Origin of the sequence: Spirillospora sp. NPDC048819 (assembly GCF_040650055.1) — a bacterium.
Lineage (GTDB): Bacteria > Actinomycetota > Actinomycetes > Streptosporangiales > Streptosporangiaceae > Spirillospora.
The window spans coordinates 1-57,180 of record NZ_JBEZGN010000039.1 but is presented as its reverse complement, the minus strand read 5'-3'; the positions used below and the strand labels follow the sequence as shown (position 1 = coordinate 57,180).

At 67.6% G+C, this 57,180-nt stretch carries 51 protein-coding genes and 4 pseudogenes (1 of these 55 only partly in view); 27 read left to right on the top strand and 28 right to left on the bottom strand.

Going from position 1 to position 57,180, the window contains the following annotated elements; translation table 11 throughout:
- The 4 genes in view from AB0C35_RS37280 to AB0C35_RS37265 are tightly spaced (at most 38 nt apart) and all read left to right on the top strand, a layout consistent with a single transcriptional unit that may run on beyond the window.
- Positions 1–746, top strand: partial view of a coniferyl-alcohol dehydrogenase gene (locus tag AB0C35_RS37280; protein WP_358466640.1) — the 3' portion only. The gene continues 112 nt to the left of window position 1, outside the view; only the last 746 of its 858 coding nucleotides appear in the window; its start codon lies beyond the left edge, outside the window; it ends in the stop codon at positions 744–746.
- Between the two features lie 38 nt (positions 747–784).
- Positions 785–1,960 carry a cytochrome P450 gene (locus AB0C35_RS37275; protein ID WP_358466638.1) on the top strand — a complete coding sequence of 392 codons (1,176 nt, stop codon included), beginning with the start codon at positions 785–787 and terminating at the stop codon, positions 1,958–1,960.
- 4 nt (positions 1,961–1,964) lie between these two features.
- On the top strand, positions 1,965–3,446 hold the full coding sequence (locus AB0C35_RS37270) for an aldehyde dehydrogenase (RefSeq protein ID WP_358466636.1): 1,482 nt from the start codon (positions 1,965–1,967) through the stop codon (positions 3,444–3,446).
- Positions 3,443–4,378 (top strand): enoyl-CoA hydratase-related protein, encoded by a 936-nt coding sequence (locus tag AB0C35_RS37265; RefSeq protein ID WP_358466634.1) that lies wholly within the window; start codon positions 3,443–3,445, stop codon positions 4,376–4,378. Before AB0C35_RS37270 ends, AB0C35_RS37265 begins: the two co-directional genes overlap by 4 nt.
- A 136-nt stretch (positions 4,379–4,514) precedes the next feature.
- Here AB0C35_RS37265 and AB0C35_RS37260 read toward each other — a convergent pair whose 3' ends face one another.
- The 3 genes from AB0C35_RS37260 to AB0C35_RS37250 all read right to left on the bottom strand — a co-directional run bounded on the left by AB0C35_RS37260 (position 4,515) and on the right by AB0C35_RS37250 (position 7,389).
- Positions 4,515–5,582 (bottom strand): ABC transporter substrate-binding protein, encoded by a 1,068-nt coding sequence (locus tag AB0C35_RS37260; RefSeq protein ID WP_358466632.1) that lies wholly within the window; start codon positions 5,580–5,582, stop codon positions 4,515–4,517.
- Between the two features lie 101 nt (positions 5,583–5,683).
- Positions 5,684–6,553 carry an ABC transporter permease gene (locus AB0C35_RS37255; protein ID WP_358466630.1) on the bottom strand — a complete coding sequence of 290 codons (870 nt, stop codon included), beginning with the start codon at positions 6,551–6,553 and terminating at the stop codon, positions 5,684–5,686.
- Positions 6,550–7,389, bottom strand: a complete 840-nt coding sequence (locus AB0C35_RS37250; protein WP_358466628.1) for an ABC transporter ATP-binding protein — start codon at positions 7,387–7,389, stop codon at positions 6,550–6,552. The genes AB0C35_RS37255 and AB0C35_RS37250 overlap by 4 nt, the downstream gene beginning before the upstream one ends.
- A gap of 143 nt (positions 7,390–7,532) precedes the next feature.
- Between AB0C35_RS37250 and AB0C35_RS37245 the strand changes: the two genes are divergently transcribed.
- From AB0C35_RS37245 to AB0C35_RS37205, 9 genes and pseudogenes are all read left to right on the top strand, one after another.
- A complete protein-coding gene (locus AB0C35_RS37245) occupies positions 7,533–8,447 on the top strand; it encodes a TIGR03619 family F420-dependent LLM class oxidoreductase (RefSeq protein ID WP_358466626.1) in 915 nt (304 codons plus the stop codon).
- 76 nt (positions 8,448–8,523) lie between these two features.
- A complete protein-coding gene (locus tag AB0C35_RS37240; protein WP_358466624.1) occupies positions 8,524–10,236 on the top strand; it encodes an amidohydrolase family protein in 1,713 nt (570 codons plus the stop codon).
- A 25-nt stretch (positions 10,237–10,261) separates the two neighbouring features.
- Positions 10,262–11,392, top strand: coding sequence for an amidohydrolase family protein (locus tag AB0C35_RS37235; protein ID WP_358466622.1), 1,131 nt, complete (start codon positions 10,262–10,264; stop codon positions 11,390–11,392).
- A gap of 110 nt (positions 11,393–11,502) precedes the next feature.
- Positions 11,503–11,697: a hypothetical protein gene (locus AB0C35_RS37230; RefSeq protein ID WP_358466729.1), complete on the top strand. Its 195-nt coding sequence runs from the start codon at positions 11,503–11,505 to the stop codon at positions 11,695–11,697.
- A pseudogene (locus AB0C35_RS37225) lies at positions 11,631–11,798 on the top strand (MaoC/PaaZ C-terminal domain-containing protein); the annotation flags it as partial. The gene AB0C35_RS37230 and the pseudogene AB0C35_RS37225, both read left to right, overlap by 67 nt.
- A 209-nt stretch (positions 11,799–12,007) precedes the next feature.
- Entirely contained in the window at positions 12,008–12,385 is a 378-nt protein-coding gene (locus AB0C35_RS37220) for a hypothetical protein (protein WP_358466727.1), read from the top strand.
- A 545-nt stretch (positions 12,386–12,930) separates the two neighbouring features.
- Positions 12,931–14,202 carry an N-6 DNA methylase gene (locus AB0C35_RS37215; RefSeq protein ID WP_358466620.1) on the top strand — a complete coding sequence of 424 codons (1,272 nt, stop codon included), beginning with the start codon at positions 12,931–12,933 and terminating at the stop codon, positions 14,200–14,202.
- Positions 14,199–15,368 carry a hypothetical protein gene (locus AB0C35_RS37210; RefSeq protein ID WP_358466618.1) on the top strand — a complete coding sequence of 390 codons (1,170 nt, stop codon included), beginning with the start codon at positions 14,199–14,201 and terminating at the stop codon, positions 15,366–15,368. Before AB0C35_RS37215 ends, AB0C35_RS37210 begins: the two co-directional genes overlap by 4 nt.
- Positions 15,359–16,282, top strand: a complete 924-nt coding sequence (locus AB0C35_RS37205) for a hypothetical protein (protein WP_358466616.1) — start codon at positions 15,359–15,361, stop codon at positions 16,280–16,282. Before AB0C35_RS37210 ends, AB0C35_RS37205 begins: the two co-directional genes overlap by 10 nt.
- 904 nt (positions 16,283–17,186) lie before the next feature.
- Here the strand turns inward: AB0C35_RS37205 and AB0C35_RS37200 are convergent.
- A complete protein-coding gene (locus AB0C35_RS37200; protein WP_358466614.1) occupies positions 17,187–17,495 on the bottom strand; it encodes a hypothetical protein in 309 nt (102 codons plus the stop codon).
- A gap of 55 nt (positions 17,496–17,550) precedes the next feature.
- Here AB0C35_RS37200 and AB0C35_RS37195 point away from each other — a divergent pair, with 55 nt between their 5' ends.
- Together AB0C35_RS37195 and AB0C35_RS37190 are read left to right on the top strand one after the other, a co-directional pair.
- Complete coding sequence (locus tag AB0C35_RS37195) at positions 17,551–18,597, top strand: nucleotide kinase domain-containing protein (protein WP_358466612.1); 1,047 nt, start codon at positions 17,551–17,553, stop codon at positions 18,595–18,597.
- Positions 18,598–18,665: 68 nt separating this feature from the next.
- Positions 18,666–18,980: a hypothetical protein gene (locus AB0C35_RS37190; protein ID WP_358466610.1), complete on the top strand. Its 315-nt coding sequence runs from the start codon at positions 18,666–18,668 to the stop codon at positions 18,978–18,980.
- A gap of 22 nt (positions 18,981–19,002) precedes the next feature.
- On the opposite strand, the gene AB0C35_RS37185 is transcribed toward AB0C35_RS37190, so the two are convergent.
- The 4 genes from AB0C35_RS37185 to AB0C35_RS37170 form a co-directional block, all read right to left on the bottom strand.
- Positions 19,003–19,809, bottom strand: a complete 807-nt coding sequence (locus AB0C35_RS37185; RefSeq protein ID WP_358466608.1) for a thymidylate synthase — start codon at positions 19,807–19,809, stop codon at positions 19,003–19,005.
- A 210-nt stretch (positions 19,810–20,019) separates the two neighbouring features.
- On the bottom strand, positions 20,020–20,970 hold the full coding sequence (locus AB0C35_RS37180; protein WP_358466606.1) for an ImmA/IrrE family metallo-endopeptidase: 951 nt from the start codon (positions 20,968–20,970) through the stop codon (positions 20,020–20,022).
- A complete protein-coding gene (locus AB0C35_RS37175; RefSeq protein ID WP_358466604.1) occupies positions 20,967–21,365 on the bottom strand; it encodes a helix-turn-helix transcriptional regulator in 399 nt (132 codons plus the stop codon). The genes AB0C35_RS37180 and AB0C35_RS37175 overlap by 4 nt, the downstream gene beginning before the upstream one ends.
- Positions 21,365–21,655, bottom strand: a complete 291-nt coding sequence (locus tag AB0C35_RS37170) for a hypothetical protein (RefSeq protein WP_358466602.1) — start codon at positions 21,653–21,655, stop codon at positions 21,365–21,367. Before AB0C35_RS37170 ends, AB0C35_RS37175 begins: the two co-directional genes overlap by 1 nt.
- A gap of 122 nt (positions 21,656–21,777) precedes the next feature.
- Between AB0C35_RS37170 and AB0C35_RS37165 the strand changes: the two genes are divergently transcribed.
- Positions 21,778–22,659: a nucleoside triphosphate pyrophosphohydrolase family protein gene (locus AB0C35_RS37165; protein ID WP_358466600.1), complete on the top strand. Its 882-nt coding sequence runs from the start codon at positions 21,778–21,780 to the stop codon at positions 22,657–22,659.
- Here AB0C35_RS37165 and AB0C35_RS37160 read toward each other — a convergent pair.
- Positions 22,625–22,819: a hypothetical protein gene (locus AB0C35_RS37160; RefSeq protein ID WP_358466598.1), complete on the bottom strand. Its 195-nt coding sequence runs from the start codon at positions 22,817–22,819 to the stop codon at positions 22,625–22,627. The two genes, AB0C35_RS37165 and AB0C35_RS37160, sit on opposite strands and share 35 nt — an antisense overlap.
- A 63-nt stretch (positions 22,820–22,882) precedes the next feature.
- Between AB0C35_RS37160 and AB0C35_RS37155 the strand changes: the two genes are divergently transcribed.
- The 4 genes from AB0C35_RS37155 to AB0C35_RS37140 all read left to right on the top strand — a co-directional run bounded on the left by AB0C35_RS37155 (position 22,883) and on the right by AB0C35_RS37140 (position 24,625).
- Positions 22,883–23,542 carry an ATP-binding protein gene (locus AB0C35_RS37155; protein ID WP_358466596.1) on the top strand — a complete coding sequence of 220 codons (660 nt, stop codon included), beginning with the start codon at positions 22,883–22,885 and terminating at the stop codon, positions 23,540–23,542.
- Positions 23,543–23,570: 28 nt separating this feature from the next.
- Entirely contained in the window at positions 23,571–23,885 is a 315-nt protein-coding gene (locus AB0C35_RS37150; protein WP_358466594.1) for a transposase, read from the top strand.
- On the top strand, positions 23,882–24,205 hold the full coding sequence (locus tag AB0C35_RS37145; RefSeq protein ID WP_358466592.1) for an IS3 family transposase: 324 nt from the start codon (positions 23,882–23,884) through the stop codon (positions 24,203–24,205). The genes AB0C35_RS37150 and AB0C35_RS37145 overlap by 4 nt, the downstream gene beginning before the upstream one ends.
- Before the next feature lie 78 nt (positions 24,206–24,283).
- Positions 24,284–24,625, top strand: a complete 342-nt coding sequence (locus AB0C35_RS37140) for an integrase core domain-containing protein (RefSeq protein WP_358466590.1) — start codon at positions 24,284–24,286, stop codon at positions 24,623–24,625.
- A 566-nt stretch (positions 24,626–25,191) separates the two neighbouring features.
- Here AB0C35_RS37140 and AB0C35_RS37135 read toward each other — a convergent pair.
- From AB0C35_RS37135 to AB0C35_RS37120, 4 genes are all read right to left on the bottom strand, one after another.
- On the bottom strand, positions 25,192–25,956 hold the full coding sequence (locus AB0C35_RS37135) for a hypothetical protein (RefSeq protein ID WP_358466588.1): 765 nt from the start codon (positions 25,954–25,956) through the stop codon (positions 25,192–25,194).
- Positions 25,957–26,459: 503 nt separating this feature from the next.
- Positions 26,460–26,684, bottom strand: a complete 225-nt coding sequence (locus tag AB0C35_RS37130) for a hypothetical protein (protein WP_358466586.1) — start codon at positions 26,682–26,684, stop codon at positions 26,460–26,462.
- A gap of 217 nt (positions 26,685–26,901) precedes the next feature.
- The gene (locus AB0C35_RS37125; RefSeq protein WP_358466584.1) at positions 26,902–27,156 is read right to left on the bottom strand and encodes a transposase; all 255 of its coding nucleotides are present in this window, start codon (positions 27,154–27,156) and stop codon (positions 26,902–26,904) included.
- On the bottom strand, positions 27,153–27,995 hold the full coding sequence (locus AB0C35_RS37120; protein WP_358466582.1) for a transposase: 843 nt from the start codon (positions 27,993–27,995) through the stop codon (positions 27,153–27,155). Before AB0C35_RS37120 ends, AB0C35_RS37125 begins: the two co-directional genes overlap by 4 nt.
- 172 nt (positions 27,996–28,167) lie before the next feature.
- Here AB0C35_RS37120 and AB0C35_RS37115 point away from each other — a divergent pair, with 172 nt between their 5' ends.
- The 3 genes from AB0C35_RS37115 (at position 28,168) to AB0C35_RS37105 (ending at position 31,192) form a co-directional block, all read left to right on the top strand.
- Complete coding sequence (locus tag AB0C35_RS37115) at positions 28,168–29,244, top strand: site-specific integrase (RefSeq protein WP_358466580.1); 1,077 nt, start codon at positions 28,168–28,170, stop codon at positions 29,242–29,244.
- On the top strand, positions 29,241–29,585 hold the full coding sequence (locus AB0C35_RS37110) for a helix-turn-helix transcriptional regulator (protein ID WP_358466578.1): 345 nt from the start codon (positions 29,241–29,243) through the stop codon (positions 29,583–29,585). Before AB0C35_RS37115 ends, AB0C35_RS37110 begins: the two co-directional genes overlap by 4 nt.
- Positions 29,586–29,812: 227 nt before the next feature.
- Positions 29,813–31,192, top strand: a complete 1,380-nt coding sequence (locus AB0C35_RS37105; RefSeq protein ID WP_358466576.1) for a hypothetical protein — start codon at positions 29,813–29,815, stop codon at positions 31,190–31,192.
- A gap of 35 nt (positions 31,193–31,227) precedes the next feature.
- On the opposite strand, the gene AB0C35_RS37100 is transcribed toward AB0C35_RS37105, so the two are convergent.
- A complete protein-coding gene (locus AB0C35_RS37100; protein WP_358466574.1) occupies positions 31,228–31,782 on the bottom strand; it encodes a transposase family protein in 555 nt (184 codons plus the stop codon).
- A gap of 325 nt (positions 31,783–32,107) precedes the next feature.
- Between AB0C35_RS37100 and AB0C35_RS37095 the strand changes: the two genes are divergently transcribed.
- A complete protein-coding gene (locus AB0C35_RS37095; protein WP_358466572.1) occupies positions 32,108–33,604 on the top strand; it encodes a hypothetical protein in 1,497 nt (498 codons plus the stop codon).
- Between the two features lie 89 nt (positions 33,605–33,693).
- Here the strand turns inward: AB0C35_RS37095 and AB0C35_RS37090 are convergent, their stop codons facing one another.
- Positions 33,694–33,924, bottom strand: a complete 231-nt coding sequence (locus tag AB0C35_RS37090; RefSeq protein ID WP_358466570.1) for a hypothetical protein — start codon at positions 33,922–33,924, stop codon at positions 33,694–33,696.
- A gap of 25 nt (positions 33,925–33,949) precedes the next feature.
- Positions 33,950–35,034: pseudogene (locus AB0C35_RS37085) on the bottom strand (IS630 family transposase).
- 278 nt (positions 35,035–35,312) lie between these two features.
- Between AB0C35_RS37085 and AB0C35_RS37080 the strand changes: the two are divergent.
- Entirely contained in the window at positions 35,313–35,846 is a 534-nt protein-coding gene (locus AB0C35_RS37080) for a hypothetical protein (protein ID WP_358466568.1), read from the top strand.
- Between the two features lie 1,671 nt (positions 35,847–37,517).
- Positions 37,518–38,335: pseudogene (locus AB0C35_RS37075) on the top strand (IS5 family transposase).
- 15 nt (positions 38,336–38,350) lie between these two features.
- On the opposite strand, the gene AB0C35_RS37070 reads toward AB0C35_RS37075, so the two are convergent.
- Genes AB0C35_RS37070 through AB0C35_RS37055 form a run of 4 tightly spaced genes read right to left on the bottom strand, consistent with a single transcriptional unit; the run spans position 38,351 to position 46,679 of the window.
- A complete protein-coding gene (locus tag AB0C35_RS37070; protein ID WP_358466567.1) occupies positions 38,351–39,910 on the bottom strand; it encodes a phospholipase D-like domain-containing protein in 1,560 nt (519 codons plus the stop codon).
- A complete protein-coding gene (locus tag AB0C35_RS37065; RefSeq protein ID WP_358466566.1) occupies positions 39,891–41,270 on the bottom strand; it encodes a hypothetical protein in 1,380 nt (459 codons plus the stop codon). Before AB0C35_RS37065 ends, AB0C35_RS37070 begins: the two co-directional genes overlap by 20 nt.
- Positions 41,267–45,190 carry an AAA domain-containing protein gene (locus AB0C35_RS37060; protein WP_358466565.1) on the bottom strand — a complete coding sequence of 1,308 codons (3,924 nt, stop codon included), beginning with the start codon at positions 45,188–45,190 and terminating at the stop codon, positions 41,267–41,269. Before AB0C35_RS37060 ends, AB0C35_RS37065 begins: the two co-directional genes overlap by 4 nt.
- 28 nt (positions 45,191–45,218) lie before the next feature.
- Entirely contained in the window at positions 45,219–46,679 is a 1,461-nt protein-coding gene (locus tag AB0C35_RS37055) for a hypothetical protein (RefSeq protein ID WP_358466563.1), read from the bottom strand.
- Positions 46,680–46,751: 72 nt separating this feature from the next.
- On the opposite strand from AB0C35_RS37055, the pseudogene AB0C35_RS37050 reads away from it, so the two are divergent.
- A pseudogene (locus tag AB0C35_RS37050) lies at positions 46,752–47,096 on the top strand (leucine zipper domain-containing protein); the annotation flags it as partial.
- Between the two features lie 721 nt (positions 47,097–47,817).
- Here the strand turns inward: AB0C35_RS37050 and AB0C35_RS37045 are convergent.
- From AB0C35_RS37045 to AB0C35_RS37010, 8 genes are all read right to left on the bottom strand, one after another.
- Positions 47,818–49,398: a tyrosine-type recombinase/integrase gene (locus AB0C35_RS37045; protein WP_358466562.1), complete on the bottom strand. Its 1,581-nt coding sequence runs from the start codon at positions 49,396–49,398 to the stop codon at positions 47,818–47,820.
- Positions 49,399–49,463: 65 nt separating this feature from the next.
- Entirely contained in the window at positions 49,464–49,679 is a 216-nt protein-coding gene (locus tag AB0C35_RS37040) for a helix-turn-helix domain-containing protein (RefSeq protein ID WP_358466561.1), read from the bottom strand.
- A 283-nt stretch (positions 49,680–49,962) separates the two neighbouring features.
- Positions 49,963–50,163 (bottom strand): helix-turn-helix domain-containing protein, encoded by a 201-nt coding sequence (locus AB0C35_RS37035; protein ID WP_358466559.1) that lies wholly within the window; start codon positions 50,161–50,163, stop codon positions 49,963–49,965.
- 58 nt (positions 50,164–50,221) lie between these two features.
- A complete protein-coding gene (locus AB0C35_RS37030) occupies positions 50,222–51,454 on the bottom strand; it encodes a hypothetical protein (protein WP_358466557.1) in 1,233 nt (410 codons plus the stop codon).
- 1,885 nt (positions 51,455–53,339) lie between these two features.
- Positions 53,340–54,008 (bottom strand): hypothetical protein, encoded by a 669-nt coding sequence (locus AB0C35_RS37025; protein WP_358466555.1) that lies wholly within the window; start codon positions 54,006–54,008, stop codon positions 53,340–53,342.
- 23 nt (positions 54,009–54,031) lie between these two features.
- Positions 54,032–54,733, bottom strand: coding sequence for a hypothetical protein (locus AB0C35_RS37020; RefSeq protein WP_358466554.1), 702 nt, complete (start codon positions 54,731–54,733; stop codon positions 54,032–54,034).
- A 76-nt stretch (positions 54,734–54,809) separates the two neighbouring features.
- On the bottom strand, positions 54,810–55,613 hold the full coding sequence (ppk2, locus tag AB0C35_RS37015) for a polyphosphate kinase 2 (RefSeq protein WP_358466553.1): 804 nt from the start codon (positions 55,611–55,613) through the stop codon (positions 54,810–54,812).
- 214 nt (positions 55,614–55,827) lie between these two features.
- On the bottom strand, positions 55,828–56,907 hold the full coding sequence (locus tag AB0C35_RS37010; protein ID WP_358466552.1) for a winged helix DNA-binding domain-containing protein: 1,080 nt from the start codon (positions 56,905–56,907) through the stop codon (positions 55,828–55,830).
- Positions 56,908–57,180: the final 273 nt, after the last annotated feature.

Here is a 57,180-nt window from a genome sequence, read left to right as displayed (position 1 = left end):
TCGACCTGCGCGAGAACGAACTGGCCGTGACGTCCTTCCAGCCGCTCGATCTGCGTGATCCCGCCGCGATCGACCAGGCCGCCACCAAACTCGCACGTTCACTCGACGGCCCTCTGGACGTGCTGCTCAACTGTGCGGGCCTGCCGCACAGCAGTTTCACCGCGCCGGACATCATGCAGGTCAACTTCTTCGGGCTGCGCCGCCTCACCGAGGCCATGCTGCCCGCGATGACCAGCGGCGGGGCCATCGCCAGCATCGCGTCCAAGGCCGGGATCAACTGGCCCGAGCAGCTCGACGCCATCCAGGAACTCCTGGCCCTCGGCGACGACGATGCAGCCGGGGAGTGGTTCGCCGCCCGGCCCGAACTCGCCGAGCACGCCTACGGCTTCAGCAAGGCCTGCGTAATCGTTTACACCATGGCCCGCGCGGCGCACCTCGCCCCGCGTGGCATCCGCATGAACGCCATCTCGCCGGGCGCCACGGACACCCCGATGATGGAGCACTTCCGCAAGAAGCGCACCGACGAGCAGCTCCGCAAGTCGACCGGCGGCATCGGGCGCATGTCCCGCCCCGAGGAACAGGCCCTCCCGCTGCTGTTCCTGGCCGCCGACGCCGCGAGCTACGTCTCCGGCGTCAACCTCGTGATCGACGGCGGTGCGCTCGGCGGGTTCGTCACCGGTGAGCTCGCACCGCCCGAAGTCCCCCAGTACGCAGGTGTTCGCGGCGGCGCCGGCATCGGCGCCTGAACCGTCCCGAACGTAGAACGATCCCAGGAGTTTCAGACATGCTCGCTCAAGAGCCGCTGAGTGATCTGATCAGCGGGCCGGAGTTCGTCGAGTATCCCTACGACGCCTACCGCAGACTCACGGCCGACGCCCCCGTGTACCGGGCATCCGACGACCACCTTCTCGTCTGCGGATTCAAGCTCTGCCAGGAGATCCTGACCGACAGTGCGACGTTCGGGCAGCGTCCCGCCGCCTACCCCAACTTCCACTCGATGGACCCGCCCGAGCACACCAGGCTGCGCCGCCTGGTCAGCCACGGCTTCTCGCCACGGGCGATCCGCGCCTACCAGCACCGCATCGAGTACTTCGCCGACCAGCTCCTCACCGGGCTGAAACCACGCGGCCGGATGAACCTGATCAAGGACTTCGCGCTGCCACTGCCCACCCTGGTCATCACCGAGATGCTCGGCGTGCCCTACGCGGACGGCGAGCTGTGGGAGGACTGGGCCAACGCGATCCACCGGCACACCGCGATCCCCGAGTGGGTCGACACGCCGAAGAGCCGGGAGCTGGTCACGGCCGCGGCGGCCGCGGCGACGGCCGAGACCGAATACTTCCGCAAGCTCGTCGACGAGCGGCGGCGCCACCGCGGTGAAGACCTCATCAGCGTGCTCGTGGCCGCCGAGGAGGACGGCGACCGGCTGAGCGAGGAGGAACTGCTGTACACGCTCGTGCTCCTCCTCGGAGCCGGGCACCACACGAGCGTCAACCTCATCGGCAACGGGATGCGCGCCCTACTCGCCGAGCCCGCCCAGTTCGCCCTCCTGCGGGCGCGCCCGGACCTGATCGACAACGCGGTGGAGGAGATGCTCCGCATCGACCCCCCGTTGCAGGTGGAACCGCGCAAGGCGCTGCGGGACACCGAGATCGCGGGCGAGCCGGTTCCCGCGGGGACCCTCGTGCACTGCATCCTCGCCGCCGCGAACCGCGACCCCGCCGTCTTCGACGATCCCGACCGCTTCGACGTCGCCCGGCCCAACGCCAAGCGCCACCTCGCCTTCAGCATGGGGATCCACCACTGCCTAGGCGCGCCGCTGGCCCGCGCCGAGGGGCGGACGGCCGTGCGGGAGCTGCTCTCCCGGCTCGATGGCCTGCGCCTGGACGGCGACTCCGACCACGACGGCCTCTACCGGCTGCGCGGCCTGGCCGACCTGCCCGTCGCCTGGACGGTCTGAGCCGATGCGGCACTTGGACCGGCACTGGATCGGCGGTCGGTGGACCGAGCCGTCCGGCGACGGCCGGATACACGTCATCAATCCCGCGACGGAACAGCTCGCCTTCTCCGTACCGGAGGTCACCCCGTCCGAGGTGGACACCGCCGTCGCCCTGGCCCAGCAGGCCTACCTGCGGGGCGACTGGTACCGGGCCGGCGTGGCCGAGCGAGCCGCGGTGATCGAGCGGGCAGCCGAGATCATCCCCGGCCGGGCCGCCGAGATCGGGCAGATCATGACCGAGGAGATGGGCGCGCCCCTCACCGGCACCGTCGGCGGCCACGTCCCCGCGTCCGTCGCGACGATGCGGGAGATGGCCGCGTTCGCTCGGGTGATCCCCGAACGGGAGATCCGCACCGGACGCGGATCGGACGCGCTGGTGATGCGCGAACCGGTCGGCCCGGTCGCCGCGCTGACCCCCTGGAACGGCCCGTTCGCCACCGCCGTGAACAAGGTCGTCGCGGCGCTGCTGATGGGCTGTCCCGTCATCGCCAAGCCGTCGCCGCAGACCCCGGTGGACATCTACCACCTGGCCGCGGCGCTGGCCGAGGCCGGCCTTCCCGAAGGGCTGCTGAGCGTCCTGCCCGCCGGTGCCGCCGAGTCCGGACGGCTCGTGTCGCACCCGGACGTCACTGCGGTGTCGTTCACCGGCAGCACCGCCGTGGGCACCCGCATAGGCGAGGTCTGCGGACGGCGCTTCGCCCGGGTGCAGCTCGAACTCGGCGGCAAGTCCGCCGCCGTGATCCTTGACGACGCCGACATCACCGAGGTTTCGGCGGTCCTCCGGTCGGGGGTCTTCCGCAACGCCGGGCAGGTCTGCACCGCGCTGACCCGGGTCCTCGCGCCCCGTGACCGCTACGAGGAGGTCATCGAGAAGCTGTGCGACACCGCGGCAGGCATCGTCGTCGGCGATCCGATGGACCCCGCCACCGAGATGGGGCCGCTGGCGATCGAGGCTCAGCGCGACCGCTGCGAGTCCTTCATCGCCGAAGCGCGCGAGGACGGCGCGAGAGTCGCCTTCGGCGGAGACCGCCCGCCCGGTCTCGACCGGGGCTGGTACCTGCGGCCGACGGTCCTGCGGGACGTGCACAACGGGATGCGGGCCGCGCAGGAGGAGATTTTCGGGCCGATCGCGGTGGTCATTCCGCACGACGGCGACGACGACGCGATCGCCATCGCCAACGACTCCCCCTACGGCCTGCACGGCGCGGTCTTCACGGCCGACCCCGGCCGCGCCCTCGTCGTCGCCACACGGGTCCGGACCGGCACGTTCAGCCTGAACGCCTGCGTCAACAACCCGACGCCACCGTTCGGCGGCGTCAAGGCCTCCGGGATCGGCCGCGAACACGACCGGGAGGGCCTGGAGTTCTTCACCGAGCTCAAGACCGTCAACCTGGGTGGCGGTCTCGGCGCCGAACACGCTCTCGCGCTGCTACGGGGGGCACCGTGACCGACACCAACACGTCTCGATACGAGACGCTGCTCTACGACGTCCGGGACGGGGTGGCCACGGTCACGCTGAACCGCCCGGAGAAGCTCAACGCCTTCCAGGCGATCATGCGCGACGAGCTGATCGCCGTGTTCGATCGCACCGACGCCGATGACGACGTCAGAGCGGTGATCGTCACCGGGGCGGGCCGGGCGTTCTGCGCCGGCGCGGACCTGTCCGGGGGCGGCTTCGAGTCCGCTGAGCGCGGGTCCGGTCTGGCGGCACCGCCGCTGCCGCCCGACTCGGCCGGCATGGTCACCCTGCGCGTCTACTCCTCCTTGAAGCCCGTGATCGCCGCGATCAACGGCCCCGCCGTCGGGGTCGGCGCGACGATCCTGCTGGCCATGGACATTCGGCTGGCCGCCGATACGGCCCGCTGCGGATTCCTGTTCGCCCGGCGCGGGATCGTGCCCGACGGTGCCGCCAGCTGGTTCCTGCCGCGCCTGGTGGGGATCGGCAAAGCCGCGGAGTGGACGTTGACCGGCCGGATGGTCGGGGCGCCGGAGATGCTGAGCTCACACCTGGTCACCGCCGTTCACCCGACCGGGGAACTTCTCCCCGCGGCCCGCGCGATCGCGCGCGAGATCGCCGACAACACCGCCCCGGTGTCGGCGGCCCTCACACGGCAGCTGCTGTGGCGGATGCTCGGCGCGGAACACCCGATGACCGCGCACGTCGCGGAATCCCGCGGGCTGTTCGAGCGGACCCGCGGAGCCGACGCGGCCGAGGGCGTGGCGTCCTTCCTGGAGAAGAGGCCTGCGGTGTTCCCGCTCCGGGTGTCCCGGCACCTCCCGGACATCTTCGACGCCGAGCCGGAGCCGGTGTTCCCCGACGAGCAGGTGCTGCCGCAGTACGCCCCCGCACCCCGCCTCGATGAGGAAGCCCAACGATGACCGGCGCGCGGGCACGTGTGCGACCCGCCCAGGGCCGCGCCGGGCGACGACGATCCGGCGTTGTGTCACAGGACCTCCTCGAACATGCCCGGCCAGGCCCTGCGTGGGCCTGGCCGGGCTCGGATTCGACCGATGATCAGCCGTCCGCGGCGATCACACCAGGCGCGACGAGTTCGGCGGGAATGACCTTGGGCGTCTCCGTCAGCTGACCGGACTTGGTCATGTAGTCGATGGTCGTCTGCACCTGCGCGGTGGTGAAGCTCGGCAGGAGCAGCTTGCCGAAACGGGTGAGCGCCTGGTCGAGCTGGTCATTATCCGGGATGCCCGACACCTGGACGGCGATCCGGTGGAGCTCCTTGAGGTTGGCCGGGTTCTGCATGAACTCGCGGGTCTCGGTCATCGCCGCCGCCCACTTCGCGGCCAGTTCCGGCTTCGCGTCGAGGGTCTTCTGCGAGGTCATGAATCCCGACCACGCCTGGTCGGTCAGCCACTGGGGGCCGATCTTGGCCATGTCGAGGACCTCCTGGCCGCCCGCCTCGTCGATCAGTGACAGAGCGGTGCCGATGTCGGCGACGACGGCGTCGACCTGGCCGGTCTTGAGCGCGGCGACCTCCGGGCCGCCGTGCGCGATGTTGACGTTGCTGAAGTCGGTGTCGGCGAGGCCCACATCGTGGAACAGGCCCTTGAGGATCACATCGAACGCGGTGCCGGGGCCGGAAGCGGCGATCGTCGCGCCCTTCAGCGAGCGGATCGTCTCCTGCCATCCCTCCGGGCCGGGCTTGGCCGGCGGGACCTTCGTCTTCGGCCCCGCGACGAGGATGTAGGGCACGCCGGCGCTCTGCGCGGAGATGAGCGGCAGGGACGCGCCCGACTGCTTGGCCTTCGCCCCGGCCGACACCGTCTGCGCGACGACATCGGCCGAGCCGCTGGTCAGCGCCGACATGATCGCCGCACCACCGCGCAGGCTCGTGATGAGCTCGACGTCAAGACCGTGCTTGGCGAAGATGCCGGTCTCCTGGGCGACGATCGGCGGCAGGCCGGGGATGGAGCCCTTCGACGCGGCGACCGCGATGGACACCGCGTCCGCACCTGCGGCTCCGGACTTGTCGGTACCGCCGCAGGCGGTCAGCGCCAACGCTCCGGTGAGCGCTACCGCGGCCAGTCTTCCCGCACGCAGGCGTGCGAGGGCAAGGATGGGGGTCATCAAGACTCCGATGATTTTTGATGGGTTGGTGAAGGAGGCCGCGCTCTCACGGCGGGCGCCGGCCGAGTGCCGGGCCGGCCCACGCCGAGGCGTCTGCGAAATCAGGTGCGTTCTGGCATCCAACGCAGCAGGCGGCCCTCGACGAGCCGGAGCACCGCTGAGAACACTCCAGAAACCGTGGCGAGGATGGCGAGCACCGCGAACACACCGTTAGGTTGCAGGTTCTGGCCGTAGACGACGACGTCCAGCCCCAGACCCTGCCTTGCGGCGATCATCTCGGATCCGACCACTCCGAGGATGGAGAACATGAGCGCCAGACGCAGCCCGGCGAAGAGCACGGGGACCGCGCCCGGCAGCACGACCTTTACGAAGACCTGCCGGGAGCTCGCTCCCAGCAGCGTGGCCACGGTCCGCAGTTCGCCTTCGACGCTGCGGACGCCGGCGAGCGTGTTGAACAGGACGACAAAGAACACGATCGAGATGGCGAGGGCGACCTTGGCGGTATCACTGATGCCGAACCACAGCAGGAACAGCGGGGCCAGGGCGATGCGCGGCAAGCTCGCCAGGACGTTCATCACCGGATCGAACGTCCGCTCGAGGAACTCGAACCGGCCGAACAGCAGGCCGACCACGATGCCGCTGCTCGCACCGAGTGTGAATCCGAGAAACGAGGCATAGACCGTCGCCACCGCGTTGGCCGCGAGATGTCCGTGGTTCTCCCACAGGAAGGCTCCCACGCCCGTGGGGTTGCCGTAGAACAGCTTCGCGTCGGGGAGGACCCCGGTACGCGACATCAGCTCCCACGAGCCCAGGATCGCGATCACGAGCCCAAGCTGGGCAAACCGGACGCTGACCGTGCGACGACGTTTCCTGCCCCGGGCCTGCCGGACCGCCTCCCGCATCTGATCCTTCTGGTCTGCGGGCGGGCCGGAGGACCGTGCGACGGCCGTGCCGGGAAGGGTGGTGCTCATGCTCGGCCTCCGCTCTGCGCGTCCAGCAACCGGTCGTAGAGGTATCGGTTCATCTCGGCGAACTCGGTACTGAACCGCAACTCGTCGAGCTTCCGTGGCCGTTCGAACGGAATCTCAATGTCGAAAGCCAGGTACCCCTGGCCCATCACCAGCACCCGGTCAGCCAGCAACGCCGCCTCGGTGAGGTCATGGGTGACATAGACGACGGTGCGCCGCTCCTCTTCCCAGATGGTCAGGAACTCCTGCTGCATGACGCCCTTGGTCTGCGCGTCCAGCGCGGAGAACGGCTCGTCCATCAGGAGGAAGGACGGCTCGGTGGCCAGCAGCCGAGCCAGGCTCCCCCGCTGCCGCATGCCGTGGGACAGCTGCTGGGGGAACTTGCGTTCGCTGCCAGCCAGCCCGACCATCTCCAGGTAGTGTCCGGCACGGGCCCGGCGTTCGGCCTTCGACATCCCCCGGACCTCGAGCCCGAACTCGACGTTGCGCTGCAGCGTGCGCCATGGGAGCAGCGTGTCGCGCGCCCACATGTAGCCGAGCCGATGCGACGGCAGCGAGATCACCTCTTCACCGATGCGGGCCTCGACCCTGCCCTCGGTCGGCTTGATCAGTCCCGCGACCATGTTCAGGGCAGTGGTCTTGCCGCACCCGCTGCCGCCGACGATCGCGACGAACTGCTGGTCCGGAACCTGGAACGTCAGGTCCTCCAGAACCAGCTTCGCGTCCTTCTCGGAGACGAACCAGTGCGAGACGTGTTCGAAGGTCAGCCCTATGTGGGCGTGTTCCGCATTCTGTGGAGAGGCCGTCGAGCGCGCGGTCGCGTCGGTTACTTGGGTCATCAAACCTACTCCGGGTCGACAGTCGCGCCGCATGGGTGCCGACTGTGCCGATCGGGTCAGTGGCGGGGGACACAGGCAAGAGCCTGCACCTTCATCGTTTGCAGAGTTGACTGACTGGTCGTGATAACGTAACAACGTGCAATGTGTCCGTCAACACAGCTGCACCCCAAACTTTCCGTCGCGGACCCCGCGACCTCGCCATCAAGATCACTGGCATGGTCCCGGGACTCGCTCGTAACCACTGCGAACTCCTCGATCTCGCACCGCTACTTGAAGAGTGGGGTGCCGACCATGTCATTCTGGGACAGCACCTGCTCAGAACAGGGAACCCACATCCCGGCGGGGTCACGATCGACCCTCGCCGTCCCGCCCTAGACCCGTTCGTCATCCTGAGTTTCCTGGCCGCCCGGACGACCCGTCTGGGCCTCGCGACCGGCGCCGTCATCGCTCCGCTGCACCACCCGATCGGGCTCGCCAAGGCGGCCGCCACCCTTGACCTGCTGTCGAGCGGCCGATTCCAGCTCGGACTGGTCGCCGGCTGGGACGGCGCCGAATTCGCCGCCGCCTGCGTGCCGTTCGAGGAGCGGTTCGCCCGGTTGGACGAGACGATCGACGTCTGCCACACCCTCTGGCGCGACGCACCGGCAAGCTTCAGCGGCAGATGGACCCGGCTGGACGAGGCCTACTCCCTGCCCAGACCGGCATCCGTACCGATTCTCGTCGGTGGGCGGGGCACGGCGGCGACCGCGCGCCGGGTCGCCCGCCGAGCCGACGGCTGGATCGCCAGTGAGGCCGCCAGAAGCGGCGACGTCCGCCAGACCGTCGGGCTTCTCCGTGAAGCCATGGCCGCGGAGGGCCGCGCATTCGAGCAGCTCATCGTACGTGCGACGCTGCCTACCCCTACCGCATCGCTCCGCTCACCACACCAGGCGGCGGACGAATTGCTCGACGCCGGCGCCACCTCACTGGTCCTTCCCCTCGGCGCATGGACACGGGACCTCGCGGAAGCCGAACGTCTGGTCCGGACCTTGGCCGATCGGTGCGCACAGAGCCCTTGACACCGTCGGACAGCCAACCCATGCTTTCGCTATAGCAAACTATCGTTCGCAATCAGAACCTCGATGGGGAGTGACCATGGTCTATGACTTGAAGATCAGCGGTGGCACGATCGTCGACGGAACGGGGCGTCCACGCTTCACCGGTGACATCGCCGTCAAGGACGGGAAGATCGTCGCCGTCGGCTCGGCACCGGCTCCCGCCGCTCGTGAGATCGACGCCACCGGCAAGGTGGTCTGCCCGGGGTTCATCGACATCCACACCCACTACGACGTACAGATCCTCTGGGACCGCATGCTGACCTTCTCGCCCCAGCACGGCGTCACGACCGTCGTCATGGGCAACTGCGGCTTCGGCATCGCCCCCTGCCGCAAGAAGGATCGTGAGTACATGCTTCGCACCCTCCAGGACGTCGAGGGGATGAGCTTCCGCTCCACGATGACCGGGCTTGGCGACGACTGGGGCTTCGAGACCTACCCCCAGTACCTTGACCTGCTCGAACGCCGGGGCGTCGCGGTCAACGTCGCGACGATGATCGGCCACACCGGCGTACGGGTGTGGGTCATGGGCGAGGACGCCGCCGAGCGTCAGCCCACCGAGGAGGAACTCGCCGAGATGCACCGCATCGTCGAGGAGGCTTTCGAGGCGGGCGCTGCCGGGTTCTCCACCTCCAACAGCCCGGCCCACACCGGCCACGGCGGCAAGCCCGTGCCGAGCCGGGTCACGAGCATGGACGAGCTGATCTCCTTCGGCAAGCTCATCGAGAAGCTCGGCCGCGGCTCCTACCAGCTCACCTGGGGCCCGGAGGTCACCCCGGACAAGGTGCTGCACATCCTGGAGCACGCCGACGTGCCGATCACCGACCCGGGCATCGCTTCCCGCGGCGGCCAGGAGGACGAGCGGATCGCCGGCGTCGAGGAGGCCTGGCGGCGCGGCCACAAGTGGTACCCCCAGGTCTCGGCCCTTCCCAATACCTTCGAGGTGGGCCTCGCCCGTCCCTTCATGTTCGCGCTGGACCAGCCCGCCGGCACGATGAACTGCAAGCCGATGCACGACCTGTTCGACCCCCTCAGCGAGCTGGAGACCGTCGAAGAGCGGTACGCGGCCTACCAGAGGCCCGGCTTCCGGGAGGCCTTCATCGCGCACACCGAGCGCCAGGACTGGAAGGACAACTACTGGCCCTGGCTGCTGATCGGGAACGCCCCTGGGAACTCCGAGTGGGAAGGCCGCAACGTGGTGGACGTCGCCGCGGAGCTCGGTGTCTCCCCCGGCGAGTTCGTGTTCGACCAGTCGATCGCGACCAAGCTGGAGTTCGCGATGCTGGCGCTGTCCGGGAACCGGGTCCCCGAGGGGCACCTGCGGCTGCTTAAGCACCCGCACCTGCGCATCGGCCTCGCCGACTCGGGCGCGCACAACGGCGAGATCTCCGACTACCGCTATCCCACCTACTTCCTGTCGCACTGGGTGCGTGAGCGCGGCTTCCCGCTCGAGGAGGCCATCAAGAAGATGACCACCGACGAGGCCGAGTGCTACGGCATCGTCGACCGCGGCTCCCTGACCGAGGGCCTGGCCGCCGACATCGTGGTCTTCGACCCCGAGACCGTCCGGGACGGCCGGATGCGTCAGGTCCACGACCTGCCCGCGGGGGCCCGCCGCCTGCGGAGCGACGCACACGGCATCCACTACGTCATCGTCAACGGCACGGTGCTGCGCGACCAGAACGGTGACGCCATCGACACCGACGGTGAGCTGCCAGGCAAGGTCCTGCGCGAATTCGCCGGACACGCCTGAAACACCGACCCTGAAGAGGAAACCGATGGCCCTCAGCCTGAACACGAAACTCATCTCGGTCGACGATCACCTCATCGAGCACCCCACGCTCTGGCTCGACCGGCTGCCCTCCCGATGGCACGAGTCCGCACCGCACATCGTCGAGGTCGAGAACGGCGAGCAGTGGTGCTTCGAAGGCGTGGTGAACGGGCCCACCGGCCTTTCCGCCGTCGTCGGCACCGAGCTGCGCGAACGTGCGCTCGACCCGCCCCGCTTCGCCGACATGCGGCGCGCCTGCTGGGATCCCGCCGCCCGCATCGCCGACATGGACACCGACGGCGTGCAGATGCAGCTGTGCTTCCCGAACTACTCGGGATTCGCCGGCGGTCGGTTCTACCGGGCCAAGGACAAGGAGCTCGCCCTCCTCTGCGTCCAGGCCTACAACGACTTCGTCATCGACGAGTGGTGCGCCGCGGCGCCCGGCCGCTACATCCCGATGATGATCCTCCCGCTATGGAACGTCGAACTGTCCGCCCGGGAGATCGAACGCTGCGTCGCGCGGGGGTTCCGCGCGATCGCCTTCCCCGACAACCCGGCAATTCTGGGCGAAGCGTCCTTCCAGAGCGGGGAGTGGGACCCGGTGTTCGCCCGCGCCGCCGAGGCGGAGCTGCCGCTGTGCATGCACTTCGGCGGGTCGGGCCTGGTCCCCCCGATTTCCGCCGACGCGCCGCTCGCCGTCCAGACCACGGTGATGGGGGCGACGCTCTTCGCCTCGATGGCCGAGCTGCTCCTCTCGCCGGTGTTCCACAACCACCCGAATCTGAAGGTGGCCTACTCCGAAGGCCAGATCGGTTGGATGCCCTACGCCCTGCAGCGCATCGACCAGGTCTGGAACGATTACCGGCACTTCCCCATCACACCGACGATCAACAGCGACGTCCGTCCCAGCGACCTCTTCCGCGAACATGTCTACGGTTGCTTCATCGACGACCAAGTCGGTGTCGACCAGCGCCATCTCATCGGCGTCGACAACATCCTCTGGGAGTCCGACTATCCGCACGCCGACTCTCTTTGGCCGCGCAGCCGGACTGTCCTGGAGAAGTTGCTCTCGGACGTCCCGGAGGACGAGGCGCACAAGATCGCCGAAGGGAACGCCCGGAGGCTCTTCCGGGTGTGACCCACCACCAGCCCTCCGGCCCGCCGATCGGCCTCCGGTCCGCGGGCCGGAGCCACCACCTGTCCACCGGCGGGCCGCGCCCCCGCACCCAGCCGCCGATGGAGAACACAATGAAGATCTACCGCACGGTCGAGGACCTCAAGGCCAACCTCGGCGCGGAGCTCGGGCCGACCGATTTGCTCACCGTCGCACAGGCCGCATCGACGGTTTCGCCGAGCACACCGAGGACCACCAGTGGATCCACGTCGACCCCGAACGGGCGGCATCGGGTTCGTTCGGCGGCACGGTCGCGCACGGCCAACTGACGCTGTCGCTGGTCCCTTTCCTGCTGAGCCGGCTGCGCAGGAACGAAGCGGCGCGCATGGCCGTCAACTACGGCCTGAACAAGGTCCGATTCCCCGCTCCGGCCCCGGTCGGCGGCCGGATCCGTGCACATGCCACGCTGATCGAGTTCGACCAGATCAGCGAGGACGTCGTCCAGCTCATCACCCGCACGAAGGCTGGGCCGCCGGACTTCTCTGGGCTGCCCAACCCGGCGCCTAAGGCCTACGACCGACTGCACCAGGCGCATCGCTACCTGGAGACCGGAGCCGGCGCATCCTCATCGTTGACGACTTGGTCGGCGACCTTCTCGCCGAGCGGCTCGGCTCGGAGCGCTGCAAGGTCGCCCACGACTCCAAGGAGTTCGAGCGCCTCAAGCCGGAGCTCGACAGGTTCGACCTCGCTGTCGTCGACTTGCATCTGACCACCTCCTGCGCCGACGCGATCGTCCGACAGTTCAACGCGATGGGCATTGGGCTGCCAGTCGTCATGATCACCTTGCGGCCTCCGGAGAACCGCTCGGTTCCCGAATGGATCAGGTCACTCGGCCTCGTCGATGTCATCTTCAAGGCTGGCGACGAACCCGGCATGGACATGGCGTTCCTTGCCTGTCGCGTCGACAAGCTGCTCCACGAGGGCCCTGTAGCGCTCGCCTGCGACCAGCTCGCTTAGCGGGTGCACAAGCTCCGTCGCAAGGCCCCCGAACGCCTCTCCCAAACCGGTTCTGACCACTTCCGCAGAGTCGATGGACTGCGACGCCGACAAGATCGCCCAGCTGGCCTCAGAGAACCGCCTCGCGGACACCCGCGCCGAGACCGAACTCTTCATCGCCACCTACGGTGAGTGACCGTCAGGGGCTCGTGTGATGAGACTCGGTCACTTCCGGCCCACACACCGTCACTGGAGCTACCCGCCGGATTGCGTAGCAAAAGCGCTGGATTGGATGTAGCCAGGACGTCGGTGCGCGAGGTCGCCGCGGACCTGCTGATGCGCAGCCAGAGGATCTACGTGTGGGCGCGGCCAAGACTTGGTCAGTACCATATGGAGCGCGGTTTGACCACAGCCGATCAGCCCGATCGGTCACCGCGGCGCGGGGTCGCTCGGGCGGCCCCCCAGCGAGTATCGACGTGCTGCTTGTCTTGCCTGGATAAGGTTCACAGCAAGCGCAAGGCCGAGGTTGACGCGACTTGCGTCACGTACCAGGACGCGAGCTGATCATGAGAAACAAATCGATCCGCGACGCCCTCGTTGCGGCAGGATACGAGTTTGTGCAGTTCGAGCCCAAGATCCCTGGCACGCGGGACTTGCGTCCCGATGCCGTTGCCTGGGCAGCCAACTCCCAGGGCACCCTCGTGCCCTGGGCCGTGGTCGAGGTGAAGGCGTCCTCCGCTGTCATCCGCCCCGAGGCGGGACTGTCAGCGCTGGCTCGCGCTCGGGACATGCTCGGCACTGTCGATCACTATGTCGTGGTGAATGGAACTGAGTGGTACCGAACCGATGCTGGTATTCAGCGGCTAACGGCGGTGGACGGACCGGCGCCACCGCCGCATGGGGGGGAGGGCGAGATCACCGATGTCGATCTGGTGACGACGATGCTTGCCGACGAACTCTGGAAGGCAGCAGCCCGCTCGCGTGACAAGGGCAGGCCGACGGTGGACTCCGATTTCAGCCCTGACATCGTCCTGGGCTTGAATAACCTCCGCACGGTAACTGGCTCCTTGGTACCGGTGAACGAAGAGACGCTCTGGCAGGCGCGCCGTCAAGCAGTGATCCAGTTCGAACGTCGAGGCAGGGAAGCTGGGCTGTTCACCAGCCACAAGGCTGTGGCCCAAGCCGTGGCTCAGTTGGCTGGCTCCAATCTCACCCGGGACCTACTCGATCCGTTCTGCGGGGCGGGCTCGTTCCTCTGGGAAGCCATCGACTATGCCCAAAAACAAGGCATAGGGCTATATACCGTGCTGGGTTGCGACATCAACCAGAGGATGGCCGACGTTGCCCGTTCTATTGGCAGCGTCTCGCCAGTTCCGGTTGAGATCGTTACGGCTGATGCTTTCTTGAATGAGGACCTGCCGCTCTCAACCTGCGTAGTCTCGGCGCCACCTCTCGGCCTCAGGATGCAAGAAGATCGCGAACTGCTCGATGGCTCGACCACGCGCGATGGTGACGTGGTAGCTCTTGACCGAATCGTGCAACTGCTCGTTGACGGTGGCCGAGCGGTTCTGCATCTGCCTGCCGGTATTACCTTCCGCCGCAACGCTGAGCGCTATCGGCGTTTCCTGGCGACGCGGTACCGGGTCGCAGCGATCCTTGGACTTCCTGCGGGGGCCGTGCATGGAACTGGCATTCGCTCGGTCCTGATGGTGATCGACAATACAGCGCCGACGGACACGTTCATCGCCCAACTGGGGGAGGATTGGGAATCACAGCTAGCCCCGGGCGGCGCGGCACTCGAAGCCGCCTTGACCCACATCAATGGGGACCAGCAGTGATCACCTCGACGGTAGTGTCACTCCGCGATGCCCGCAACTGGGATCCCGTGGTCCTGACGAGGACTGCACTGAGTTGGCCGGGCCACAATGCTCAGACACTGCCGCTGCGCGATCTGGGGACGACTCTGCTTGCGGACGACTGGGTCGATAAGGAAGTGCCTGTCATCACTCCGGCGAGCCTCGATCCGGTTGGTGGCGGTGTCCGCAAACGGAGCCGCAAGTACCGCGGTGCTGTGTTTCAGGTGCGGGAGTCTGCGAAGGGCCTCCGTCCAGGGGATCTCCTGGTGCCGATGACTCCAGAACTTCCACTGCTACTGGTGCACCCAGACCACGTCGGGTCACTCGTCTCGTCGGCCTTTCTCGCGCTGCGACCGCAGGAAGGCCTGGGGCTGTGGATTTGGGGCGTTCTCACAAGCCGTACGGGCCTTGCGTTTCGCGCCCATCTCTCCACGGGAACTCTCGGGCGTTCGACCACAAAGTCGGCGTTCCTCGATCTAGAGATCCCCGTGCTGCCATCAGCCAAAGCCGACGTCATCAACCAGCGACTGCGGAGTATCGAGCAAGGGACGCATCGAGAAGAGGAAGAAGCCGCCGAGACCTGGTGGCGTGTTGCTGACCTTTCGCGTGAAGAGTGGGCGACCGCGCTCGCAACCCCGAGCCCCCAGGCGTTGGACGCCGGTATACCACTGGCCGATCTCTGTGAGGAGATCACCAGAGGGCGTCACGTGCCGCGCGAAATATACCAGACTGAACCTGGACCCGGGCTCATGCAGGTGACTGACATCGCAGTACTCGGTGGAAAGCCCGTTCGCCATTGGGTCTCGTTGGACGCCAGGCCCGTGGTGGCTGAGTCGGGGGACGTCTTTGTAGCCGCCGTGGGCGCACGGCCACACGCTGCACTCGCGACCGAAACCACCGCTGTCGACCGCAATTTGTTCGTGCTGCGTCTACACGACCGTTCGAACGGGCCCGCCATCGTGCACTATCTCAACGGACAAACCGGATACGGCCTGAGACAAGCTTTTCTGACCGGAGACTTCATCCCTGGGATACGGAAAGACAACCTGGCCCGTCTGCCGGTACCGCCTGAAACGCTCGACTTCACGGGTAGCGATGAAAAGCTCGTGCCTCTGGACGTGCAGTTGGAGCACGCGCTGTGGAGCTAACCTGCGAACTGTCGCCGCTGGTGTTTGCGGAGCTGTACCGGATGCTCGCCGCGGATAACGAACGAGCAGAATTACTCGAGGACCGTCTTACCCAGATAGGACGCGAGCGCTCGTGGCTGAGTGAAGTCGCCGACCGATACGAGACGACATGGCAGGGCAACCGAAAGATTGCCACATGTATCGACGACTTGGTCGCCGTAGGGGCGGACCACTCGCTGCTTGCGAGCTGGGTGCTCGCGGTATTCCAGGGAAGCGGTTCGAGCTACGACTTTGGCGAGGATTTGCGAAAAGCGGTTACTACACGACTATTCGCGGAAGTCCCGAATGTGCCGGCCGATATCCCCGACCGCTGGAAGCCGGTTGTGGTCGGCTGGACCCTCGGCATGGTGGTTGGAAGCGTCGATCAGAATCTCCCGGTAGCACCAGCCATGGCGCCGACGGATGAGAACGTTCGTGCCGCATATGAAGGCTTGGTCGAACACGTGCTGCACCTCGGGAACTTAGATCCACCGTGGCCAGAGATGGTTGGCACCTCCACGTTCTGGCGAGGAACTGGTTTGGCAGAGGCAATGCAGCCGGAAGCCCCCGACGGGCAGACAGCCGTCACACAGATGGTCATCGAAGTCAGGCGGATCCTGCCTGACCACATGGGTAAGATCATCGGGCAGCACTTCTCGCAGTTTGTGGAGCGAAGAAACACTCTCTCACATGTCGCCAGCATGCCTAATCGCCCACCCTTCATTGATGTCAAAGAACAAGCGCGAACCTGGGACCAGGTGCGTTTAACGATCATGGGGATAACGCAGTTTCTCTGCTCACAGATCGCTCTGGCGCTAAAAGAGTCGGCGTCGCGTGCGGTCCGCGAGGAAACATGGGACGAGCTAGTATGGGAACTCGTTATGTTCGACGAGTAGGCCTAAATAGGAAGGTCCGCGGAACCACTGATCACGTTGGTTGTCCAGGTGCCATGAGGTGGAACCCACGAGGGGCATCGCACCATGGCGTTGGGCACCTCCCGGTTGTCCGGCTCGATCTCAGCCCGCCCGTTTCAGGGCTTCCATGGCGACGGGCGGACGCGACAGCGCTAGCGCCCCGCTCGACCTCACTTTTCGCGACCGCCGGCAGGTCCTGGAATTCGGCATCAGAAGGCGTCGCAACCCGGGAGCCGCAGCCGATCACGCCGTCGCGGCAGACGCTGAAACCGGCCAGCAGCATCCCGTCCGCCCTGCGCAACACTGCCAGCTGACCTCCCTGCCTCGCTGGCCGGTTCCCTTGCTTGCAGAAGCACCGAAACGACGCGCTGACCTGCCGCGCCGATCACCCGAGGGAGTTCACGGTTCCTCGAACGTGAGTCGCTGGCAACCCCACCACCGAATCAGCACGCGTTAACGCCCCACCCGGGTCCCCGGCCGGGCCTTCCTCGAATGGTGCGCCGATGCCGCAGCGCGCCCGGCCTCGGCGCGGCCGCGCGCAGAAGCCCGTCGCCCGTCCGGCGCCCGAGAAGCTGGTCCGAGAACTGGAAGGACACGCGCGAGGCGTGGGCGAGGGAGTCCTGGGACTGCGCGGTCTCGACGCCTCCTCCGGGGCGATTCCTAATTGACCGGGGTGCCGCCGTGATGGTCGAAACACGCCGCTGGTACCGATGCCGGGATACCCGGGACGCCGTGCGAGGGCCATCCATGTGCTCGCGGCCGTCCTGTCGCCAAGAGCTCGATACAGCGGTCAACAGCGACAAAAGCCCTCCCTCGGCTGTGCGCAGAGACTGCCAGCCGCTCCGCGACACTCCCCTTGCCTGGCGGAGCGGACTAGCCGCCAGCGTCAGGCCGGTGCTCCGGCCTGCTGAGCGCGCCTTTTTCTGCCGGGGCGGTGCAGGGTGGGCAGATCTCCCGCTCGGGAGGTCTCGGTGATGAACTCGGCCGGGAGTTGGCTGCGGTAGCGGCGCACCTTCTCGCCCAACTCGCCGTCGTCCATCGCGGCGTCGGCGACAAGGGCGGCGAGCATCTGGGAGCGAGAGACCTGTTCTCCCGCGCGGGCGGCGAGCGCGATCAGGGTGTCCAGGCGTGCGTCGACGGCTTCGGGCCACTGCACCGAGGTCATCCGCTTGACCGAATCCTTGAGAAGGTCCATCGCCTCTCCGTCCATTCGATATACATCGAATATATATTAGAAGTACAATCCTGCCATGGCGGTTGCGACGATCGGGCAGGGCGAGGCGGGAGCGGCTGGTCTGGCGGAGGTGGCCATCGCGGGTCGCCGACTGCGTCCGACGGCGGTGTTCGACACCTACTGGCGGTTCGCCGCGGAGCGGCAGGAGGTGTACCGGCGCAAACTCGCCGGGCAGGCCCCGCCGTGGACCAGCGACCCGATCCTGGGGGCACACCGGTTCACCAACTGCTATCGGGCCTCGGATCGGGTCAGCCAGTACTTGATCGGGCAGGTCAGCTACCGGGGTGACCAGCAGTGGCGTGAGGTGTTTTTTCGGACGCTGTTGTTCAAGCTGTTCAACCGGATCTCCACCTGGCGGCTGCTGTCGGCCGCGGTGGGCGAGGTGAGCTGGTCGGGTTACCGCCGCCAGGCCTATGAGGCGGTGCTGGGGGCGGCGTTGGAGCGCGGACAGCGGATCTACTCACCCGCCTACCTCATGCCCCAGCCCCCGCTGGGCGCGGACCGCAAGCATGGCAACCACCTGCGGCTGCTGGAGCTGATGATGGCGGACGGGGCGCCGGAGCGCGTCGCCGAGGCACCGAGCATGGAGCACGCCTTCGAAGTCTTGAAGGGTTATCCGGGGTTGGGGCGGTTCCTGGCGTTCCAGTTCCTGATCGACTTGAACTACAGCTCGCTGCTGGCCTTCGAGGAGATGGACTTCGTCGTCGCCGGCCCTGGCGCATGCGACGGGATCCGAAAGTGCTTCGGCCCGGCGTCAGCGGGCATCGAGGCCGAGGTGATCCGCTACGTGACAGACACCCAGCAGCAGCACTTCCAGCGGCTCGGGCTGGATTTCGAGGGCCTGGGAGGGCGTCGTCCACTGCAGCTGATCGACTGCCAGAACCTGTTCTGCGAGACCGACAAGTACGCGCGGGTCGCGCATCCCGAGGTGTCGGGGATCAGCGGGCGGGTCCGGATCAAGCAGACCTACAGGGCCGATACCGCACCGATGACCGCGTGGTTCCCACCGAAATGGAAGATCAACGGCGAAGAGCTTCCCCCTGCCGATCCGCACGCGAGATGATGCCGCGCAGACCGGACCGGCACCCACCGCTATCGACAAGCGCAAGCACCCGAAGGGAGGGCCGCGACGTGAGCAGCGACCCGATGCCCGTGACGCCGCAGGCGAACGACGCCCAGGCCGCAGAGGTCTTGTGGGTGGTGGTGGAGGCGATGGAGCGGCTGGAGGCCCGGATCCGCCGTGATCTTCACCTGGAGGCCGATGACGCCTCGCCGCCCGCCGACCCGGCGTGGGCGGCGACGTTGGATGAGTTCAGCGCCTACGCCGACGAGTGCCTGTCGGTCCTGTCGGACAGCCGGGTCCGCAGCATGCTTGCCGCCTGCCCTCCGCCCGGGATGCCGAGCGTGTCCGCGGCGTCGCCCAGGCTGGGCCGGACCTGGCCGTAGCCTCCGGCCCTGCCGAGGGGGGTCACGGTCCGAGCCCGGGAATCATGGACTGGGAGAGCATCAGCGACACGTTGTTGCGGAACTCTTCGATCTTGGCCTGGCCTGCCACTACGGTCAGCCGGCCGGGTAGCAGTCCGGACTGGGAGGCCATGTAGCACAGCAGGCGGGCGAGCCCCAGGTAGTTGCCATACGCCTTGCGGACCATGTCTTGGCTGCGGTACGTGGCCAGCAGGTGGAGGCGGCCGGAGGCGTCCAGCTGGAACGAGCAGTGGCTCATGCACGGGAAGGTTCCCGGCGTGTTGTCCGACCCCGGCAGGTAGATCGAGGCGCCCGCTGCCAGTGAGGGCTCCTCGGCCGGAGGGTCGAACGCTGGCTGGGCGGGATCGTCGATGGAGGCCTCGTAGCGGGTGTAGCGGGCCCGTCCGGCCTTGGGGAGGCGTTCGAGGATCCGCCCGAGTTGGTCGATGGGTCCGTTCTTGGCGGGGTAGTGCACGAGCCGGCTGAAGTAGGTGCCGTACTGGTTGCCGTCGAACTGCTTCAGCCTCGGCAGGCAGCTCACGTAGCGGTCCACGAGTTGGCGGTGGCTGGAACTGGTGGCGGCGATCGCGTAGGGGAAGATGGTGTTGGCGACGGTGGTCACGCTGTAGTCGGGTATCCGCTCCAGCAGGTCGTCGAGCATGGCCCGCACAGCGAGGTCCTCGACGGTGGGGTCGGAGATCGACACGACCGTGTGAACGGCCCGCGCTTGGCCGGGGAGGGCGTCGAGAGCGCGTACGGCTTGGACCCAGGCCTGCGACAGGTTGGTTTCCTGGATGCACAGCAGGGACATTGGCGTATCCGTTTCTCGCGGTGACGGATCGTGCCGACGCGGCCAGTCTGCCGCGTCGTGCTGCTCGCGGGGTGTTGCGTGGGCCCGGGAAGGCGCACGTTCCCTGGGCCGCGGCGGTGCGGTGACTTGCGTGCCGGTCGTGATCGACAAAAGGGCAGGGGAGAGGCGGATGGCCCGCGCGGGGGCCTGGCCAGGAGGTGCGGGCGGCGGTCAGCTGGGAGGGTTGTGCCCGAGGCGGAGTCCGGGCACAGGGGCGAGGGCCACCTGCCAGGGGCTGGCGGAACGGCCCATGTCGACCTGGAGCGGGCCCGCGGAAGAGAAGTCGTCATCGACGTCGAGGACGAGGATGGCCGAGCCGTCCATCTCCAGTTCCAGCAGCCCTCCGGTGCCGACTCCGCCCAGAAGGGCGGCGGTCTGCTGGCGGACGCCCGCAGGCAGAGCCGACGGGATGACCGAGCCTCCGGCCGAGCAGATCACCAGGCGGTCGCCGGGCGTGAGGTGCAGCCGGGAGCCGTGGGACGCCGGGCCGAGCGCCCAGACCTCACCCGGGCGGTCGGCTCCCAGCCCGCCGCCTGCCCGGGCACGGACCTTCCCGCGTGGCAGCTTCGTCCAGGCCGCGGCCCGCCCCCGGCTCAACAGCTTTAGGTTCGGCAGGTGCCGCAGCGTCCCCCGATACGAAGTACCGAGGTGAAGCGCGACCTGATACACCTCATCGGGGGTGGTGATCTTGTCCACGCCGAGCCTGGCGATTACCTTGCGGACCGCTTTCCGCGGCATCAGGAACCATGCCGCGAACGCCTCGGCCTCCTTCTCCCGGGTCGGCCACGTGGCCGGATCGGTGTCCTGGAAGACCTGCGTGCCCTCGGCGGCGCATTCTCCGTGGCCGAACACGTGGTGTCCGAGCTCGTGGGCGGCGCTGTGCCGCTGGTCGACCGGGCTGCGATGCAGGTTCAGCAAGACCCCCGACAAAGTTCCGCGTGGCCCTGGCACGTAGGGGAGGTAGACACCGAACAACTGATCCATCGGCTTGGCGAACAGCTCCAGCCCGGCCCGGTGCACCGCCCGGTAGACGTCGATGTACTCGCCCTGGTCCATGCCCAGATCGGCGTGGGCGTGCGCGGCGCGGATCATCGCTCGGCCGTGCGCCGACGCCCAGGTCACCGCGCATCCTCTTCCTGCCGCGCCGCGTAGGCCGACTGCAGGAACTCGGCGAACTTCAGCACCTGCTCCCGGTCGTTGTCGGTCAGCGGGCCTAGCGTGCGCGCCAGCATCAGCGCCGCGTGGTCGGCTTCGGCGGCATCGGCGTCCTGGTCGAGGAAGAACCCGATCGGCTTGCGATACAGCTTGGCCAGCTTCCGCAGCTCAAGGCTGTCGACCTTGCGAGCGCCCCGCTCGATCTCGCTGATGGCGGTCCTGGGGATGCCCGTGGCGTCGGAGACGTACTGCTGGGCGAAGTTCAGGTACTCGCGGGCCGTACGCAACCGCAGTCCCACCAGCTGCCAGTCCGGGTCCCAGGCTTCGTCGACCGTGGAGTTGCTCTCCTCGGACGCGTTCATCAGGCCTCCTGCTTGTTCTGCTGCATGTTCTGGGCTGCCACGACAGCGGCCAAGACGGTGTCGGCGAAGGTGTGCACGGACCGCAGGGACCACGCCGCCGCATTATCGGCACCGATCCGGACGCCGCCACAGTGGCTCTCGACCCGTGCCAGAACCTCCGTGATCAGCAGCGAGTCGATCGGCAAGTCCAGACCGGCGGCTTGCAGCTCCGCGAACAGGTCCTCCGGGTCCCTGTCCTGCTCGGCCGCCAGCAGCTCAATGGTGATCTTCACGATGTCCTGCTTGGTCACTCCGGGAGTCGCCATCCCACCCCCAGTCGCATTGTCGGATTCTCCAGCAATCACTGTCCGATCATGGCACACTCCTGATTACCCGGCAACAACTGCCGGAAAATCCATCACATGGAGTGACCGTGGAACTCAACACCTACCAGCGCATCGCCCGCAAGACCCTCCAGGCCGACACCGACGGAGACCCCCTCTCCGTCCCGCTGCTCGGCCTGGTCGGCGAGGTCGGGGCCATCGCCACCGCCTACAAGAAGCAGTTGCGCGACGGTGCGGCCAACCCCTCGTTCAAGGCCCATTTGCGCGAAGAGCTCGGTGACGCCTTGTGGTACCTGGCGATGGTGGCCGACGGGGCCGGCCTGGAGTTGAACGATGTCGCGGCCGCCAACCTGCACAAGATCGCAGACCGGTGGAGGCCCACCGCCGCCGAGGACATCCCCTTCGACGAGAAGTTCCCGGACGGGGAACGGCTCCCGCGGAACGCGGAGTTCCTCCTTCGCGTCACCGACGTCGACGGGAGCCCGAAGTCGGTACTCACCTGGAATGGGCAGGGGGTCGGAGACCCCCTCACCAACGCCTCACACGTCGACGACGACTACCGCATGCACGACGTCTTCCACCTCTCCTACGCCGCGGTCCTCGGCTGGTCGCCGGTGATGAGATCGCTCATGAGACGCAAGCGCAAGTCCGACCCTGCTATCGATGAGGCCGAGGACGGTGGCCGCGCAATCGCCATCGAAGAGGGCATCTCCACGATGGTGTTCTCCTACGCAAGCCGTCACAACTTCTTGGAAGGCAAACGACACATCGACAATGAGGTCCTCGCCACGATCAGCTCCATGGTCGGGCAACTGGAAGTCGGGGCCCACCGCGCCGCCGACTGGGAGAAGGCCATCCTCACCGGGTACCACGCCTGGAGGCAGCTCCGCCGCCAGGGTGGCGGCACCATCACGCTCGACATGGCAGGTCAGAACCTCACCGTCGGACCGCTTCCCGGCCCCCGCGGCTGACCCCCATGCCTCGACACAAGCCGACCGCCTCACGCGCGAGACCATCACTCGACCGCTGCGCGCGCTCATCCAGGTCCAGGCCGTCGCCGAACGCGCGGTCGACCTGCCCGATGATGGGCTTGAGCGCGCCGCCTACGAGCATCTCGGTGATGTTGTCCAAGGTCGGCAACCGTGGCGCCTAAAAGGGCGGCGACGCAACGCGTCGTTCCACGATGATGGAGGTGTGTCCCTTCTCCAGGCGCTCCTGCATGCCGCTCCGTCCCAGGTGACGCTCGACCAGATCCGCCGCCTGGTCGCGCTGGTGGGTCCCGAGGCTCCCATGGTGGAGTACAAGGCCAACATGACTCAGTCGATCGCCAAGGCGGTCGCGGCGCTGGCCAACACCCACGGCGGCCTGGTGCTGATCGGAGTCACCGACGACCGCGAGGTCACCGGAGTCAAGGAACGGACGATCGAGGCGGTATCCCAGCACTGCCACAACACTCTGGACCCGCCGTGGGTGCCGGAAGTTGTCCCAGTCCCCATGGACAATGGCTCAGGGAAATATGTCTTGATGATGCGTGTGGTGCCGGGCCTTGCGCCGCGACCGCTGCTCGTCGAAGGTGCAGCACCGATCCGGCACAACAACACCACGCACGCGGCAAGCTGGCACCAGCTCGCGGCCCTGTTCGCCGAGGACGACGCCCTTACCCAAATGGATCCGTGGGTCATCAAGGCACCGCGACTGCAGGACGACCAACACAGCCAGGTGGACTTGATCCTTCGCACCGGCCTCAATATCGGCATCGATCCTCGCGCCGCGTGGCGCCCGCTCCGTGAGCAGCATGTCGACCAACTCGCAACCGCGCTGAACACCACCCCTGTGCTTCCCCTCGTAGCGTGAAGACCTGAACCAGAGAGATGGTTGGGTCGTGGGAGACAAGAGACGCCGGTTCGATCCGGAGTTCCGTGAGGGAGCGGTGCGGATCGTCAAGGAGACCGGCAAGCCCGTCGCACAGGTCGCGCGGGACCTGGGGATCAACCCCTACACGCTGCACAACTGGATGAAGGCCGATCGGGAGCGAGAGGCCGCGGGCGAGGCGCTGGGCGAGTCCGAGCGCGAGGAGCTGGCTCGGTTGCGCCGGCAGAAGGCCGAGTGGACGAAGGAACGCGCTGAGCTTGAGATGGAGCGTGAGGTGCTCAAGCGATCAGTGGTCCTGTGGGTGAAGGACTCGATGAACCGATGATCGTCGCGGAGTTCATCGCGTTCTGCAGGACCGAGCACGGCATCCCGCACACGATCGCCTGCCGGGCCTTGGAGGTCTCGCAGTCCTGGTTCTACAAGCACATCAACCGCGCCCCCACCGCCCGCGAGCAGCGGCGGGCCCGGCTGGACGAGGCGATCAGGCGGCTGTTCACCGCCTCGGGCTGCACCTACGGCAGCCCGCGGATCGCCGATGATCTGCGGGAAGAGGGCTGGAAGGTCTCGGTCAACACCGTCGCCGCGCGGATGGCCGAGCTCGGCCTGGCCGGCCGTCCGACCTGGACGCCGTCGTCGCCGCGCTGAACAGCCGTCCTCGCAAGACGCTGGAATGGAAGACTCCCGCCGAAGCTTTCAGCAAGCATCTATGCTCACCGACAGGCAGTGTTGCGACGACTCCTTGAACCTAAGGAGTACACCGCGGCCAAGACCGCGGCCGCGTGCCGTCGGCACGGCATCACTCAGTCGATGGGCCGGGTCGGGTGCGCCCTGGACAACGCCGCCGCCGAGGCGTTCAACAGCACGCTCAAGGTCGAGTTCGTGCACCGCCACCACTTCACCACCCGCGCCGAGGCCCGCATCAAGATCTCGACCTGGATCGCCGATTTCTACAACACCAGCAGGAGGCACAGCGCCAACGACGGGCTCGCTCCGATCACGTTCGAGCGTCAGATGGCAGAAGCGAGGAGAGCTTCAACGGCCCAGCTCAGGGCCGAAGTGGCATAACACCGTCTCCACGCTTTGAGGGGATTGACAGTACCGAGCCTGCTTCGCTTCCTCCGCCATGGCATCGCGTGAGCAGGCGAAGGCCAAGCCGACTCCGGTCGCCAGTTCGAGCCCGGTCATCTCGTCGGGAACGATGAACGCGAGGGGCGGCGAAACCGCGTAACGGCGTCGGGGGAGCAGACGAAGCGCTAGGCGCAGCCTCACGAGGCGGCGTTCTGGTCGAGAGCCCAGGAGGCCCACACGACCTTGCCCGGCTTGGGGGTTGTGACGGGATACCAACCCCATTCGTCGGCGAGGATCGTCGCCAGCCGGAGGCCGCGCCCGCCTTCGTCGTTGAGCCCCGTGTCCGGGATCTGCGGACGGCCGGCCCCGGAGTCACGAACTCGACGATCAGGTGCTGGGCCAATATCCGGAGCTGGACGAAGATCACTGCGAGTTCGTACAGGGCGAGCAGGTCTTCGGGGAGCGGCTCACCTGTGACGTCGAGCCCGACTCGCCACCGGCCGCACGCTTGAGGCTTGCTGTCAACTGGCCGACGCGGTCCTCGCCGATCACGCCACGATGGCCTAAAAGGCCCTGCGCTCGCCCAGATCGCTCGATGCGCCGCCGTCCAGTGCGGGCCACTCGGCGGGGAACGCCTCACGGAGACGGTCCTTGACCTTCTGTCGGATTTCGGCCGACCCGTGCTCGACGATCGGCTGGATGCAGTACTGGCGGACGGCCCAGTGGCGACGGGGTTCCCGGCACATCAGGACGGCCAGGACACGGGCGGGCCAGATCAGGCGGAACACGTCGCCGACGGTCACACCACCGGTCACGAGCCTCGGCAGTTGCTCGAAGACCAGGCCCACGGCTCGTTCGATCACAACCCGCTCCTTCAGCAGCGCGGCCCAGCTGTCCGGACGCTGATCGTCGTCCCTGGTCAGCGCTGTGACGACCGCGCTCTTGGCCTCATCGCAGATCCTTTTGGACACGCACAGCGCATGAGCGGTCTGGGCCAGCAGTTCACACCAGAAGTGCGCCTTGCCGGCCTGTTTCTGGAAGGCGTTGATCCGCGGCTCGCCGAAGTCATCGCGCAATTGCGGGATCACATGCTTTTCGATGAACTCGCTTTGCTCCTCGGGGGTGGGCTTTCGACGTGGCTGATCCGGATCAGTGTCGCGGGAGATGCGGAATGGCTCGCCGAGCCGCCTGGTGTTGTTGTGGAGACTTCGGTCGCGTCGTAGCCACTTGATGACGTCCGCGATGAACGATCTGATCGCCGCGTGCTGCCCCTCGACGGTCTCCGGGCCAGGCTTGCGCTGCCTAGGACGAGGCTGCGTGGTCTGCACCCAGGCTTTGTCGGCATCCCGCCTCAACCTGTCCAAGCTGGCGGAAGACGAGGCGGCGGCGATGGAAAGGGCGCCCTGCCATCCATGCTCGGCTCCTCCACATGTGCAGGCGCACGGCGGCTTCTCCGCTTGCTCGCAGTTCTTGCTGTGACCGGTTCGCTCAGCCGACGTCATGCAGGCCCCCAGGTGATCGGACTGGAGAACGCATCGTCCGTTCGTTCTGGGCGCCGACAAATATACTAGCCGGCTATTCAAGCCTTACCAATGAGTTCGCTGATATCGATGACCAGGTCGTTCGATGAAGAATCGCGCGATGGACGTCCGGTTGAGGCCAATGACAAGAAGATCTCTGTCGACGCATGCTTTCCTGATCGGCAGTGAAACTTCACTCAGCGAGAAATCGGGAGCCCGATTCTCGCGTCGGTGCAGGGCTGAGCGCGCGAGAGCGGGCGACCGGTACGGTCATGCTTGGCGGAGGGTGCACCGCTCGCGTGAACGGCCGGTTATGCCACCTCAAGCGATGATTGGCTCCGTTGGATCGAGGCGATGCGGTCGTACGCAGTCCTGGTCAGCAAGTCGATGAGGGCCGCGGGGAGCCCGTCGCGGAAGACCACGTTGCGCGGGTAGGAGTCGCGGTAGCCGACCAGTTCGGTGTCGGTGTCGGTGTCGACGAGCGGAACGTCCTGCGTTCTCGGCAGCGTCGCCCAGACGGCACCGGCAGATGGCATCCAGCCTCGCGCGGCGTCATGGAGCCGCCGAATCAGACGAGCCAAAGCGGCGAGACCATCCTCGCCCGCCCCTGGTGGGAGTGGGTCGTGGGGCACATCGCCCGGCGCGAACGACAGCACCTCTGGCCCTGTTCGTCGATCCCCAGTGGTCAGGGGGCGGTGAACCCGGTGTCGACGACACGTGAATACTGGCTCTGGCACACATTCCGTGATCGGCTCAGTCGGCGAGCAGGATGCGCTTGCGGAGGAGGTCTGGGTTGGCCCGGCCGTACATCTGCCGTTTGATCATCTTGATCCGGTTCACGTGGCCTTCGACCGGGCCGGAGCTGTGGTGCATCGTCAGGCCTGCTCGTGCTGCGTCGAAGTCGCGGCGTAGACCGGTGACGAAGGAGTGGAGTTCGGGCAGGTCATCGGCCTGGACGGCGTTCATCCAGGACTCCAGCCGGTGGCCTTGGCGGTCGAGCATCATCATCGCGAACACGGAGACGTGCCGCCGCAGTCGGCCAACGGCGGGCTTGCCCGGGTCAGGGCGTCGAGCTGGTGGTGCTCGTCTGCGGTCAGACGTGCCGGGTTGCGCAGGAGCCAGCCGGCGGCTTTGCGGACCGTGGGCCGGGCGGGTCGGGTTGGTGTGGCCGGGACGGTCGAGCGCCAGCCGCGGACGTAGTCACGAACCGCCCGGTTCTGGACCGGGTACCCGCGTTCACGCAGTTCCCGGCTCAGCTGCGCGGCGTTGGTGCAGCCCTGGTTCCACCGCCGAAGCAGGTAAGGGGCGTGGTCATCAAGAAGTTTCGGGCGGCGGCCGGTCCCGGTGTTGGCCAGAAGCTCCTCAGGTGAGGTGGCCCGGGCGAACTTGCGGGCGGTGTTGCGCGCCACGCCGAGGGTCCGTGCGATGCTCCGCAGGTCGTGACCGTGCGCGAGGAGATCGTGAACGGCGGCGTGCCGCTGCCGGATCTGATCGGCGAACGGCCCGGTGCGCAGAACGGGAAGCGGCGCGGGATATGGCGGGGCGGGAGCTGGCATCGGCGAGGCCGCCGGCTCCGTCGGGGCGGCGTTCAGCGGCAAGTCGCGCAGGTGATCGCGGTGCCTGGCGACGGTTCGTTCGACGGCATCGCCCAGGTTGCGCCACATGTGCCAGCGGTCGGCGACCTGGATGGCGTCCGGGGCGCCGTGGGAAGCGCCGTCGGCATAGCCGCCGGCACGGTCACGGCAGATGATCTCGACTCCCGGGTGGTTCTTCATCCAGGCGGCGAGTGTGTCGGCCGCCCGGTCGGTCAGCACATCGATGGGACGGCCGGTCACCAGGTCGACCATATGAAACAACCCCGGAGTTCCCTGGAGCCTCTGTCCGCACCGTGGTCCCTGGACCTGGGCTTTCTTGATCCATTCATGCTTGTTGTGTCATCTGAGGAGATCTCGGGATTTCTGAGGTTCTATCGTCTCGGTTGTTCGTCTTGCTGGTTCGGTGAAGGCGAGGAGACGCGAGTTGAGCCTGGCAGTCGTACGCGATCTGCGTGAGGTCCGCGCCCCGGTGAGCCCGGAGGAGATCGCGGGCTTTGAGACTGACGTACTGGCCGGGTTGGTCCTCGCCCGTGCCGCTGCTGGTCTTACCGACGCGACGATCAGCGCTGAAGTGATCCAGCTCGAGCAGAGCCGGGTGTGGTTCGGGCGGCCGTTGTGGGAGATGCAGCCGGCCGACGTCGATGTGTACTTGGGCAAGGTGCTGCGCACCGCGGCCAAGGGCACCAGGTTGGCCCGTGCCCAGGCGCTCAAGACCTACTTCCAGTTCATCGAACTGAGACACCAGGCCGAGATCCACCAGATGACCGGCCGGGTGATCGAGTGCCCGATCGATGAGATGAACCGGCCGCGAGGACAGACCAGAGCGGCTCTGCGGATCCCGCCGTCAGCGCAGCAGATGGAGCGGCTGTTCGCAGGGTGGCGGGAGGAGTTGGCGAGCTGCCGCAAGTTCGCGCCGACCGCCCGCAACTATGCTGCGTCCCGCCTGCTGGCCGAGGTCGGGGTCCGGGTCAACGAAGCCCGTCACCTCGACCTGGCCGATATCAAGTGGGAGCTGGGCCGGTTCGGCAAGCTCCACGTCCGTAAGGGCAAGGGCTCTCGCGGGTCCGGCCCGCGAGAGCGCATGGTCCCGCTCATCAACAACGCCGGAGCGACGCTGCGCTGGTTCGTTGAGGATGTGTGGGGCCATTTCAGTGACGATCACACCCGGCCCGGTGTTCCGCTGCTGCTGTCGGAACGCAAGAACGCTGACGGCACCGCCGCCCGGGTCAGTGCCGAGACACTCCGCTCCGGACTCGCCGAGGCCGCCGCCCGTCATCTTCCGGACTGGCCCGACAGGGTGACCCCGCACGTTCTCCGGCACTACTGCGCCTCTCAGCTCTACTTGGGCGGGATGGACCTCATCGCCATCCAAACGATCTTGGGTCACGCCTGGGTGGCCACCACGATGTCCTACGTCCACGTCCAGGGCACCCATGTCGAGGACGCCTGGATCACCGGCCAGCAACGAGCCGCCACCCGCTTGGAAGGACTGCTGAAATGAGGTGGAATCTACGGCTGGCCGCCGCCAACCGCGGCATCTGGAAGGCCAGCGAGCTGCAACGGATGCTCGCCGAGCACGGCCTGGTCGTCAGCGCGGGGAAGATGTCGGGCCTGTGGTCCGGGGAGCCGGCCAGCATCAAGCTGTCGGACCTGAACATCATCTGCGTCGTGCTCGGCTGCGGCGTCGAGGAACTCCTCATCCCCGAACCCGACAAAGTTCAGCGTCCTGCGGAGGAGGGAGCTGACCAGGCCGCTGCGACGTCATCGGTGTCCGGATCGGTGTCTGGTGGGCCGGCGGTGACGCCCAAGCACCGGACCGGCAGGTCGCTCCCACCGCCGTGACCGAGGCCCGGATCAAGCCAGGAAAACCGGCCGTCAGCTGCATCGGCTGTTTCGCTTGGGGCGTCCTGCCCGGGCGCCGCTGCCGATCGTGCTCCACCTTCGACCGTCTCCATGAGGCGGGCGAATGCGCCGCCTGCGGGCGAGCCGCGGCGATCAAGCGTGGTTACTGCCGGCTGTGCCGGCTGCAAGCCAGCCTGCAGGTCAGATCCGACGGCCGGGTATACGACATGGAGCCCGTTCTGCGTGAGCTGCGAGGCCAGCAACTGTTCTTCTTCGGTATGCATCGTCTCCGCCAGCCCGGTCCGCTGCTGGGTAAACAAGGACGGAGACGACCACGGGCGCAGGCCGCGGACGCCAGCGGGAAAGCGACCGGCTGGATTCAGCTTCGGCTGCCGTTCGAGGTCCAGCATGACTACTCGGGCTTCGACCGGCGCCTGCACGCCGACCTGGCCAACCCCACCCTCGTGCAGGCCAGGCTCGCAGCCCGAGCATTCGGGGAGGCTCGCGGCTGGGGCCGCTGGCTGGCCAAGGACGTCGACCGCAGCCTGGTCATCGTGCTGTCCGGGCATACCCCTGATGACACCATCCGGATGTCCGAACTGGCCCCGATGCTGCGCGCCCGCGGCCTGGGCGTCGAGCGGACCGCTGAGATCCTCGAGCACCTCGGCCTGCTCAACGACGATCGCGTCCCGGCATTCGAGGCCTGGCTGGAACGCAAGCTCGACGGCATGGCCCCCGGCATCAGCGGTGACGTCGAAACCTGGATCCGTGTCCTGCGCAGCGGCGGGCCACGCACGAGTGCCCGCAGCCCGCAGACCATCTTCAGCTACCTCAACGACATCCGCCCGATCCTGCTCACCTGGTCAAGCGACAACGACCATCTCCGCGAGATCACCCGCGACGACGTTCTGACCGCGGTGAACGTCCTGCACGGCAGCAGACGCCACTTCACCCTCAGCGTCCTGCGGTCACTGTTCGGCCACTGCAAGAAGAGCGGCACGATCTTCCGCAATCCCACCTTCCGCATCCACCACTCCGGCAACGACCCCGGCGTGATCCTGCCCCTGCAGCCCGAGGACATCAGCGCGGCGATCGACGCCGTGACCACACCAGCCCACCGCCTCGCTCTGATCCTGGCGGCCGTCCACGCCGCCCGGACCCAAGACATCAGGCACCTGCAACTGGACGACATCGATCTCGGCAACCGGCGGCTCACCCTGTCCGGGACGGCCCGCCCCCTCGACGACCTCACCCACCAGGCCATCCTCCAATGGCTGACGTTCCGTCAGACCACCTGGCCGAACACCGCCAACCCACACGCTCTGATCAACCGACGGTCCGCAGTGAAGACCAGCGCCGTCGGCCGCGTCTGGCTCACCAAACCATTCTGGGGCCTGGAAGCCACGCTGGAACGCCTGCACGTCGACCGACAACTCGAAGAATCCCTCGTCCACAGCGGCGACCCCCTGCATCTCGCCGCGATGTTCGGGATCCACGAGAACACCGCGATCCGCTACGCCAACGCGGCCCGGCAACTCCTCACCACCACAGCAGAAGACCAAGACCCAGCCGGTTCCAACGAACCCAAGGGTCCGAACGCCCCATAGACCCCGAAGAACCGCCAGTTCATCGTGAGAAACCTTCAGTTCGCGCGAACTCCGGGGCTTCGGACTGTGCCGTAGGTGTGCCCCCGCCGCAACGCGAAGTCGTCCACCCCGAGCACTCGTGGGCCGGTCTGGACGACTGGTTCGGGGATCCGGCGGATCAGCCTGATCAGCGTCATCCGGCTCACTGCAGGCGCCAGGCGGTGCGCGAGGCGGGCACCGGCGCGGCCGCCTAGCGCCAGCGCGATCGCGTGCAACGCCGTGGATGCTCCCGCGCTCCGTCGGCCGTAGCGGATGGTCAGGCCCGGGACCTGCTCGGCGAACGTCTGCTTGGAGCGGGCGTCGTTGCGGCACAAGAACCTGCGGACCCGCAGGTGGATCAGCAGTTCCTGGCCGCCGACGGCGGTATCGGACAGCCGCCGCTCATAGTGGCTGTGCCGTCGACGTGAGCGCGTTCCGCAGCCGGGACACTCCGCCTCGGCGGTTTCGGTTCTGGCTCGGACACCTACCGTCGCACAAGAGCGAAACACCTGGTCAACACGCACGCGGCCCAGATGAGGGAACAAGACCGCAAGCAACTCCTTGATCGACATCCCGCAGATGCTCGTGATCAAGAAGCCGGCTACCGGCCAGAACCCCCGAACCGTGACCTACCGATCACCGCGATCACGGAATGTGTGCCAGAGCCAGGATTCGGCCGCCGTTGACAGCCTTTTGTTCCGAGTCGGGCTGAGAGAGGCCGGATGTGTCGAGAGCGTCCACCACCTGCGGACTAAAGTCCGGAGCTCATCCGGCCGCGGCCGCCAGATGGTGATGTAGCCCTACAGTTCGTGGAGTTGTCCAGCAGGCGCGTTCGCATTGCTTTAGAATCTGAGGCGACCTGCCGAGAAACGTGATCCTGACAGGGGTGGTCGGAACATGGAAGAAGATGATGGCGGCCAGGAAGTTCAGCCTCCGAGAACGGATGTCGAAAATGACCTCTCAGGGGAGGTCAGAGGGTCAGTCTTCCAAGTCGGATCCATCAGTGGCGATATGAACGTTAGCTGGCCCGGTGCGGTGCCAGTAGAGGCCATTCCGATCGAGAAACTCTCGGAAGAACTACGGCAGTCCGCTCGATGCTGGCGAGCGCGGTTCGGTAGCGTCGACTTCGTCAATCTTCCGCGGATTGCCATGATCGGGGGTGGCGCGGTCTCGCGCGCGGCGCAAGCCAGTGGACTGGACGTGACCAAGCCCTTCTATGGGCAAGGTTTCGCCCCGGGTCTTTTCGTGGCTACTGCCAGCTCGCTGTTTGAGACCTGGAACACCGAGGCGGTGGTGCTCGGCGAGGCCACTGTCGGCAGGGTGTGTCCTGGAGTACCGGTCTCCTTCGAAGCATCCATGCAATGCGTTAACCCTCCATTCGCCCCGCCGCACGCCCCCACAGGTGAACTCGCTTTGGACCCACACCTCGTTTTCAGCATCGGAGAGCATCGTGTGATTGTGACCTTCGACCCGCAGTGGCTCACCACCACGACGGCTGGCGGCACGCTCCATGACGCCGCCGAGGATCCGCAGACCTATTCCGGCCTGGGCATAGTGGCCGGCGTGCACGGAGATGGCCGGGTACGGATCCGCGCGCTTGTCTTCGGTCAACCCCAGACCGCCGAAGTCTCCCTGTGGAATTACATTGCGTCGTCTCCGGATCCCGCTCGCGATGTGATGGTTGACGACTTTCGCAATGAATTGTCTACTATTGAACAGGTCGGATCGGATATCGATGAGCAACTGAGGGAGACGGCCGTGGAGCGTTCAGGCATGGTGCTGGTCTTCGACGAAGATGAGGTGATGCCGGGTGACATTGACCGCGATGTGCTGGCTCAAGCGTTGCGGGTCGTCCCGGAATTCCGCCGCGATCTGAGTATTGCCGTGGCGAGTCTGCTTCCCCCTAGAGAGATGCGGGTCGACGATATCGCTGCGCGACTCCTGGTCCGGAAACCCGCTCTATGGAAGACCTTCACCGTACCCGGGTTCGCTTCGCTGATTCGTTCTCGCAATCTCGCGGTCGCTACGGTATCGGGCCTCGGTCGGGAGAATATGGTTGACCTCGACGCAGCGTTGCGCGAAGAGGTCAAAGCCTATCTCGGGGGAATGGAATTCGATCGGGACCTGAACATGCAACGCCAATTGTTCCCGAGCCGTGATCGCTATCATATGGTCGGCACGGAGTTGCGCCTGATCTACACCGCGATGAGCCGACACACCGCAGAAGCCAACGGCGAGGACCTGGATGGGCCGTTGAATGAGTGGCTCGACACAGACCTGTTCAAAAGCGTTGCCTGGGAAGAGGATGAGGAGGAGTCCGAGACTGAAGAGCGCGAGGCCGCGATGATTCTCGAAGGGTGGCTCCGCAGCCAGGGGGACTGGCCCCCTGTCTAACGGCAGCACGAGTGAATACGGTTCAGTTGTCTCCTCATGCCCATCTTGGTTGGCATGAGTGGTGTGTCAGTTCTTCTTGGCCATGCGCTTCAGGAGGCAAGGGAAAGGAAGACCGGCACCGGGTCGCGCGCCTCCGGTTCCGGCAGGAGGTCACGGATCAGCAGGAGGGCCAGGACCGTCTTACCCGCGCCCGGCTCACCAATGATCGCCATCTGCCGGGACGGCGACTCGCGGAAGACGTCGGCGATGCCGTTGGAGTCGCCTTCCAGGCTCAGCAGCGCCGGCACCGGGGCCTGGACGGGGCGTGCCGTCGAGCGCACCTGCAGACACGGGGAGATGGCCTCATTAGTGTCGTGAGTCGTTAATTCTTTGGCAGTATGCGGCAAGGGTTTCGAGGATCTCGTCTGCGGGCTTGGTCCACACGAACGGCTTGGGGTCGGTGTTCACTCGTTGATCCAGCCGCGGACGTCGCGCTCCAGTTCGACGATGCTGCGGTGGGCCGAGCGGCGCAGCTTGCGGCGGGTGAGCTCGGCGAACCAGCGCTCCACCAGGTTGAGCCAGGACGAGCTGGTCGGAGTGAAGTGCAGGTGGAACCGCGGGTGGCGGATCAGCCACCGCTTGACCTGCTCGGTCTTGTGGGTGGCGTAGTTGTCCAGCACCAGGTGCAGTTCCAGGTCCTTGGGGACGGCGGCGTCGATCAGCTTGAGGAACCGCAGGAACTCCTGGTGGCGGTGGCGCCGGTAGTGCTGGGCGATCACCGACCCCGACGACAGGTCCAGGGCGGCGAACAGGCTGGTGGTGCCGTGCCGCACGTAGTCGTGGGTCATCCGCGCCGGGGTGGTGGGCATGATCGGCAGGATCGGGGCGGTCCGGTCGATCGCCTGCATCTGCGACTTCTCGTCCACCGCCAGCACCAGGGCGTTCTCCGGCGGGTTCAGGTACAGGCCCACCACGTCGCGGACCTTGTCGACGAACTGCGGATCGGTGGACAGCTTCCAGGTCTGCACGGTGTGCGGTTTGAGGCCGAACGCCCGCCAGATCCGCGAGACCGCCGACTGCGACATCCCGGTCGAGGCCGCCATCGACCGCGTCGACCAGTGCGTGTCCGCGCCCGGAGTCTCCTCCAGCGTCGCAGTGACCACCCGCTCGACCTGCTCATCGGTGATCACCCGCGGCCGGCCCGGACGCGGCTCGTCGGTCAGGCCCTCCAGCCGATCGGCCAGGAACCGCGACCGCCACTTCGACACCGTGTTGCGCGACGCGCCGGCCTGCTCGGCGACCCGGGCGATCGTGGCGCCCTCGGCGCACAGCAGCACGATCCGCGCCCGCAACGCCAGCGCCTGGGAGGTCTTGCGGCGGCGCACCCACCCGGTCAGCACCGACCGTTCCTCGTCGGACAACACCACCGGTTCCAGCTTCGGGCTCGGCATCCCCACAGCCTACCGACTACCAAAGAACTAACGACTCACAACATTAGCTTGGCTAGCGGAGGCGTTCGGTCTGAATGTTGGCCCGATAATACGTACGTGTCTCGCTCAGTGCTGACGCCCATCGTCTAGGTGATCTTGAAGGGCGTCAGGATTGATCCATCAGTCGAACGATCCACCATTAGATGGGCTTCCCCGTAATCGCCACCTCCAGTTAACGAAACGAATGAAAAGGTCAGCTATGCGGGACAGGGACGGCGCAAGCCGAGCGTGTTCGGGCAGTGCGTGACGACAACGGCCGAGAACAGACGTTTCCCCTCGTGGACTGCATTCGTAGGTCTAACCTGGCGTTGACGGAGAATTCGACGACAGAGGGCAGCGACAAGATGAGCGGCGAACTGGTGGAGTTGGTGAACGATGCGGCGCCCTACGTGGTGACGGCGGTGGGCGCGTACGGGACGGCGGTGCTGGCCCAGGCCCAAGACGAGGCCGCAACCGCCACAGTGGGTCTCGGTCGCAAGCTGGCCCAGCGGATCTTCGGTACCCGTGCAGCAGCCTTGGAACTCCCCGAGGCCCTGGCGGACATGGTCGAAGACCCGGACGACCCCGATAACCTGGGCGCTCTGCGGAAGGCGATCCGCAAGGCTTTGAGCGCCGACCCCGAACTGGCGGCCGACGTCCGCCGCCTGCTGTCCGAAGCTGGCGCAGTGCAGGTAGTGGGGGATCACGGCAACGTAGTGGCGCACAGCCGGGTCGACGGCAACGTCATCCAGGTCGGCAAGGTCAGCGGAGACGCCAGCATCCACCGCTCCTGATCAACGCGTGACGATGGTTGAGAACTCGGTCGAGGAATCAGCCACCAGCTGGCTCGATGTACAGGTCGCTCGCGTGGGAGACGATTTGACGGTGATCGTAGCTACATCCGTCTTCCGGACGCAGCTACCGAGCGAGATCTTGGGATCCGCGTAACATCCCCCACGAGACGGTGGGTTCTTGCGTGATCCCGATCCAGGCTCTCACCGCAGGCGCCAGCGAGAAGAAGGGGGACGAGCGCGGGAGGGCTACCCAGGCAGTGTTACGTGCCCCTCTGACAGCGCTCTGGCTGGCTCTGGACCGACTCTGTGGGCTACTCTAATCGATTGGATGGCCCGGGCAGGGGGCAGGTGTACGCTGCAGCGAAACGGAAAGGCGGCGGCGAGAAATCGGGTGATGATTAGCTCGTTTTATCTGATCTAAATTGCCTCACTCCTCCTGCCCGAAAACTCACTCTACTTCTTCTTTTTCTAGCCCTTTTTCTGGCTTCTCTGACAACGTTTCTATTTCTAGTGAAGTTGAGCTGGGGTGTTGCCGCCCTTCTTGTTCGCTTGCTAGAGCTCAAGATGAGCCAGCGGTGGCCCGGGCTCGGGCAGGACTGTAAAGGCTGCTCGTCGAATAACCAGATAAGTGGAACCACCGTCTACGGCCACATCATCCAGGCGCGGGACGTGAGTGGGATTCGTCTGGACGTTGCTGAGCATCGCCCCCCGAAGGCGCCAGCGGCATGCAGCAATTGTGGTCGGGTCCCGCCGTCGGGGGAAGAGGAGCGTCGGTAGGTGACGTGGCCGTCGGTGCGGCCAGCCCCCCACTACCGCCACATCGACGATCTCTACCTGTGCTCGTCCACTCGTCGCGCCCGTCCCAGGAGGCCCCACAGACACCTGAAGCCTGATACCGGGGCCGTTGCCATGTACTGCTTGGCTGCCAGGGCCTGCGCGGGGGGGGCGTCCGAAGCTGTACTGGGCCGCGGCAGGTGCTGTGCGGTGATGGGGAAGGCAGCGTCGCCACGTCGTGGACACGATGAGCCCGTGGGAGGAGCACGTCCATCGCCCTTGGGACGCGGCGGATCTCGACGATGTTGGTGCTTTCGGGTGGATTGCTGCTGGTAGTTGCAGGTGCGGGCATGGGCTTGATGGTGTCGTCGCCAGCGTGACCAGTGCTGGTAGTGCGTGGTGGTTGCTGGAGAGCGGGCGGATAGCCGATTCATCAAACGCTGAACTTTGGCGAAGGGGAGGGGCACCATGTCGGGCGCGGGAGGCCGGCGGGTGTGTGCGAACGTCGTGACCGTGGTCAGGAAGCGTGGGCGAGCATGGCCAGGGTGGTAGCGGGACCAGGATGTCCAGGTGCGGACTTGGTGCTGGTCTAGGCCGCACAAGGCCCTTGCCAGCCTGGAAGGCCTCCTCGATCGTCCAGCGGCGACCCGCGATGGTGACCAGCTCTGGAGCGGGACGGGGCCGGGGGCGTGGCAGCGGTAGAACGCCAGTTCACCGGTGCGGCGGTTGCGGCGGATCAGCAGCCACCGGCAGCCGGGCCGCTGGCGGTCGATGCCGACCAAGGCCTAGGGCCTGTCCGGTGGATCTTGTTGATTGGCTGAAGACGATCTGGTGGGTGTGGGTCGATGGTGTGTCGTGGTGAGACGGCATGAGTTGACCGATGCGGCGTAGCGGCGGATCGAGCCGCTCTTGCCTGCGCAGTCCGCTCGGGGCGGCCGGTGGGCTGACCACCGCACGGTGTTGAACGGCATTTTGTGGAAGCTGGCCACCGGTGTCCCGTGGCGGGACCTGCCCGAGCGGTACGGCAACTAGAAGACCGTCTATGAGCGGTACCGGCGGTGGGCTGCCGACGACACCTTCGATGCGATCTTGACCCGAGTGCAGGTCCACGACGACTCGGTCGGTCGCATCGACTGGACCGTCAGCGTGGACTCCACCATCGTGCGTGCGCATCAGCACGCCGCTGGAGCGCGCAAAAGGGGGAACCGGGCGGGACGAACCGGGCGTCACCGGCCGTCGGGCGGTCACGGGGCGGGCTGACCACCAAGGTTCACCTGGCGGTCGATGGACGTGGCCTGCCGCTGTCGATCGTGCTCACGCCCGGGAACATCAACGACTGCACCGCCTTCCCTGAAGTGATCGGGGCCATCGGGGTGCCGCGGCAGGGTCCGGGTCCTCCCCGATGCCGGCCCGATCGGGTGATCGCCGACAAGGCCTATAGTTCGGCCGCGATCCGCCGGTCACTGCGGGCACGGGGAATCGGCGCCACCATCCCCGAACGCGCCGATCAGCAGGCCGGACGTGCCCGCCGCGGCTCGTGCGGCGGGCGCCCACCGGTCTTCGACCCGGCCCTGTACAAGCGCCGCAACGTGATCGAACGCTGCATCGGCCGCCTCAAGCAATGGCGCGGCATCGCCACCCGGTTCGACAAACTCGCCCGCAATTACCGGGCAGCGATCGTCCTGGTCACCGCCCTGCTATGGATCAACGCATGATCCACCGGACAGGCCTTAGGAGTCCTGGCGGGTGAGAGCCGCCGGGAAGATGCCGCGGTGATGATTCTCGTAGGGGTCTTCGGCGGAACCGGGGCGGCGGGGAGCCAGCCAGTCGTCGATGAGGCCCCCGTCGTTGCCGGGGGGTTCGATCAGTTCGAGGCGTTCCGCCGCCGGGACGAGACGCCATTTGCCGCCGGCCGCGTGCAGCGTGACCTGGTCGTCGCCGGCCATGCGCATCGAGAACAGAACGGCGCCCGGTACGTTCGCCAGCAGGTTCCAGTGGTCCGTCCTGCAGCGGACCGGGATCTCGGCGGGCCCGTCCCACGGCTGGAGGGTGCGCGAGGCCATGTGGGCCGAAGCGCGCCGGTGCGTCGGGTCGATCTCCAGCGCCTGAGGCGCGTGGGCGATGCAGTGCTCGAAGAAGTGGACGGCGTCGTGCAGTGCTTCCTCGCCGTCCAGGCGGGTGCCGGTCTCCACTCCGCTGTAGAGGCCGTGGTTGGCGTCGAAGTTGGCGGAGAAGAGGGCGCCCTTGCGGGAGTCGGCGATTGCGCACTTGGCGTGGGTCTTGTCATCTCCGTACACCTCGACGCCCAGCTCGGCCAGCGCGGCGGCCTCCGCGCGGGCGGCGGCGAACGAGCGGGAACGGACGAGCAGCCGGACGCGCACGCCGCGGGCCATGGCGGCGCGCAGTGGTTCGTGTAGGAGGTCGGGGTCGTCCATGAGGCCCGCGAGGGAGAAGGACGCCAGCAGCAGGTCGTGCTGGGCGTGGTCGATGATGTGGTGGATCGTCCCCAGGATGACGGGTTCGTCAGGGCTCGTCCATATCAGCCCGGAAGCGTCCCCGACAGCGGGTTCCGGTACGGTGCACGGCGATGGGCTCGGACTGCGGCGAAGGTTCTGGTAGGCGCGCCCGGGGGCGGCGTCCCAGGTGCACTGCTCGAACCACAGGCGTGTGAAGAACCGGCCGAGGAGGGACGCCTGCCCGGCGTCGTCGACGACGACGCCGTTCTCGCCGGTCACGGTCCACGCGTCAGTGCCGGCGAGCGCCCGCCATTCGAGGTTCGCGCTGCTCACCAGGGCCATTTCGTCGTCCACGACGAGGAACTTCGCATGGAAGTCCTCGAGGCCGCGCACCCAGATCCCCGAGGTGACCAGGGCGGCGTAGCGCTTCTTCTCCTCCTCCATGTTGACGCCGCCCGCGGTGGCCGCCTCGTCCTCGTAGTCCTCGTAGGGGTCATCGATCTCGGCGCGCATGTCCCGGTCGTTGATCGCCGTGACCACGTAGACGCCGCCGCAGAGCCGGTCGGCCGCCTTCTTCAACGCCTCGCGCAGGTCTGGGTCGATGAACCGGAAGCTGGCCAGGAAGATCTTTCGCCGCGCGCGGCCGATGAGCTCGAGCGCGGCAGCCTTGATCGTGGGGTCGGAGTCCTCGTAGGAGAAGCAGTGCCGGTAGCGGCCCGCGCCCACGTCCGGGCGCGGCCGGTAGGGGGAGCGCCGCCGTCCGGTGCGCATCCAGTACGCGCCGGGCAGGGGGCGGGATCCGACGTCGAACCGGTCAGCCGTAGCCGAAGTCATCGTCCTCCCTCAGCCGGTAGACGGCCCGGTAGTAACGCAGCCGCCACATGCGGCGCACCACGGCCTCGGCGGTCACCTGGTCCGACCGGGCGGCCGCCACCTCGTCCTCCAGAGGCGGCGGGGACTCGGTGTTCTGGCGCGCGGCGATACGGTCGATGGCGAACAGCGCCTCGGCCTCGGCGTCCGCCGGTTCCAGCGCCAGCCGGACCCGGACGGTGCCGCGCTCTCCGCGCAGCTTCAGCCCGCGCGGCTGGTAAAGCAGCCTCGTCCCCGCGGCCAGGAGGCGGGCGGCAGGCCCGGGCAGCCGCAGCAGCCAGGCGGACCGGGTACCGGGCGTCTCCTCCAGGACGAGCCCCGCCGGTGGGTCCTCCGGCCAGCGGGACGGCCGGAGCGCCCCCCACACCAGCGGGGTCACCGAAGGATGCGCGAGCACGCCGGCGAGATCCCACCAGGTCTCGGCCAGCTCGTCGGCCCCGGTGAGCCTACCTTCGAACGAGTCCGCCCCCTTCGCGCCGGTCAGCAGGAACGTGACCTCGGCCGGGCCGGTCCCTTCGACGACCACGTTCTCGGCCCGGTAGACGGGGCACACCGGCGCGCTCGTGACCGGGTCCACGTTCCCTATGCTGACCTGTTGCTCCTCTGTTCGCAGCACCTGGACGATGTCGCGCGGAAGCGTCCCGTCCTCGGCGAGACGCTTGTCGATGTACTCGGCGCGGGTCTTGCCGTCGTAGGCGGCCGGGAGCGGCATGTTCAACACGGGCCTCACCCGTGCCTGCGCCATCTGCCCGATCCAGCCGGCCGCATGCACGTGCGGTGCCGTCAGCTCGCCGGTCTCCGGGAGGAACACGAAACTCTGCCGGCCTTCCCTGTGCACGACGACCTCCTCCTGGAGGAGCGTCCGCTTGGTGAGCGGGGTTGCGCGGAACCCGGCCGCGGTGGGCTGCAGCGCGTCCGCGGCCACGAGCGACCGGGCGATGGCGGTCAGCGCCTGCGGGGGCAGCCCGACGAGCATGCCGAACTCCTCGGTGGTGAACTCCTCCAGCTCGGCCGCCATCTCCAGCACGAACCGCTCGATGATCGAGAGCCGCTTGCGTTCGGCCCGCAGCACCGGCAGGTTTGGCCAGACGAACATCGGCAGCAGTGCCTCGTCCAGGCACAGCCGCGTACCTTCCGGGGGCGGCGGCGGGGCCTGCCAGGCCGGTTCGACCGTGACGGTCGCCGTCAGCCCGCGCGCGGTGGTGACCGTGCGGGCGGTTCGCGGGGCGCGGCGGCCGCCGGAGCGGCGCGCGGCTCCCCGCCGTCCGGTGGCCGGATCGCCGGAGCGGCCCGGCTGCGCGGCTCGTGCGGTGCCCTGGCTCACAGCTTCGTGTCCTCTGCCAGGGTCATCTCCGGCCGCGTCTCGAGGGATGCGAACAGGTGGCGGTAGAACGCCTGGGCGTCGGGCCGGCCGCGCAGGTTCCGCAGCGTGCGTGCGTGCCCGACCATGATCAGTCCGCGGCGGGCACGGGTGACGGCGACATTGAGCCGGTTCAGGTCCTGGAGCCACAGCCCGTACGCCGGGCCCGGTTGGCCTCTCCGGCGCCGTACGAAGCTGATGACGACCAGGTCGCTCTCCTGCCCCTGGATCATGTCGATCGAGTTGACGACCGGGATGCGGAGCCGTTCGAAACCGTCTCGGCCGATCTCCCTCCGGATCAGCCGGGCCTGTGCCTTGTAGAAGGTGAGGATCGACACGGTCACCGGTTCGGTGACGGACGGGTCGGCGGCGAGTTCGCGGTCCCAGCGGCGGCACAGGTCGGCGACGAACCGGGCCTCCCAGGGATTGCGGAACCCGTTCCCGTCCTGCTCCTCGACCGCGGCGGCGTGGCGGTGGGTGTCAAAGAAGACGATCGGCGTCCGGAAGCTCTCGCTCGTCAGCGGGGTGACGCCGCGCCCGCGCAGGTCCCGCTCGTCGGGCGAGGTGTAGGCGCCGCCGTAGACCGGGTCGCTGACGAGGGACGCGATGGGCTCGATCATCCGCCGCTGCACGGTCAGCCGCCGGCGCAGGTGCGCGGCGGCTGGATCGGCCACGCATCTCTCGAAGAGGCTGGTGACCATCCGCCGAGACAGCGCCTGCAGCAGTTCCCGCGCCGGATCGACCTCCCGTTCTCCGGCGGCGAGGAGCCGGGCGCTCAGGTCGGTGAGCTCCTTGGCGAGCGCCGGCCGGTAGTGCCGGCTCCAGGAACCGTCGTCGAGGAGTCTCTCCGCCGTCGCGAGCACCGTGGTCTTGCGGAAGGTCCGCTGCTCGGCCTCCTCCTTCCACTGCTCCCCGATCCGTTCGACGGCCCTTTCGAGATCGGTCGCTGCGGTCGCGTGGTCGTGCAGCGCGAGCAGTGCGTGGACGAGATGCTCGGCCTCCTGGTCGACGTACGGCGGCAACTGGCGCTCGTCGCCCACGAGGATCCAGCGCCGCGCACGGACGGCGGGGACGAGGAAGGCGCCGTCGGTCACACGGCTGGCCTCGTCCACGATCAGGGTGTCGAAGTCGGCATACCGGGACACGTCCCGGCCCGCGATGCCCTCGACCGTGGCGCACACGACGTTGGCGGCCTGGAGGACGGCGGTCGTCACTAGCTCGACGGAGTCCCGGTTCCGCTGATCGCCGGCCTGAGCGAGATCCTTCCAGCGCTCCTGCAAACGCAGGTACGACCGGAGCCGCCGGATCTCCCGGTCCAGGGCGCCCGCCTCGGGTTCCGTCCCGTTGAGCGCGGCGGCCGCCGCTTCGTGCGCGGCGCGCGCCTTGGCGAGGTCCGCTTCCTTCTGCTCACATTCTGCTTCGCTCGTGCCGATGGCCGCCCGCAGGTCGGCGAGGACGTTGACGCGTCGCTCCTGGGCCGTGGTCAGGGTCGCGGCCGCCTGCTGGTGCGCGTCCTGGAGGGCGCGATGGTCGCGGTACGCGTGCCGCAGGCTCTCGGCGGCCCCGGTTTTTTCGCGCTCCGCCGCCTGGAACGCGTGCATCGCCTTCTCCACCGCGGCGACGGACTCGGCAAGGCGCGCCGCGGCGTCGGTCCGACGCCGCGCGGTCCGGCCCAGGGTCTCGCTTCGCGCCCGGCACTCCACGCGCAGCCGTTCGATGGCCGCGCGGACGACCGGGACCTCCTCCTCGTTGGCGGCGGTACGGCGCTCCAGCCGGTCGATAGATGTGCGGAGGCGTCGGGCCTCCTTCGCGACCTTTTCCACCGTTTGGGCGGCGTCCGCCCACGCCGCCCGGGCACGCTCCGTCTCAGCGGCGAGGCGGCCGAACTCCCCTGTGCCGGCCCAGGACATGAGCCGCCCCCGCCATCCCTGCTGCTCCTTGTACTCCTCCCGCCGCTGGGCGGCGAGTTCGGTCTCGCGTTTCCGCTGCTCCGCCGCCTGGTGCGCCAGGCGCCGATCGTGTTCGGCGGCCTGGACGAGCCGACGGAGCCGCGGAAGGTCCACGGCCGCCTGGTCGCGCTGCCTGTCCAAGGACGCTATGCGGTGCTCGGCCGCCACCAGGTCTCTCCGAGCCCTGTCGAACTGCCGGCGTTGCTGGTCCTCCTCCTCCGTGACGGCATCGGCTTCGGCGCGTTCCCGTCCCGCCCGTTCCTCGGCCCGCCTCAACGCTGCAAGGGCCTGCTCGTGGACGACCCCGGCCCGCGCGAGTTCCTCCTGTGCGGCTCGGCTCGCCGCGGACGCGTCGTCCAGCCGGGCGGGGAGCCCGGCGGCGAACTGCTCCGCCTCTTCGACCGCCTGCCGCGTGGCGGCGTCGCGCCGGGCGTACTCCTGCTCGGCCGCCCCTTTCCGCAACTCGGCATCGGTCAGCGCCTTCTCCGCCGCACGGCGGGCGTCGAGGGCACGGTCGAGCCGGGCGATGGCCTCTGCCTGTTCCGTCAGCAGCGCGAGGCGGCTCGTCCACTCGCCGGTGCGGTCGCGGTCGTCGTCCTGCAGCCGCTCGGCGACGGCCGCGCGGAGCCGGTCCTCGTGGAACCGGCGGACTTCCGGACGCACCTTCTCGACATCGGCAGCGACGCGTATCGGCAGCAGCGCGCCGTCACCGAGGTGGCGGAGAACCTCGTCGACGGCGACGTTCATCGGCGCGACGAGCAGGACTCGCTCCCCCGCGGCCGCCAGCCGGCGGATGGTCTCCACGATCACGGTCGACTTGCCGGTGCCGGGCGGGCCTTGGATGAACAGCGCGTGCGGCGCGTCGACCGCGGCGTGCGAGGCCTCGGCCTGCTCGGCGCTGAGCCTCGCGTGCGGGGCGGCCTGGTCCCCGCCCGGTGGCGGGCCCTGGAGCTCGTGCGGTCGGCACAGGACCCGGGCGAGCGCCGGCCAGTCACCGACGACGTTGCGCCGCGCGAAACGGGTGAGCGCGGCCCGCTGCTGCCGTTCGATGACCGCTGTATCCCCGGTGACGGTCACCTCGCCGCCGAGGGCGAGGACCTCGGCCGCCCGCCTCTCGGGGCCTCGGGGCCGCAGCCGGATGCGCCCGTTCTCGTACGACGCCACGGTGGCGCCGCACTTCCCGCCGTCCCCGGACACCGTGACGCGGGCGTCCTCGGGGAACGGGGGTCCGTCCTCGCTCGCGAGGACGACGGTCAGCCCCTCTTCCTCGGCCTGGGGATCGTCGAAGCCTTCGAGGCGTCCGCCCGGGCGGACGACCACGGTTCCGTCTGCGCGCAGGGCGGTGGTCAGTTCCTCGTGCTTCTGCCGCAGCCGGAAGACTGCCTCAAGCGGGGCGAACAGCCGCTCGCACTCGTCCGCGAGGCGCCGGTCCTCCGGTGCGGCCTCGGTGACGCGGTCGAGGACGTCCCTGGCGGTGTTCCACGCGTCGTTGAGCCTGGCCTGCCGCACGGTGAACTCGTTGAGCACGGCCTCTAGGTCGCAGTGGGCCTCGTCCCATAGCGGGTGGCGTTGCACGTGGACGCGCGGCACCCTTCTCGGCTCCAGCGTCGTCCGCCGCCGCACGCCCAAGATGACCGCCATCGACTTGAAGGTGTCCTTTCCGGTCCGCGGGCCGACCAGCAGCGTGAGCTCGGGGGTGACGACATGGCAGACGAACGCGAAGGGACCGTCCTCGTTCCCCGTCCTCCGGTCGAGGCCGATGACGCGCTCGAGTTGCGTGTCGAGCTCGCGTCCCGTGGCCCCGCACCGCTCCAGCAGCGGCTCGAGCCGCCGCGGGTCGTACGACAGGTCGAGGAGGATCGGCCGATCGTCGTCCCCGACCGGGTCCGGGGCAGCGGCGAGCAGGCCGTCGATCCACTCGGGGGGTGCCTCCATACGCCTCCTCGCTGTTCATGGCGTCCGGTCAGAAGGGGGCCTTGATGAAGATCAGCTCCTTCTGGCGAACGGCGATGCCCTCGCCGGTGCCGTTCTGCTCCCAGAAGGCCCCCAGCACGGTCCTGGCCATGTGCCGCAGCCGAGCGGTGTCGGCCTTGGTGATGCTGGTGGAGCCGTGCGCGAGGACCGAGCGGTTGCGGATCTCGCTGACATTGCGCAGCTCGCCGAGCTGCTTGGGAGAGCGCAGCTTCGCGGGCCCCATCATCGGGTCGTCCAGGACCGCGAGCAGGAGCGCCGCGGCGAAGGATCCGACCGCGTGGGGGAGGCTTGCCGACTCCGCCAGCCCCGCCTCCCGCTGCGTGCGCCGGTACGCGTCGAGCACGAAATCGGCGCCCCTCGGGAACCGGGCGTAATCGGGAGCCGAGCAGTCGAAGGCCGAGACGGCCGTTTCGAGGCGCTGGCTCAGCGCGCCCTCGATGGTCCGGTAGAAGAGCAGGGCGGCGAAATCCCGGCGGCCCATGTCGTCGTAGTGCTGACCCAGCAGGTAGAAGCAGAGGACCAGCTCGGCGGGCGAATCACCGCCGGGCAGCCGGCCGACGAAATCGAGTTGCGCGTCCAGCTTCCGCCGCTCGGCGACGCTCAGGTCGGTGTCGACGCTCTTCATCGTCGTGCGGACGGCCTCCGCCAGTTTGGGCAGCTCGGCGAGATTGAGATCGCACCATGCTCCGTAGAGCCTGCTGAGGGCCAGCATGAACCGGGCCCGCTGCGGATCCGGCACGCTTTGCGCGAGCTGGTCGTACTGGGTGGCGGCGCCGTCGAACGCCCCCGAGTCGAACATGACGTTCGTCCGGACCATGGCCTGGTCGCCGAACAGAGCCTCGGGGTTGTCCAGCAGCATGAGGCGGTCTTTGCCCGGGAGGTTCTGCTTCAGCTCGGGGCTGTAGTCACCTTCCAGGTAGCACAGGCGCAGGTTCAGTTGCCACGCCGCGAGCGCCGCGGTCGCGCTCATGACCTTCCGGCCGCCGGTGATGTCGATGACGGCGTTCGGCGCGGCCCGCCCGGCGGCCGAGCCGCCCAGCTTTTCCTTGACGACGCGGTAGATGGAACGCGGATCGGTCGGCATCACCGATTCGTGCATGAAATCGCTGTGCCGCAAACCGTCTCTTCCTATCAGTTCGTCGGCGATGACGTCGATCGAGTCCCGGGACGCCTCGGAACTGATGACCAGGAGGCGCCTGGGGCGGAGCAGCTTGAAGGTGAGGATCGTGGTGATGGGCGAGAAGCCGCTCAGGCTGATCAGCAGATCCACCGGCTTCTGCGGCAGGGCATCGACGCTGTTCTGCCGGGCCCTCTTGACGATCTCGTCGAACATCTCGGTGAGCTGGAAGATCCGGGCCTGGTCGCCTCGCGACAGGTTCTCCGGCCCGTACGTCTCCCGGCCTTCCAGGATCCCGTGGAGCCGCTCGAGCTTCTCGCCGAATCCGTCCAACCCCGCCTCCTCCACCGGCTGTGAATGTCGATCGCCATGGTTTCACCATGAAGCCGCGCGCAGTGTGCATTCCTACACAGAACACCGGGGCGTGCTTCGCACGTCGCGCGGGAACTGGGAGTTCACCGCCAATGCGCGCACCGGCGGGTGCGCCGCTACAACACCGGTGGCGAGGACGGCCTGCACGACCGGTCCTCACACTCGTACCACGCTCCCGCCTGGACCTCGCCGCGGAACGACCGGCGGGGGCTAAACCAGCGGCGGCGGGCGCCGACGCCGAGGGCCCGGCGTTCATCGCGGCCGCGACCGGGTGCTCGAACGCACCGTCACCCGCCTCCTGCGCCGCCACTGCGTCCCCCGGCGGGCCGAATGCGACCCACTCACCTGGCGGTCGGCCCGGGCCAGCCACCCATATGACGCGCAGGGCGTCACATTCGGCCGGTGCACGATGATCGGTTTTCTCTGTCCTTCCCTGCACCGTGCCCCGCACACACGGGGATTCCTAGGGCACCCCCAGGCGCGGGAGCCGCGCAATTAGGGGATCGGGAGGCGGGACGGGATTGTTAGGCGGGCGCCGGGGGTGGGTCGAGCCGGTTGGTGATCAAGCCCGTACGGAATCCGAACCGGCGCTTCGTTGGGTGCCGAGCCATGGCGCAGCCTTCCGGGGCCGTGGAGGCTCCGGTGCAAGTGGGATACCTGTGGCGTTCCTGATGCGCGACTCGCCTGTAACTGTGAGCGACCGACCGTTTCATGGTTGCGTGATCGTGCGTTGGTCCGGGATTGAGGCCTGCTGGTGTGGCCATGGTGTGGCCAAACGGCCTGGAAGTGCATTGGATCTTGGTGGATGGGGTGGCCGCATGTCCGCTTTTGAATGGACTTTGTGGCACGCGGCCACCCCCTGTGGACCGGTTACGGGGCTCTGCTAATGCGGTTTGGGTTCACGCCCATCCGGGGTTCAAATCCCCGATCCTCCGCCTCTCTGACCAGGGACTTCGTCCAAGATCTCGATCTGGACGAAGTCCCTGTCGCGTTCCGGGATGTCCGCTTTGTTGGCCCTGGATAGCACGTGGTGAGCACGAGATGTCGTGGCGGCGTCACCCAGCCCAGGTCAGAGCCCCAAAGTGGATCAACCGAATGACTACCCTGTGTGTTCGGTTCGGGTTCTGCGCCGGTCCGCCAGCGAGATCACGTTAGGCGGGACAGAGGGCGTCGCCTGCTCGTCTGTCATGTCGTCGGCGGACATGCGTGGGACGACGGCCGCGACGGCCTCAGCCGCGGCCCTCGACACCTCAGGCAGAACCGAGGTGTAGGTGTCGGCGGTGAACGAGTGACGCGAGTGCCCCAGTGTCTCGCTGATCACCTTCATGTCGACCTTGCCGAGCAGCGCCAGCGTGGCTGCTCCGTGCCGCAGGTCGTGGAAGCGGATCGGCGGCAGCGGGACGCCTTGGATCGCCCCTCGAACGGCCCTTTCGCTGACGCGGTGCTGCCGCGCGATCCGGTCCGGTGCCCAGCCCTCCTCGACATGCCGCCGGCGGACGCGCCCGTGCTTTTCGACGAGGTCGTCGAATCGGGTGGAGATCCACTGGGGACGGAGCGGCCTGCCGTCCGCTCGGGTGAACACACGGCCCGAGTAGACCCAGATGTCGGCTCCGGCGGCGAGGCTCTCCTTTCGTTGGCGCTCGCGCCATGACCGCAACACCGAGATGGTCGTCGCGTCCAGGGCGACGGTTCGCTCGCCGGCCTCCGACTTGGTGTCGTCGTACTCGTCGTTTTCGTCAGGGAGCGTTTCCCTGATGGTGATCGTCCCAGCCTCCTTCAGGTCGGTGTCCTGCCAGGACAGCCCCGCGACTTCGGCTCGTCGCAGACCGCGGAAGGCGACCAGGTGGAAGAGGGCGTAGAGGCGCTCGTCGACGGCGAAGTCGAGGAACGCGCCGGTCTGTGCGGGCGTCCAGACCATCACCGGGCCCGGCGCTTTGCCGGTCTCCTGCCAGCGCTGGACGCGTTCGGCGGTCCAGACGTACGGCTTCACCCGCCTGCCCTTGATCCGGGGCAGTTCCACGTGCTCGATCGGGTTGTGTGCGAGGCGCTTGGACTTGACCGCCGAGTTCAGGGCGGACGACAGCACCGCATGGACCTTTCTTACTCTGGCGGGTGAGATGGGCTGGGTTTGCTTGCGAGCGGGCTTGCCGCCTGGAGGGAACTTCCGGGGCGACAGCGCACGGGCGTCCAACAGCCGCTGAAGGAGCTCGCTCGGCTTCTCAGCGGCGGGAAGGGGCCTGTTGATTTGGAGAATGGCGTCGTAGAGGTCGCGCGCGTGCTTGTCGCGCAACTCCACGAGCTTGAGGTGCCCGAGCCCCGGCGCCAGGTAGAGGCGGATGATCTCCTCGTAGTCCGCGTAGGTCGATTTCGCCAGGCGCCGCTTGCCCGGCAACCAGATCTTCTCCAGGTAGGGGCCGACCTTGAGGGATCGGGCGATCGGCTGGCCGAGCCGTTCTGCCGTGGAGAGTTCATCCGCCAGGGCCGTCTGAGCGGCTCTCTGGGTCGTGAACGGACCGATGTAGGGCTGTCTTCGGCGTCCACCCGCTCCTGGGGGAGCCTCATAGCGGGCCCACCACGAACCGTGGGTCCGCTTGGCTAGCTGTGGGCATGTTCCCAGGGCGAACTTCTTGCCGGTCTCGGGGTTGCGGCAGCCGCAACGCTTGAACGTCGTGCCTCTCAAGGCTTCTCCTCAACGAACGGTCACTTTTTGCGGTGCCGTGGCTGAGGATCGCCTCAAAGATTGGTCTAATCGTGAGGTCGCTTCTTCAGCACCTGGGACACCGCTTGAACACTCACGCCGAGTTCGTCGGCGATCTGCGTGAGCGTGAGGCCATCGGCACGGGCTTCGCGGAACGCTTCCCGCCGGACGGCGGCAAAACTCCCGATGACCTCCTCGGGCGAGGGTGGCGAGAGGCTCTGGGGCACGCGCACGGGGTAGCGGCTCGAGGTGTCGGAGTTCATCGACGCCTTCGGCCAGCGGGCTCACCGGCCGTTCGAGGCGCTCTTGCGGGCGCTCGTGGAGCTCGCCGCAGACCTTCGCTCTGTCATCGCTCACTCGCGGAGAGTCAACTATAGGCGGGTGATCATTTCAAGGGGAGCCTTGAAGTCTGGACGCCGAGGTCAGGGCCCTGTCCCCCGGGATGCCGAGCTTTCATCGCCATCCCGGGGCCCGAGCGTCCTTCCAGGGCATGTCGTCGCTATCCGGATCGCTCCGAATCGGCGAGCAGGCCGGCTCCCCGTCGGACTACGTCACGCCGAGCAGTTTGCGGAGTTCTGCGCTCGGCACGCGGTAGGTGGTGCCGATTCGGATGATGCGGCATGGGAAGTCGCCGCGTTTGGCCAGTTCATAGGCGTATGTGCGGGATAGTCCCAGGGCGCGGGCTGCCGTCATGATGCTGACGACCGTGGGAAGTGTGTCGAGTTCGTCGTATCGCATGGTCTGCATTCAGATGCCTCCGTGTCTCGGTGCGTGGCGATGGTGAGGTCTTCGTCGTGGCGGACTATTACCGGCGCTGTCGGCCTGGCCGGGGTGGTGCCGAGGGGCTAGAGGGCGCGGGTCTGCCGGGGGTCGTGGGTAGTGGCGCCCACGGGTCGGGGAAGGCGGCCATGGCCAGGCGTGCTTGCGAGGGCATGGCCGCCTGTGCGGTCGGTTGTGGCGTGTTGGCGGGGAGTTTCGCTTCGCGGACCTGCGCGGCGGCCTTTCGGGCGGCGTCGGCTTGGGCTTGGCGACTCTGAAGCCGGCGGAGTTCGGCGATGGTGTCGAGCAGGGTGATGAGGTTGGCGACGAGCATCAGGGCCGACACCGTCGTCCGGTTCTGCACCGAGCCGGTGAGCGCAAGGAGCCGGGCTGCGGTGCGCACTGCGTTGCCGGCAGGGGTGGGTCGTGGAAGACGCCCGTGGGGTGCGCGGGCGGCGCGGTCGTAGGTGTAGGCAGCGCGCCGCAAGTGCTGGTTGCCGGTGGCCTGGGCGGCGGTGTGGAGGGCATCGGAGGCGGCCCAGCAGGCGTCTTGGACCGTGTACGGGTTGGTGGCCAGGTGACGTCGCATCTGGGCGGTGGCGTAGGCGGCGGCGCGGGCCGCGTCGTCGTAGAACGCCTGTCGTTCCTCAGTGGTCAGGTCGTTGTGGCCGGTGGATGGCACGTGGAACGCGGTGGGTGCTGCCCACCGTTGCTGGAGGCGCGTAAGTGAGAGGTCGTCGGCGAGGCGGCTTCCTGAATACCAGGCCTGTTCTGCGTCGGCGGGCTCGGTGGGAAGTGCGACGGCGTAGCCGGTGATCTGACCGGAGACCTGCTGGCTGTAGCGGACCTTCAGCAGGAGGCCGCAGTCCTGGAGTTGGTCAAGGAACTCGGTGGTCGTCCGGGCCTCGTCCGCCGCGCGGCGGACCGTCGTCCGAAGCACGGCCCGTTTCGTCCGCGCGGACAGGTGCCGTCCGTCCAGCGGATGGGGGGCGGACGGGCTGCGGACCGAGCCGTCCGCACCGGCCCAGCGGTGGCGAAGTATGGGCAGCGTGAGGTCGGCGGCGAGCTTGCCACCCCCGTACCAGACCGGCTGCCCGGCCACGTTCACATCGCCGGGCGCAGCCACTGCAAACCCGGTCAGTTCACCGGCCGTCCGCTGGCTGAACCGCTGCCGCACCAGGACACCCTCGGCCTGGAGGCGTTCGAAGAACTCGCTCTCGCTGCACGCGCCGGCGGCCGCCGTCTGGACCTTGCGGCGCAGGAGGGTTCGGGACGGCATTGGCTGACCACGGCGGACGGCCTTCTCTGTCTCGCCGCGTTTGGGGCGGCGGGCGGCCGTCCGGTCCGCCGGCGCCGTTGACCGCAGAGCGAACGCGCCTCCACTGCCCGGCACGCGTCACGCACTCGGTACCCGTCGTTCCATACCTCTGGGCGGATGCCGTCCGGACGCGCCAGCGTGGCCACGATGTGGACGTGGTCGCCGGCGTGCCGGACCGCGATCCAGCGGACGGCGTCAACGTCACCGGCCGGAGCCAGGCCGGTCCGCTTCATGATTTCGGCTGCGATCTGCGCCCACTGCTCATCGGCGAGGACCGGGTCCTCCGGCGCGGCCCGGACCGCGCAATGCCAGACCGGCTTGCGGTAGTTCCGGTCACCGAGCAACGCCAGCGGCTGGGTCAGCAGCCCCTCCAAATGACGAAAGTCGCGGCGGCCATCGGGGCCCACCACCGGTTCCATGTCGGCCGCATCCCCGAAGCCCGCCACGATGCGGGGATCGTGATGCTCGCCGTTGGCGCCGGGGCCGTAGAGATACCGCAGCAGCCCCTGGACCCGGACACCACGCAAGACCTTCCCGATCACTGCGCAGCGCTCAGTGCCGATGTCTTCGCCGTCATGGCAGCCGCCTTCGCAGTTCGTCGGCCAGTTGTCCAGCTTGCGGACCGTCTGGGCTGCGGCGTGGGCGTACCACTGGATCGTCGACGACACCTCTCCCGAGTTCAATGCGGCGACCGCCTGGTTGAGATTGACGCCGATCCGCTGCGCCTGACCGCGCGCCTGCAGGACGGCCTGCAGTACCTCGCGCACCTGGTTGTGCTCTGCTCGTGGCGTCCCGCTCGCCGCAGCGAGTAGCGTCAGCGCCGCCCATGCAGCGGTCGCCAGGTGCTCCCGCTCTGCCGCCCTCACCAGCGCTGCGTGCTCGTCGTCCGAGAGCAGGATGTACAACACCCGCCTTCGCTTCGACTCGCTACGAGCCCGGCGGTTGCGCCGCTTCGCCATGGCCGCCCCAGACTCGGCGCTGCCGTCTTCAACCATCAGCCTCCAGACCCGAAATCGCGCTCGATTCCGTCCGCCTGCTGTGGACCGCGCTCGGTCCGCAGCCGATAACGCTTGCGTTTTCCATTTCTTGCCCTGCGCCGAGCAGAGTTCGGTGAGGCATCTCAGGACGCGTCCACTTATGCGCGCTCAACAGCACGACTAGCTTGCGGACGCGCACAATCACCGGGGCGTAGGTCGGACCAGCAATCGGTGCCGCCGCCACCATCTCTGGTCGAGCTGCGACAGCGTTCGTCCCCGACGCCGCTGCTTCGACCGCCGGTGGTTGAGCCGCCCCGAGGCGTTCGCTCTTCGTTGTCCACAGGGCTGTGGACAACGAAGAGCGTGCTTTGCGTTTCCCTGGAAGGCGCCAACCCCCCGTCCCCCTTCGACGCATCGAAGAGATCGGCAGGAGCGGCGGCACATTGCGCCTGCACTCCCCCCACAAGCTCTGACAGGGCCGCCCGTCCAGCTTGATAGTGCGCCGCTCAACGGCCCCGTCGTTGTGAAGCTCGTGTCCGTCCACGGGAGGTGCTCTCCTGGTCAACCCGAATCGGGACCATGCAGGACTCCTCTCCGCCAAGGCTTGCCAAGTTCGGTCACAGCCGGTTCGACCGTCGAGGACCAGCCTCTCGCATCACCCATCAGCTAGCTACTTTAAGCATCAGCTTGGCGCGAACATCTTTCAAAAGCTTCAACATGTGGGCCGGAGGTCACTTCGGAGTAGAAGCTGCCAAGCCACGTTGCCGGCTCCTCGGCCCTCGGCCGTGGTCTGGGTGACCTGCGATCGTCTCGCTCAGTGAACCTGTCCCAGGACGGAATCCAGAACATGCACTCGCGACCCCGGGAGGTTAGTCATCGCCGGGGTCAACGCCTCCTCGTAGTCCCCAGTCATCAAGGCCGGAGTAGATCAGGGCAGTGCGCCCCCGGGGGAAGTCGAGTGCCGTGGCCTCCCCCGTGTAGAGCGCCACCAGCGACTCGGGGCCTCTCCACCAGGTGTCCGCCAACCCCATGACTTCGCGCACCGGCTCGTAGCCGTCCAACTCGATGCCATCGACGTCATCGCCGACGAGCCTGGTGATCTGTTTCGCCCACCTGAACGCGTGGTCGGCCAGAGCGAGCGACTCCACCCAGCCCTCGACGGTCGCATGGAGAGGCGCCCACTTGCCTGCATGGATGCCGAACTCACCGGACGGACTGATCATGAATCCGTAGGGGACGGCGGTCCGCTGCATCCCGGCTTCGAACCACCACCCCGCGGAGTCTGATTCGGGGGAGTCTGGATCGAGGTACTTGGGGCCGCCGTCGTACTGGGATGCGGGTGGCAGGAGCAGACCGCCCCACCGTTTCTGGTAGGCCGCCATCCGGTCGATCACTGCCGCGGGGATGTCCCGCTCAAGCCACGCCTGCCTGCTCTCCTCGACGGGGCGGACGTCGACCTTGACGCCATCCGTGCCGACGAACGACCGGGCTCGTCGGGACAGGCCATCGGGCACGTCGTTGATGAGGTGAACATTCACCGGGGAAACACTACCGGTAGCCGCTATTCCGGACGCCTGAATATCCGAGTCCGCAGATATCGGCGGAATGGTGCGGATGCCAGATCAGTCGCGGCGCGGCGATCCTTGACGGTGACCAGGTTCTTCGCCGCCTTGTCGATCGCTGCCGCCACCTTCTCCTTCGCTCCGCCGGGGGTCACGCCGACAGTACCGAGGACATCGAGCTGGTCGGGGAAGCCGAGGACAAGGAGGATCTCCCCGGCCTCAAGGAGCCATCGCAAGGGGCGAAGGCACCGATCGAGGTGCGGCCGATTCGGGCGTGCGCAAACGACGCCCGGGACCTCGCCTTGGGAAACTGGCGTACTGCGTACAGCGATCGAGGACACGTCCCGCAGCACTCGATCAAGTAGTTCCTTCAGCAGCTGATTCTCCTCAAGGGCCAAAACGGCCCGACCGTGAAGAGGTTCAACCACTTCTTGGAACCGCTGGCGGACTTCCGGATCGGACCAGCGCAGTTCCAAATGCGAGAGGGCGCGTCGGCTGATCTCTCTGGCCTGCCGACCTTGCGCGATCTTGGGAAGGTCCCGGCTTCGGGACCGAAGCTCGTGCCGCAGCCACCAGCGGTCCGAGGGCTCGGACGGGCGCACCGCGAGGACCCCCCGGTTCGGGGTGGTCGGCAACCAGGTCAATGCGGCACGGGCGCCGCCGGCGACTCCGCCACTTCCCACCATCATGATCGCGGCCAATCCGGCCGCGACGGCCTTTCCCCCGCCACCGTCATCGATGCGAATCCGTCGACCGTTGCAGAACCCGGGAAGCCCGTCAGTCTCGGAGGGTCGCCGCGTGGTCCGGGACGTGGGTCTGCGCGTCTCGCGGGGGCCGCTCGTAGCCCTTGGAAGGCGGGCGTTCGGGGAACTGGAGCGGCGGATGCTCCACTTCGTGGTAGGGAATGCTCGACAGCAAATGGGAAATCATGTTGATGCGGGCCCGGCGCTTATCGTCGCTTTCGACCTCGAACCAGGGCGCCTCGGGGACATTGGTGTGGACGAACATCTCGTCCTTGGCGCGCGAGTACTCCTCCCAGCGCGATATCGACTCCAAGTCCATGGCGGACAGTTTCCATCGCCGCATGGGATCTTCGAGCCGTTTGCGGAAGCGGCGTTCCTGCTCGGCGTCGCTGACGGAGAACCAGTACTTGCGCAGCAGGACGCCGTCCTCGACGAGCATGCGCTCGAAGGTCGGGCACTGGTGCAGGAAGCGCCTGTACTCCTGGTCGGTGCAGAAGCCCATGACCCGTTCGACGCCCGCGCGGTTGTACCAGGACCGGTCGAACAGGACGATCTCCCCGGCCGCGGGCAGGTGTTCGACGTACCGCTGGAAGTACCACTGGGTTCGCTGCCGCTCGGTCGGCGTCGGGAGCGCGACGATGCGGGCTACGCGGGGATTGAGGTACTCGGTGACGCGTTTGATGGTGCCACCCTTGCCGGAGGCGTCCCGTCCTTCGAACACCACGGCGATGCGCACTCCCTCGGCGCGTGCCCAGTCCTGCATGACCATCAACTGCTCCTGCAGCCGGAGAAGTTCACGCTCGTAGATCCGCCGGGGCAATCGCCGGGATGAGCCCATACCGCCTCCATATGTCGAACATGCGCGCCTCCGCCTCAGTCTGGCGGATGCGCCACCCCATCCCGTGTCGGGCCTGGGTCTTCGCACTCGGCGTCGTGGTCGCGGCGGGCCAGGGCGTAGTAGGGCGCGCCAAGGCCGGGAGTCTCCGTCGTCTCTAGTGCGGAACTCGCCGGCCGCGCGTCGAGGGGCCGCTGTCCGGGGGCCGGGTGTGCGGTCACGGAAAGGTGATCTCGGCCTTTAGGTCCAGGTACTCACCGTACTGCCCGGCGGCCTGGTCCAGGGCTTCGATTTCTGAAGGCGTAAGGGTTCGGTAGGGCCGCAGATCGAAGCGCACACGGTCGCGGCCGATGGTGCGCCGCATGGAGGCGAGGAGCTGCCCGTCGACCAGGGCCATGCCGATCGCGGACTCCCGGGTGCGCGGCACGACGCCGGCGGCGTCCAGCACCCAGCGGGAGTCCTGGTAGCCGCGGTAGGTCTCGTCAAGGACCTGCAGAAGGTGGGCCGCGGGGTCCTGCCGCCGGTCGGGGGCTTCTCCGGGGGCGTGCCAGAAAGTGCGACCGTCGTGCTCGAACGAGTCGAGCCGGTCGCGCACCTGCCGCAGGCCGGCGCGCACGTCGGTGAGGGTGAGCGTCGCCCAGTAGGCGAGGTCCCGTTCAGTGGCCGGGCCATGCCCGGTGAAGTAGCGCAGCGCGAGTTCGGCGAGGGCCTCGTCTCGGGAGAGCCGCCGCGGTGCGGGCACGCGCTCGGCCATCAGTGCGTAGGTGTGTTCGCCGTCGACGACTCGGCCGCTGCAGATCAGGCGGTTCAGTTCGGCGTGGGCCAGCAGGATCATCAGCATGTGCCCGCTGCCCTGGACTCCGCGCTCGCGCGACTCCTCTGCCAGCTGGGTGCGGGTGAGGTGTCCCCGGCTCGCCAGTGCGTCCATGACGGCGGCGGTGGCCCGGTCAATGGTGCGTTCGTCGAGGCCGTGGGTGTCGCGCAGCTGCTTGCCAGTGATCCGCCGTACACGGGGGCCGGTCAGATCGAGCAGCCAGCCGATGTCCTCGGCCCGCACGAAGTGCCACGTCGGGCGCAGGACGTGGGTGCGCACGACGGCTCCGTCGTCGCAGAGGGACGCCAGGTCGGCCCCGTCGGGTTTCCGTGTGCGCGAGGCCACCGCCCAAGCCGACTGACTCGGGTTTTCCGCCTGGACGGCCAGCAGTGTGCCAACCGCCTCGTCCGCCGACCCGGCGTGGGGCCGAACCAGGTGCTGACTGCGCAACCTCCACCGAGCGATGTCGACGTCCCGCACCATGCCCCACTCTCCGATCCGAGCCGTACCAGGCTAACCAAGCACTTCGACGACGGCATACTCGACTTGGCCTGGAAGTACGGCGCCGTGCCGGGACGTGGCGAGGTACTGCAGGTACGGTCGCTGACGGCAGTGCGAGGTTCGTCGACTCAACGATCAACCACTGGCTGTCTTCGCAGCTTGCGCTTCCCCTGAGATCGTGGAGACCGAACCTGGGAGAAGGTTGGGTCGTTGGATACCGAGAGACGCTCGTTCGATCCGGAGTTCCGGGCCGGA

What these genes read in the sequence shown, in the direction of transcription:
- AB0C35_RS37030 (WP_358466557.1), bottom strand. Translation starts at nt 51,454, where the DNA reads ATGCCGTCCCGAACCCTCCTGCGCCGCAAGGTCCAGACGGCGGCCGCC.
- AB0C35_RS37270 (WP_358466636.1), top strand. Translation starts at nt 1,965, where the DNA reads ATGCGGCACTTGGACCGGCACTGGATCGGCGGTCGGTGGACCGAGCCG.
- AB0C35_RS37275 (WP_358466638.1), top strand. Translation starts at nt 785, where the DNA reads ATGCTCGCTCAAGAGCCGCTGAGTGATCTGATCAGCGGGCCGGAGTTC.
- AB0C35_RS37010 (WP_358466552.1), bottom strand. Translation starts at nt 56,907, where the DNA reads ATGGTGCGGGACGTCGACATCGCTCGGTGGAGGTTGCGCAGTCAGCAC.
- AB0C35_RS37240 (WP_358466624.1), top strand. Translation starts at nt 8,524, where the DNA reads ATGGTCTATGACTTGAAGATCAGCGGTGGCACGATCGTCGACGGAACG.
- AB0C35_RS37095 (WP_358466572.1), top strand. Translation starts at nt 32,108, where the DNA reads ATGGAAGAAGATGATGGCGGCCAGGAAGTTCAGCCTCCGAGAACGGAT.
- AB0C35_RS37195 (WP_358466612.1), top strand. Translation starts at nt 17,551, where the DNA reads ATGGCGGTTGCGACGATCGGGCAGGGCGAGGCGGGAGCGGCTGGTCTG.
- AB0C35_RS37100 (WP_358466574.1), bottom strand. Translation starts at nt 31,782, where the DNA reads ATGTCGATCAAGGAGTTGCTTGCGGTCTTGTTCCCTCATCTGGGCCGC.
- AB0C35_RS37175 (WP_358466604.1), bottom strand. Translation starts at nt 21,365, where the DNA reads ATGAACGCGTCCGAGGAGAGCAACTCCACGGTCGACGAAGCCTGGGAC.
- AB0C35_RS37215 (WP_358466620.1), top strand. Translation starts at nt 12,931, where the DNA reads ATGAGAAACAAATCGATCCGCGACGCCCTCGTTGCGGCAGGATACGAG.
- AB0C35_RS37110 (WP_358466578.1), top strand. Translation starts at nt 29,241, where the DNA reads ATGAGGTGGAATCTACGGCTGGCCGCCGCCAACCGCGGCATCTGGAAG.
- AB0C35_RS37250 (WP_358466628.1), bottom strand. Translation starts at nt 7,389, where the DNA reads ATGACCCAAGTAACCGACGCGACCGCGCGCTCGACGGCCTCTCCACAG.
- AB0C35_RS37060 (WP_358466565.1), bottom strand. Translation starts at nt 45,190, where the DNA reads ATGGAGGCACCCCCCGAGTGGATCGACGGCCTGCTCGCCGCTGCCCCG.
- AB0C35_RS37070 (WP_358466567.1), bottom strand. Translation starts at nt 39,910, where the DNA reads ATGACTTCGGCTACGGCTGACCGGTTCGACGTCGGATCCCGCCCCCTG.
- AB0C35_RS37130 (WP_358466586.1), bottom strand. Translation starts at nt 26,684, where the DNA reads ATGCCATCTGCCGGTGCCGTCTGGGCGACGCTGCCGAGAACGCAGGAC.
- ppk2 (WP_358466553.1), bottom strand. Translation starts at nt 55,613, where the DNA reads ATGGGCTCATCCCGGCGATTGCCCCGGCGGATCTACGAGCGTGAACTT.
- AB0C35_RS37200 (WP_358466614.1), bottom strand. Translation starts at nt 17,495, where the DNA reads ATGGACCTTCTCAAGGATTCGGTCAAGCGGATGACCTCGGTGCAGTGG.
- AB0C35_RS37235 (WP_358466622.1), top strand. Translation starts at nt 10,262, where the DNA reads ATGGCCCTCAGCCTGAACACGAAACTCATCTCGGTCGACGATCACCTC.
- AB0C35_RS37185 (WP_358466608.1), bottom strand. Translation starts at nt 19,809, where the DNA reads ATGTCCCTGCTGTGCATCCAGGAAACCAACCTGTCGCAGGCCTGGGTC.
- AB0C35_RS37125 (WP_358466584.1), bottom strand. Translation starts at nt 27,156, where the DNA reads ATGATGATGCTCGACCGCCAAGGCCACCGGCTGGAGTCCTGGATGAAC.
- AB0C35_RS37145 (WP_358466592.1), top strand. Translation starts at nt 23,882, where the DNA reads ATGATCGTCGCGGAGTTCATCGCGTTCTGCAGGACCGAGCACGGCATC.
- AB0C35_RS37105 (WP_358466576.1), top strand. Translation starts at nt 29,813, where the DNA reads ATGGAGCCCGTTCTGCGTGAGCTGCGAGGCCAGCAACTGTTCTTCTTC.
- AB0C35_RS37035 (WP_358466559.1), bottom strand. Translation starts at nt 50,163, where the DNA reads ATGCAGACCATGCGATACGACGAACTCGACACACTTCCCACGGTCGTC.
- AB0C35_RS37120 (WP_358466582.1), bottom strand. Translation starts at nt 27,995, where the DNA reads ATGGTCGACCTGGTGACCGGCCGTCCCATCGATGTGCTGACCGACCGG.
- AB0C35_RS37040 (WP_358466561.1), bottom strand. Translation starts at nt 49,679, where the DNA reads ATGAACTCCGACACCTCGAGCCGCTACCCCGTGCGCGTGCCCCAGAGC.
- AB0C35_RS37260 (WP_358466632.1), bottom strand. Translation starts at nt 5,582, where the DNA reads ATGACCCCCATCCTTGCCCTCGCACGCCTGCGTGCGGGAAGACTGGCC.
- AB0C35_RS37255 (WP_358466630.1), bottom strand. Translation starts at nt 6,553, where the DNA reads ATGAGCACCACCCTTCCCGGCACGGCCGTCGCACGGTCCTCCGGCCCG.
- AB0C35_RS37230 (WP_358466729.1), top strand. Translation starts at nt 11,503, where the DNA reads ATGAAGATCTACCGCACGGTCGAGGACCTCAAGGCCAACCTCGGCGCG.